Raw genomic sequence first — 57,671 nt, forward strand, 5'->3', positions numbered from 1 at the left:
TTGGCTATGGGGTAAACCATAGCGTTTTTTTGTAATATAATTAGAAATTACAAGAAAAATTATAAAAGAAGAACTCCCACCTTAAAAAAATGGGAGTTTTTCAGTGCCCTTCATTTTTGTTGTTTTTCATCATTCTCATAATCATACCTCGTTCTTTCTTTTCTTATCCGATCCTATTAATACTTACGTGAATTGATAAGATGGATATTTTATTTACTGGTTCTTTAATAATTCATATTTGATAATATGGATTATTAATAGTGATGGATTTTCCAATATGGGATTACCCATATCTGGTTTTCCTGTTTTCTGATATCTGGAGATAGGAATTTCCTATGACCTGATTGTCCCAAATTGGACTATCCACCTTTAGGCTCTTCTCATCTCCATTCAATCATTTTCTTCTCCTAATGGAACTTCCCGGATAATATATTCGGTATTTCCATAAAAGCCATATTCGTTACGCAATCTGTGACGTTCCACATATCCATGATGCTCTAATTCCTTAATTGCGGAACGAACAGAATCAATTCCATCTCTGCTCAATGTTGCCAGTCCCTGCATGTTATAATTCCAATCGTCTGGTAGGCTTAACATCAGCGACAATAAGCCTTTCGCTTTCAATGTCAGATTCTTATTCTTGAAATGGTGATTACTCATTACCGTATAATTCTTAGTTCTCTCCACACGAAAAATCTGTGCCAAGCTCCTCACCTCCTTATGAAAAAAGACACAAATCAATTTTCATGACCTGTGCCTTTTCCTTCATTTATTCTGTTTATTTATTATTTCATTAAACGTAAATCAGTTCTTCTAAAATGATTTCCTCTGCGATTGCTCTGTGTTTGTTAGCAGCCCTTACCCAAGCCATCTGGTCAACCCCTTTCTCTGGCAATGGATCACTTTTTTCCAGCTCTCTCAGGATAATCTCTTCCCGTTTCCTTGCCGCCTGGTCAATCTCCAGAAGATGTTCTCCTATTGTGTCCTATAAAAGCATTACCTGATATTTCGCCCGTTTATGATTTTTCAAATAATCTCTGCGGAGAAATCCATATTTTCCAAGTTGTGTCATCTGTTCTCCGGATTTATACTCCAGTTCTGGAAGCAAATATCCGTTTACATTCCTATAATTCAGTTCCATAGCTTCTTCACACTCCATTTCGTAATCATATATTGCGTCACCATCGTCTGACGTTAACTTTCTCCCAAAAATGGGAAAAAGTCTTTCTCTATAATACCTAATGCACATTACTTTTCCTATTCTTCTGTGCCCACCCTTTGAGTAACTTTTCAATCAAGTCTGCCTGTTGAGCCGGCGTATAATCTGCCGGGAAATACTTTCCGATCCGCTCAAGTGGGATTTTGATTTGTTCCCTCTGGTTCGGCTTGATTTCCTCCAAAATTTCGTAAATCATATCCATATCAAGACATTTTTGTTGGCTCATCCGCTTTAACCGGTTCGCCTGCGAAATGTTTGGGACACACTGTTCCAGTTCCATCACAGCATGAAGTTCATACTGTTCTGCTTCCGTCAGGAAGGAAATTTCCACCGCTGAACGAATTGCAAGCAGCTCCCGGTCAACCATATCCAAAATCTTTGGAATCAATTTTGTCAGACGGATATATCTTTTAATCTGTGTCACACTTTCCCCCACCATCCGGGCAAGCTGTTCATTGCTGCGATTGTTTTCCATATACTTCGATCCCAATGGGTCCGAAGTCATATCATCTACTCTGCCTTGATGTTTCATTGCTTCTAGTCGCATCTTATAGGCAAATGCCTTTTCACTCGGCAGAATTTTTTCTCTTTGGAGATTACTGTCTACCATCGCAATGATTGACTGGTCATCGTCCAAATCACGGATAATGGCTGGCACTTCTTCCATACCTGCCCATATGGCTGCCGCCTTTCTTCTGTGTCCTGCGATAATTTCATAACCGTCACCATCCGTATTATGGCGGATTAACAGCGGAACCAGAACCCCTTCCTTTTCCATGCTTTGGCGTAATTCAAACAATTCCTGATTTTGCTCCACCTTAAAAGGATGGTCTTTAAAATCATGAAGTTCTGAAACCTTTACCAGAACAATACCTGCACCCGACTCGTAATCCTTTGATGAACACATTACTCTTTTCTTTGTCATCTCAATTATCCTCCATTTAATCTGAATAAAAGAAAAGGACTCTTACCTCTCAGAAATTCTGAAAAACAAGCGTCCTTTTGACTGTTTTAACGATATTCAAATAAAAATGAAATTTTCTTTTTCATGTGTCCACTCATACCAGATGCAGAACTACCGATACCTCGATTCCGTCCATAATCTGCTTTTTTCGTCCCTGTTTACCTGTAGGTGCGAAACTCATATATCTCGCAAAGTGCCTAAAACAAAGGACTTCTACGAATTCACCCGATGTAGACAACATACCGTCTCCACATGCACCGTCTGAGGGAATTGGTCCACTCCGCAAACTTTTAGGAGTTCATATCCATGATCGCAAAGATATCTCAGATCACGTGCCAGTGTTGCACTGTCACAGCTTACATAAACAACTCTTTCCGGATGCATCTTAAGGATTGTCTGAAGAAGAACTTCGTCACAACCTTTACGAGGTGGGTCAACTACGATCACATCTGCATAAACACCATTTTTTTCGTATTCCTTCGGAAGCACTTCTTCTGCTTTTCCTACAAAAAATTCCACATTACTGATATTATTCAGTCTGGCGTTACGTCTGGCATCTTCAATAGCTGCCGGAACAATTTCCACGCCCCGGACAAATTTTGCCTTCTGCGCCAGAAACAGCGAAATCGTACCAATTCCGCAGTACAGATCCCATACTGTCTCTTTTCCATGAAGATCCGCATATTCCAGAGCTTTGGAATACAGCTTCCATGTCTGGCGTGGATTCACCTGAAAAAATGACAACGGTGAAATTTCATAGGATATATCTCCGATTTTATCTGTAATATAAGCCTGTCCCCAGAGAACTTTTACAAGATTTCCGAGAATTACATTGTTTCGTTTCTTATTAACATTCAGACAGATACTGGTCATTCCTTCAAGTTCACACAAAGAATCAACCAGTTCTGTTTCATGAGGAATCTGCGTTCCGTTTATCACAAGACAGACCATTATCTCATCTGTAAAAAATCCATATCTGATAAAAATGTGACGCACAAGTCCCTTTCCTGTTACTTCATCATAAGGTTCAATGTGAAACTTTTCCATATGAGAAATCACTCTATCAAGAATATCTTTATTTACTTTCACACCCAGAGCACAGTCTCTGTTTTCGATAATAGAATGAGTACGGCCTGCATAAAACCCGGCAATAATTTTGCCATCTTTATTTCTTCCCACAGGAAACTGAGCTTTATTACGGTAACGGTAAGGCTCTTCCATACCAATGACCGGTTCCATTGGGATATCTGTAAATCCGCCAATACGTTCCAGATGACCCTGAAGTTTTTTTGCTTTAAAAGAAAGCTGCTCCTGATAATTCAGTGCCTGAAGCTGACAGCCGCCACACTGACGGGCAGACGGACATGCCGGCTCAACCCTGTACGGTGATGGTTTCAATATCTCCATCAGGCGTCCGTATCCGTAATTTTTTTTTGCTTTTATGATCTTTGCTGTTACAACATCCCCGATCACCGCATCCTTTACAAAAACAGTGAAGCCATCAGCTTTGCCAATGCCTTCACCATCTGTTCCGCAGTCTACGATTTCCAGGGTTACCATATCATTTTTACGATATTCCATGGAATCAGAAATCTCCTGTTCTTCTAAGATTAGATTCAAAAAGTCTGTTATATCCCAGCCATTCTTTTTTGCCTTTGTCGTTGGCAAAAATTTCTGTAAGTGTTTCCATACGTGCATCTGTATTATCAGCAAGATTCAGAGCCACCGCCTCTGCAAGAGCCGGTTTTTTGGGAGAACCATATTCCAGTTCACCATGATGTGCAAGAATACAGTGTACAAGCTGATTCTCCAGATTTACAGGAAAATCAGGAATTTCTTTTGCCAGGTCATGAATCATCTGTGCTCCGATAATAATATGTCCGAGAAGCTGACCCTCATCTGTATAGTCATTCAGAGGAAAAGAAGACAATTCTTTTGTTTTGCCCACATCATGTAAAAGAGATGCCGTGATCAAAAGATCTCTGTTCAGAAGCGGGTATGCACCAGCCATATATTCGCAGAGTCTTGTCACACTTAAAGTATGTTCCATCAGACCACCTATGAAGCCATGATGAACGGTTTTTGCTGCTGAATGTTCCTGAAATGATTTTACAAACTCTTTATTCTCTACAAAAAGCATATTTAAAAGTTTTGACAGATATTCGTTTTTTATGCTTTTTATAAATGTGAGCAGCTGCTGATACATATCATCTGTACTGTTCTCGCTGACAGGAAGATAATCTGCAGGATCATATTCTCCTTCCAAAGCTTTGCGGACACGTTTGATGTTAAGCTGCATTGCGCCGGCAAAACTGGTCACATCTCCCACAATATCTATATAATCCAGGGCATCAAAATCATCAATTCCCAGTGAGTTTGGATCCCAGATTTTTCCATCTATGACTCCTGTCTTATCCTGAATGATCAGATTTTCGTATGGTTTGCCGTTTTTGGTTACAGCAGGTTGTTTCTGTTTGCAGAGATAGATTCCGTTGATTCTGTCTCCCTCATGTAATTCATTAATAAAGCGCATTGTTTCTGCCTTTCTATTTTTCTTTTATGGATATGTTTAAACTCACATCCACATATTCCCCTGACGGATTTCTGCGATATACATCTATTGTAGTCCTTGTTCCAACCTTTATGGACTGAAGCTTTCCGGAATATTCTTCCATAGTAACAATTTCAGTATTCCCCAGTTTATGTACAATATCTCCACTCTGAATTCCGGCTGTCATTGCCGGGGAATTTTCTTCTACACTGTTTACATATATTCCACGGGGAATTTCAAGGTTAGCCGACTTAAACTTCGATATCGTTACACCCTGTATCCCAATATAACATATTTTCTGCCGGTTCGCCAGTGTTTCCAGTAATGAACTTATCTGAGATACCGGAACTGCACGTATCACATCTGATAATTCATTTTCAGGCTGACAGATCACACCTATAACTTTTCCTTCCAGGTTCAGAATCACACCGTCACCTTCATCGCTTCCGACCATATCTGTAGAAAACAGCGTATATTCCTCATCTGCTGTCTCCAGTCTACCGGAAACAGATGTAACAGTTCCTGAAACAAGAGAATCATAATTGCCTTCCGGGCTTCCTATTGCAATTACCGGCTGCATCTGTTCTATTTTTCCTGATAAATCCAGTGAAGCTGCCGGAATTTCTTTTATATCTGCCGAATCCAGACTTTCTGCCGGCACACGCAGTACCATGAAACTCGTTCTCGCATCCTTCTTGCATAATATTCCATCCGCTGAACTGCCATTCGAAAATGTGACTCTATATTTTTCTGACTCTTTTTCATTACGGGATACTGTCAAAATATAAAAAGCATCATCATTTTTCAAAAACACTATGCCTTCTTCATCACCATTATTCAAAAATGAGTCATCCGGAAAATCTGTATCTTCACTCAGTGACTCTACACGAACCAGTGCTTTTCTGGGCTCCTTTGAAGCTTCAAGTATCCGTGACTGTACAGTATTCTCTGTACGTTCTGTTTTTTCTGTCAAAACCGATACATCAGCTGCGGAGGTTTTTTCTTCTGTATCCGTCTTTTTTTCTGATGGAGTTATTGTCACAGCAACTTTTGTATCACAGGAATTATCCAGATTTCTGAAAACTCTTGGATATAACAGCATCACAGTAAAAACTGCACATACACCAAATGCAATTCCACAGGCTGATGCCAGCAGCAGCTTCTCCGCAATCCTTTTTTTGTTTATCGGAGGTTCTTTAATTGTTTCCTTTATAAATGTATGTTCATTCTGAGAAAAATTTCTATCATTACGGTCAACCATATATTTTCTCCTGTATATTCCAACTCATAATATAGATAATTCTACTGGATTTTTATGAACTTTTTATGAATGAAAAATCACTTTTTCCTTTTCATTAAAGAAGAAATCATGTAAAATAGAATTCGTGAAAATACAAGAAAGAACTTGTGTGCGATTTGTACATAAGGAGGAAAAAATGAATCAAAAAGCTTTAATTACTTTAGAATACTCAAAAATCATAGATAAACTTACGGACAAAGCTTCTTCCCCCATGGGAAAAAATCTCTGCCGTAATCTTGAACCGTATACAGATCTTACGCAGATCCGTATGATGCAGATGCAGACCCGTGATGCACTGACGAGGCTCTTCCAGAAAGGATCCATTTCTTTTGGCAGTGTCAAAGATGTTCGTGGTTCTCTGAAACGCCTGGAAATCGGAAGTTCCCTTGGTATTCCTGAAATCCTTGCTGTTTGCGGACTTCTGGAAAACACTTCCCGTGTAAAAGCATACTCGCGTAAAGACAGAAGTGACGCACCGTCTGACTGTCTGGACAATATGTTCGAGGATCTTTCTCCACTGACTCCACTTGTAACTGAAATACGCAGATGCATTATTTCCGAAGAAGAGATCAGCGACGATGCAAGTCCTGCGCTTCGTCAGATCCGCAGAAATATGAAAATCACCAATGACAGGATTCATACACAACTTAATGATCTTGTAAACGGCGGTGCACGGAATTATCTTCAGGATTCTGTTATTACCATGCGAAACGGACGCTACTGTATCCCTGTAAAAGCAGAATACAAAGGACAGGTTCCTGGAATGATCCATGATCAGTCCTCCACAGGTGCAACCCTTTTTATCGAGCCAATGTCCGTCGTCAAACTGAATAATGATATCCGTGAGCTTGAACTTCAGGAACAGAAAGAAATCGAAGTCATTCTCGCTTCTCTCAGCGAACAGATTGCAGTTGAACGTGATGCCATTGCCCTGGATTTTGAAACCATGGTTCAGCTTGATTTTATTTTTGCAAGAGCCGGACTGGCTATGGATATGAATGCGACAGAACCAGTATTTAACAGCGAAGGCCGCATCCATCTCAAAAAAGCCCGTCACCCTCTCATCAGTAAGAAATCTGTAGTACCTATTGATATATGGCTGGGAGATACCTTTGACCTTCTGATCGTTACAGGACCGAACACAGGTGGTAAAACTGTTTCTCTGAAAACAGTCGGTCTTCTTACCCTGATGGGACAGTCCGGTCTCCACATTCCTGCTCTGGACCGCAGTGAACTGGCACTTTTTGAAGAAGTTTACGCAGATATCGGAGATGAACAGAGTATTGAACAGTCTCTCAGTACTTTTTCTTCTCATATGACCAACACTGTATCCTTCCTTAATAAAGCAGATGAACACTCCCTCGTTCTTTTTGATGAACTTGGTGCAGGAACGGATCCTACAGAAGGGGCTGCTCTTGCTATTTCGATTTTATCTTTTCTGCATGAAAAAGGTATCAGGACCATGGCAACAACTCACTATAGTGAACTGAAAGTCTATGCGCTTTCTACTCCGGGAGTTGAAAATGCCTGCTGTGAATTTGATGTGGAGACGCTTCGGCCTACGTACCATCTGCTCATTGGTGTTCCCGGCAAAAGTAATGCTTTTGCCATCTCCTCTAAGCTTGGTATTCCGGATTCTATTATCCAGAAAGCCAGAGAACAAATCAGTGAACAGGACGAATCCTTCGAAGATGTACTTTCTTCTCTTGAACAGAGCCGTATTACTATTGAAAATGAACGCCATGAAATTGCCCGCTATAAAAATGAAATCGAACAGCTGAAAAAACAATTAGAAAACAAACAGGAAAAACTTGATGTCCAACGCGACCGTATCATTCGCCAGGCCAATGAAGAGGCTCATAAAACCCTTCAGGAAGCCAAGGATTACGCTGACCAGACAATGAAACTTTTCCATAAATTCCAGAAAGCGGCTGTTGACACCTCTGCTGTAGAACGTGAACGTCAGGAACTGCGTAAACGACTTAATAAGACTGAACAGAAGATGTCCGAACCTGTAGTTAAGAAAAAGCCCAAGAAACAACTGACAGCCAAAGACCTTCATATCGGCGACGCAGTCAGAGTTCTCAGTATGAATCTGAAGGGAACTGTAAGCAGCCGCCCGGATTCCAGAGGATTTCTTTTTGTACAGATGGGTATTATCCGCTCCAAAGTCAGCATCTCTGATCTGGAGCTTATTGATGAACCAGTCATCACAACTACTTCATTTCAGAAAACTGGTGCAGGTAAAATCCGTATGTCAAAATCTTCCAGCGTTTCGATGGAGATCAATCTTCTTGGAAAAACTGTTGATGAAGCAATTGCCGAGCTGGACAAATATCTGGATGACGCATATCTCGCCCATCTCAAAACTGTCCGTATTGTTCATGGCAAAGGAACCGGTGCACTCCGTAAGGGTGTCCATAATTATCTCAAACGTCAGAAACATGTACAATCCTTCCGTCTTGGTGAATTTGGCGAAGGAGATGCCGGCGTAACAATTGTAGAATTCAAAAAATAGGAGGGCATTATGGTCACAAAACAAAAAATACTGATCATAGATGATGACAACAATATTGCAGAACTGATTTCTTTATACCTCACAAAAGAATGTTTTGAAACAAAAATCGTAAACGACGGAGAACAGGCACTGAAAGAATTTCATCTGTTTCAGCCTGATCTCCTTCTCCTGGATCTGATGCTGCCCGGAATCGATGGCTATCAGGTCTGTCGGGAGATCCGGCATATCTCCGATGTTCCTATCATCATGCTTTCTGCAAAAGGAGAAACTTTTGACAAGGTTCTTGGACTGGAACTTGGAGCTGATGATTATATAATCAAACCTTTTGATACTAAAGAACTTGTTGCAAGAGTCCGTGCTGTTCTGCGCCGTTTCAAAGTAAAACAGCCTTCTGCAAATCCAAATGAAAAATGTGTTTCCTACCCGGATCTTACTATCAACCTGACAAATTATTCTGTCACATATATGGGCAGACAGATTGATATGCCTCCGAAGGAACTGGAACTGCTTTATTTTCTTGCTTCTTCGCCGAATCAGGTATTTACACGTGAGCAGCTTCTGGATCATATATGGGGATATGAATATATCGGTGACACACGTACGGTAGACGTACACATAAAACGTCTTCGCGAAAAGATCAAAGATCATCCACAGTGGTGTCTTGCTACTGTATGGGGAATTGGTTATAAATTTGAGGTTCGAAAATGAAAGCCCGTTTGTCTTTTAAATTCCTGTTTTCATACCTGCTTCTTGGTTTTGCCAGCTTTCTGACCGTTACTTCCGTCGGCTCCTATATGATGGAATATCATCTGGAAAAACTGATAAGCAGACAGTTATATCAGTCTGCTCACAATATTGCAGAAAACGAGCTTGTCAAAAAAAACATTTCCTCTACAAACATTGATTCCATCCGTGATGATATTCTTTTGGCAGCCGGAAACTCATCATCTGTAATCTGGATTATCAACAGTAATGGTAAGATCATTCTCAGCAGCCGAAAAGACAGGCTCTCCGATAATCCAATTGATTTTTCCAGTTTTGATCCGGCTTCCTGGGGAAGCAATTATTATCAGATTGGAGATTTCTATGGATATTTTGATGATACCCGCCTGAGTACAATCGCACCGATCACTGATAACATGGTTACAAAAGGCTATGTCGCCATTCATTATCTTATGAGCGATCTGTATCAGCGACGTGGCGGACTTTTACTCATTGTTCAGATTTTGTTTTTTATCATATATATTATATTTGGCATATTGCTGATATTTTTCAGGTATCACATTTCAAAGCCACTCAGGCAGATTACTGATGGAGTATCCGAATTTACCAATGGAAATCTTTCTTATCGGATTCCGGTCAGTTCTGATGATGAAATGGGTTATCTTTCACAGAGCCTGAATTACATGGCTGACAAACTGAACCGTAACGGTGAATACCAGCGACAGTTTATTTCAAATATCTCCCATGATTTCCGCTCCCCTCTGACTTCAATCAAGGGATATGTTGAAGCAATGCTTGACGGTACCATTCCCGTGGAAATGCAGGAAAAATACCTCAAAATTATTTCTTTTGAAGCAGACCGGCTGGAAAAGCTCACCCGCGGGCTTCTGACACTTAATGAACTGGACATCCAGAAACGAATGCTTAATATACAGAAATTTGATATAAATGCTGTTATCAAAACCACAGCAGCCAGCTTTGAGGGATCCTGTACAACCAGAAATATTCTTCTGGAACTGATACTTTCCGGAAGGGAATTATATGTACGTGCTGACATGGAACAGATTCAGCAGGTACTGTATAACCTTCTGAACAATGCAATCAAATTCAGCCCGGATAATTCTACGATCACCATCGAAACAACAGAACGCAATGATAAAATTTTCGTATCTGTGAAAGACCACGGTATCGGAATTCCAAAATCCAGTATTCATAAAATCTGGGAACGTTTTTATAAAATCGATACTTCCCGCGGCAAAGATCAAAAAGGAACAGGCCTTGGGCTGGCAATCGTAAAAGAAATCATAAATGCCCACGGTCAGAATATTAATGTGATCAGCACTGAAGGTGTTGGATCTAATTTTGTGTTTACGTTAGAAAAGGTCAAGTAGAACCATAAGTTCTGCTTGACCTTTTGTTATATCTTACCAGTGATGATGATGCAGCTGTCCTTCCATCTGCATATGACTGAAATTATCCTGTCTCAGTGCTTCATATAATACAATTGCAACTGAATTACTGAGATTCAGGGATCGTATCTTCTCAAGCATTGGAATCCTGATACACTGCTCTTTATTTTCCATAAGAATTTCTTCCGGAATTCCTGCACTCTCTTTTCCAAACATAATGTAGCAGTCTTCTTCATAATGAACATCTGTGTAAGTCTGAAGTCCCTTGGTAGTTGCATAATAAATTTTTGCCCCCGGGTTTTTCTGGAGAAAATCCTCATAATCCAGATATGTAGTAACATCCAGATCTTTCCAGTAATCCATTCCTGCACGTTTGATCGCTTTTTCGCTGAGAGAAAATCCCAGTGGTTCTATTAGATGAAGCTTCGTTCCTGTTGCTACACAGGTTCTTCCGATATTACCCGTATTTGCCGGAATTTCAGGTTCCAGCAGTACAATATTTAACTTCGCCATGTTATATGTTTCCTTCCTGATTGTCTTTTCCCGGAATTCTTCCCGAAGATTTCCACTGATTTCCCCATGGAAGTTTCGTAATTTCATCCTGCGACGGTCTTTCCAGATATCTGGTCAGTTCACCACTTTTCAGCAATCGATCATTCCCCTGCACTGCTTTTCCAATAACAGCAGCCCTGATTCCCGCTTCCATAAAAGCACTGACTGTTTCCTGCCCATCCGGACACCCCAGCAAAATACAGCCTCCGGCAAGCAATTTATACGGATCCAGATCAAAATGTTCACAGATTTCTATTGTTTCCTGCCTTACCGGAATTTTCCGAAGATCAGCTCTAAGTCCCACGCCTGATACTTCTGCCATTTTCCAGATGGCTGCAAGAATACCACCTGTCCCCGGCTGACATACAGCTGAAATCTTCTCTTCCCTGATTATCTCCCTGAAATCAAATTTCGGCTCACGTACAGCATTCCACAGAAAACCCTCTGAAAAAAATTTTCGAAGAAAATCTTTTTCATTTCTGACAAGCAGAACCGTTCCCTCAAAACCCACCGGCCCTGCAACAACCAGATCATCTCCACTACACAGCTTTCCTGTAATTTCTTTCTGCAATATTTCCATTGCCTTCTGTCCAAGTTTCATGTAATACCTCCGGTTACTGCATAATAGACAGAATACTCGGTACTACCATTGCTACTACAAGGATAATTGCAATAACTGCGGCAATAACTTTACGGTTCTTTGGATTGAAAAAGCCCATAATTTCCTCCTTAACACCAACTCAATTCGATTTCTTCTGTATGCGCGTTATTTGAAAGCGGATCTCTCCTGTCATAATCAAACAACACCGCTTTGCCATTTCTGAATACTTCAATATATGCCGTTTTCGAAACTTTATTTTCTTTCCGATATTTCCAGACTACTGTCTCGAATGGTTTCTGATCAGACGCAAACTCCGGCCGCTTTTTCAGACGCTCTCTGAGATAAAGATCAAATACCATGTATTCTGATGTCTGTTCACATTCTATATCTGTTTTTTCCTGCAGGAATTCAAGAAGTATTTCATATCTTCTCATACGTGAATGTGAAATCTCACTGTATCCTTTTTCCTCATAAAATTCTCCAAGTTTTTCATAGAAAACAAAAGGATCCTCGAATTGAGGAATCAGATACTTAAGAGTATGCAGAAACTGACCACTGTTATAATAGACTTCTACCATGCTCTCAACCATCTTCAGTTTAAGGATTTCTTCATAAGTAAGCCATCTGGTAGAAAGTACTTCATATGGTTCTCTGTCTTTATAGAGTATATCATATCCCGGAGCTTCCTGATACATCAGTGAACCTTTAAGCACCTTAAGGAATCCCAGTTGAAGCTGATCAGGTTCCATTTTATATACTTCATTAAAAGAATGATGAAAACTGTCATAATCTTCCCATGGAAGACCTGCAATAAGATCAAGATGCTGATGTATATTACGAAAACTGTGCACTTTTGACACAGCTTTTCTTAATTTGTCCAGGTCCATATGTCTGTGAATAGCGCGAATTGTATCCTGATTGACAGATTGGACACCTATTTCTAACTGAATAAGACCCGGACGCATTTTTTCCATAAGTGCAAGCTCATCTTCTCTCAGAAGATCTGCTGAAACTTCAAAATGAAAATTTGTAATTCCATTATCGTGTTCCAGAATATAACTCCAGATTTCCATTGCATGCTCATGTTTGCAGTTAAATGTGCGGTCAACAAATTTCACCTGAGGAACCTTATTATCCAGGAAAAACTGAAGTTCTTTTTTTACAAGGGCAAGATCACGAAACCTGAGTTTTTTATCTACAGACGACAGACAATAGCTGCATGAAAAAGGACAGCCTCTGCTACTCTCATAATAAATAATCCTGTTTTCAAATTCTTTTAGATTTTTGTAGGCAAAAGGAATCTCACTGAGATTCATCAGTTCTCTCCAGCCGTTGTTTACAATTCTGTCTCCATCACGAAAAGCAATTCCCGAAATATCAGCAAGCTGTCCGTTTCCGTCTACATAAAATCTGGTCAGTTCAAAAAATGTTTTCTCTCCCTCTCCTATCATGATTCCCTTCATGTACGGTACATTTTCAAGGATTTTTACCGCATCATAGGAAACTTCCGGTCCCCCTGCCCAGAAAGCAGTATCCGGAAGTATTTTGTGAAGATCAGCCAGAAGTTCCTTTACAAAAGAAATATTCCATATATAGCAGGAAAAGCAGACAACGTCTGCTCTGCTGCTGTAAATGTCTTTAAGTATTTCATCTTTTGGCTGATTGATCGTATATTCCCTGAGCAGCACATGGTCTCCGTAAGAAGACGCATATGCTTTCAGATTATATACTGCAAGATTTGAATGTATATATTTTGCGTTACACGCTGCCAGTAATATTTTCATCCTGTTCTGCAGTCAAAACTGCTTAATCCTCCAGAAGTTTTTTCAATGTATCCTTTGGTGTAAGGCCAATAAGGCGCTGAACCTCTTTGCCGTCTTTAAATATAAGCAGTGTAGGAATACTCATGATTTTGAACTGCTGTGCAAGGCCAGGCTCCTGATCTACATCAATTTTACCTACATTATAGCCTTCCTGTGCCAGTTCTTCCACGATAGGTCCCTGTCTCATGCACGGGCCACACCATGTTGCCCAGAAATCAAGCAGTATCGGTTTCTGAGCCTGAAGAACCTCCTGTTCGAAATTGTCTGATGTTATTGTTTTTGCCATATCTAATTCTCCTTTTTTGTACTGATAACCAGTATTTCCCGTTTTTTAGAATTATCAGAGTGTATTTCTCTGACGGACATATCTGCCTGCACTTATACCTGCCATACTGCCTTCATAAACCGCTTTTGAAACCTGAAGCAGACCGCCAGTACAGTCACCTGCCGCAAACAGTCCTGGAATTGTCGATGCCATTTCTCTGTCTACTTTAATGTTACCCTTTTCGGTGAGTTCAGCTCCCATCTGACGGGCAATTTCTGTGCTTCCCGCTGTACCAAGTGCAACAAAAATACCATCTGCCGGATAAAAGGAATCTGCTTTTGTCCCTTCCTCCTGCGCAGTCAGATCATTCTCCACAAGAATTCCGGACACTCTGTCCGTTCCTTCTATTGACTGAATCTTCATAGTGTTTACACTGATTGATGATTTTTTGGAAAATTTCGGTTCTTTACCGTCTGTATAAATTGTCACACCTGCCGCAACATTACCCAGTGTTTCAGCCTCATGAAGTGCAAAATCACTGTTTCCAAGAACTGCAACTTCTTTTCCTCTGTAAAAAAACGCATCACAGACAGCACAGTAACTGACACCTTTTCCTTCAAACTTTCTGATTCCAGGAATCTTCGGTGCAGTTCGTTTACTGCCTGTTGCCAGAATTATACTGACTGTATCGTAATCACCACCTGTTGTTTTTACTGTGAATGTATCAAACCCTTCCACACCAAGTACCTGGGCATTTACGATACGTACGCCAAGGGCTTTTGCCTGTTCAATACCTCTTTCATACAGTTCCTGTCCTGAAAGAGGTTTTTCAAGGCCATAATAATTTTCAATTTTTTCAGCTTTTTCCAGAGAACCAATCCCATTATCTATTACCAGTGGTTTAAGATTACCTCTTGCGGTATACAGTGCCGCTGATATTCCGGCCGGTCCTGCACCAATGATTACTACATTTTCCATTCTGACCACCATGCAAATACTGAGTTACTGTTCACTCCGTTCGCAGTAACCTGGTTCTTTCCTTTCTTACCAGTCATCATATTACAATTATCAGGAATTGTCCAGACTGATTTCAGACGATCTCGTCAAGAGAACAGATTTCTATGCCCTCATCCTGCAGTGCTGCACGTATTTTCTCAACAAAAGCCAGAGCTTTTTCACCATCACCATGAACGCAGACAGAATCCGCCTGAATTGGAATATCTTTACCTGTGATTGCTGTGACTTTTTTCTCTTTTATCATACGTACTACACGGCTGATTGCCAGAGTTTCATCTGTGATCATTGCTCCTTCTTTTCTTCTGTTTACAAGAGTTCCGTCTTCTTCATATGCACGGTCGGCAAAAACTTCCAACGCTGTTCGAAGTCCCATATCCTTTGCCGCATGTGCAAGTTCTCCACCGGAAAGTGCCAGAACGATCAGTTCCTGATCAAATTCTTTAATTGCTTCACAGATGGCTTTTGACAGTTCATAGTCTTTTGCTGCCATATTATACAGGGCTCCATGCGGTTTGACATGCTGCATTTTCAGTCCATTTATCCTGCAGAATGCATCAAGCGCTCCCAGCTGATATAAAGTATATGCTTTTGCTTCTTCCTGAGAAACGCTTAAATTTCTTCTGCCAAATCCCATAAGATCCGGAAATCCCGGATGTGCTCCTACACGGATTCCTGCTTCTTTTGCCATTGCAAGAGTCTTGTTCATAACAACAGGATCAGATGCATGATATCCGCAGGCAACATTTGCAGATGTGATCATCGGTATGATCTTATCATCCATTCCGATGGTATATCTTCCAAAACTTTCTCCAAGGTCACTATTTAAATCTACACGAAACATCTGACTGCCTCCATTTATTTAAAATTGAAACTATTCAGTACTCTCACAGTTACCACCAGCCGAATAGTTACTTGATATGCATAATACTCTCAATAAATCCTGTATCTGCTTTTCCTTCACAGAATACCGGATTTTTCATAATCTGATACTGGAAATCAAGATTCGTTTCTACTCCTATGATCAGCATTTCGTCAAGTGCCGAACGCATTTTCTGAAGTGCCGCTTCTCTGTCCGGTGCATGGACGATTACTTTTGCGATCATGGAATCATATTCTGACGGAATTCGGTATCCCGTATAAAGTCCTGTATCCACTCTTACACCATTTCCTGACGGAAGATGCAGATGTTGTACAACACCCGGGCTGGGCATGAAATTTTTCTCCGGGATTTCTGCATTGATTCTGCATTCGATCGCATGTCCGCGAAGCTGAATATCTTCCTGTCTGAAACTCAGCGGTTCACCCATGGCAACACGTATCTGTTCAATAATAAGATCAGTACCTGTTACCATCTCTGTCACACCATGTTCTACCTGGATTCTGGTGTTCATTTCCATGAAGAAGAACTCACCTTTCGGACTCACGATAAATTCAATTGTTCCGGCATTTGTATATCCGACGGTTTTTGCTGCAAGGACCGCATATTCATTCATTTTCTGTCTTGTTTCGTCCGATATTGCAGGGGATGGTGATTCCTCGATCAGTTTCTGGTGATTTCTCTGAACAGAACAGTCTCTATCTCCAAGTGCAACAACATTCCCAAAATTATCTGCCATAATCTGGATTTCCACATGACGCGGATTTTCTACAAAACGTTCAATGTACATTGTATCATCACCAAACGCATTTGCTGACTCTCTCTGTGCCATATTGAACTGAAATTCAAATTCGTCTGCATCCTTTGCCACACGCATGCCTTTGCCGCCGCCTCCGGAAGATGCCTTGATCATTACAGGATATCCGATTTCTTTTGCTAGTTCCAGTCCTGTTTCAGAATCATATACAGGGTCTTTTGTTCCAGGAACAACCGGAACACCAGCTTCCATCATTGTCTTACGTGCATGAGATTTATTTCCCATACGGTCAATGACATCTGCATCCGGTCCAATAAAAGTAATTCCGTTTTCTTTACATTTACGAACAAATTCACTGTTTTCTGACAGGAAGCCAAATCCCGGATGGATAGCATCTGCACCCATATTTCTGGCAGCCTGGATGATACGGTCCATGTTCAGATAATTGTTCCTGGCCGGCCCCTCACCTATACAGATTCTCTGATCAGCCAGCTGTACATGAAGACTTTTTGCATCTTCTTTAGTATATACAGCTACACTGCGGATTCCTATATTACGGCATGCACGGATAATGCGGACTGCAATTTCTCCACGGTTGGCAATTAAGATTTTGTTAAACACGGCTCCAACCTCCCTCTGGTTCTTATAATTTCTTTACACGGAACAGCGGCTGTCCGTACTCAACTTTCTGCTCATTACTTACCAGTACGGCTTCAATTTCACAGTCAAAATCACTCTGGATCTCATTCATGAGTTTCATTGCTTCGAGAATACATACTGTCTGTCCGTTTTTGACCTGATCTCCTACCTTTACAAATGCAGGCACATCCGGTGCAGGTGCTGAATAGAAAGTACCTACGATCGGAGATGTAATAAATAATTTTTCTTCTTCCTCTTCAGCAGGAGCAGCAGTTTCTGTCTGAGCTGCCGGTGCAGGTCCTGCTGCCACTGGCATTCCGGCTGCAACAACAGGCGGATTGTCAAGTTTGCTCATTGTGATCTTCAGATCGCCCTCTTTCAGGGTAAATTCTGTTAGAGAAGAATTTTCGATAATTTTTACCAGTCCTTCAATCTTTTCTAAATCCATTTTGGTTTCTCCTTTTCTTAAGATCTTTCTTTATTCAAAAAGTTTCGTCAGTCTCTTGGCAACAAGTCTGCAGTCCAGAACTTCTTTACAGGGCTGATGAATTGTCTTGCGCATTGCATCCAGTTCGCTGACTTCTTCCAGATACAGTTTCTGCGCTTCTTCCACTGTAATCGCCTGGAAATGAATCTTATGATCTGTTTTTCTCTGTACAATTTTCGGGATATCTACAGATATTACAGTAGCTATCTTCGCATATCCGCCGGTTGTCTGTCTGTCGGACAGAAGAATGATTGGTTTTCCATGTGAAGGAACCTGAATGGAACCAAACGCAATACCATCTGAAATAATATCTGAAGTTTCCTTAGGTGCGATAAAAGCACCCTCAAGTCTACAGCCCATTCTGTCAAAATCACTGGTCACTGTATATTCATTACTTAAAAATGTCTCTATACCCTGTCTGCTGAAAACAGCATCCTGTGGTCCCATGATTACACGTACAGTTGCTTCATCCTGATCATAATCGTCGGGTTCCAGTTTCCTTGACAGGAAAAACGGCAGATATCTTCTCTTGATACGAAAACCGATATAATCTCCGGCCTCCAGTTTACGTCCTTTAAAGCCACCGATCTTACTCTTCATATTTGTACATCTGCTGCCCATTACAACCGGTATATCCAGATAACTGGAAAAAGCAATATATCCCCTGCTTCCGGTTCTTGCGCTGGCAAATTTCAGTATATCACCTTTATTTACATAAATTGCTGTATACATCGGTGCCGGATCTCCATTGATTTTCGGCTGAAAATCACCACCGGTAATTGCTATGATCGTGGCTGATGTAAATTCAAGTGTCGGTCCTATCAGTGTGAATTCCAGAACAGCCTCATTCTCAGGATTATCCAGAAGAAGATTGGCGATTTTGAAAGCACGGACATCCATAACTCCTGCCACAGAAAATCCCTGGCTCTGATAACCGGTCCTTCCAAGATCCTGAACCGTCGTCAGCATTCCGCCTTTTAATATACGAATTCCCATTTTACACCTCTCCTTCGTGAACCACGCACTGATATTCTCCCCGGTCTACGGCTTCTTTTATGCGCTTATATTCTTTCTCATCCACCGGAACAAATCTTATATAATCTCCGGCTTCTACCAGAATCGGTACTTCTCTTTCCGGATCATAGGTCTTAACAGGTGTCATACCCATCAGCTGCCATCCTCCGGGAGAATCAAGAGGATAAATTCCTGTCTGTGAACCTCCGATTCCCACACTGCCTGCATTGATCTTAATTCTCGGATTTGCCAGACGTGGTGTATGAAGTCTTTCATCCAGGCCGCCCAGATAACAGAAGCCCGGAAGAAAACCCAACATATAAATCAGATAGTCTCTGGAAGAATGAAGTTTGATAACTTCCTCTTCAGAAAGTCCGGCATGTTCTGCAATATTAGCAATATCCGGCCCATATTCGCCGCCATAGCATACAGGAATTTCAAATATTCTTTTTTTCTGTTCTCCCGCTCTGATTTCCAGCTTCAGAAGCGCCTGCATCCTCTCACTGATCTCACCATAGGAAATGACTCTGGGGTCATAATTGATCAGAAGTGAACAAAATGCGGGAATCACATCTACAACACCTTCAATATGCTGCTCTTTCATCATCTGAACTGTAGCAGATATTTTGCGGTTGATTTCCGGACTGATCTCCTTTCCGAATTCGATCAGAATAGAGGAATCCCCTGCTGTCAAAATTCTGATATTGTCCATTTTGTTTTTCTCCTCCTTAATACACAATGTATGTATATCAGAAAAAGGTGCAATCCATCGCTGGTTACACCTTTTTCTTCATTTTAGAACAAACTTCCCAGATTGTTTACGAATGTTGTGATTCCCAGATAAGCGGAAAGAATTACAACAATGATTCCAAGAATAAGAAGCCATGTCGGGTGATGATAATTTTCACCCATAATTGATTTTTTCTTTGAAGCAATAAGGCAGATTCCCAGTGTAATCGGAAGGATCAGTCCATTTAATGCACCTGCAATAACAAGCAGTGTTGCAGGACTTCCCATAATAAACATTACAAGAGTTGATACTGCAATAAAGCCGATGATCACTTTGTTTTCATTTTCTGCGATTACCGGATGGAAAGTCTTCAGGAATGAAACTGATGTATACGCAGCTCCGATAATAGAGGTGATTGCTGCACACAGAAGTACAAGTCCTGCGAAACGATATCCGATTTGTCCTGCTCCCTGTTTAAAAGCATCTGCAGCCGGATTAGCGGCATCAAGTGTAACACCTTTTACAACAACTCCAAGTACCGCCAGGAAAAGGAAAATACGAACAATAGTTGCAATTCCGATACCCATTACCGAACTCTTATTAATTTCTTTAAGATTTTTTTCTCCTGTAATTCCAGCGTCAATAAGACGGTGTGCACCTGCAAAAGTAATATAACCTCCAACAGTTCCTCCAAGCAGTGTAATGATTGCCGGGAAAAGAGCTGTGGCTCCCGCCTCAGGTACAAAAGTATTTTTGATTGCGGAACCTACCGGCGGTTTTACTACAATGATAACAATAAAGATAACAACGATCATGATCGCACCAAGAATCTTGGTAAGTGTATCCATTGCACCTTTTGCATTCTTGGATAAAAATACAAGAATCGCAAGAACACCTGCAAGTATGTATCCTGCTTTTGTAGGTATTCCAAGGAGTGTATTAAATCCAAGCGCTCCTCCGCCTACATTTCCGATATTGAAAACAAGACCGCCAAGAACTACCATAAAGGATACAAGATATCCCAGACCCGGAAGAACTTTATTTGCCACTTCCTGTCCACGAAGGCCTGATACACACAATACCCTCCAGATATTCATCTGTGCAACTGCTGCCAGAATGATAGATACAAGAATTACAAATCCAAAACTTGCCTGATAATCACTGGTGAACTTGGACGTCTGTGTCAGAAATCCTGGGCCAATTGCTGAGGTTGCCATTAGGAATGCCGCACCTAAAAGCGCACCTCCATGTTTTTTGTTGTCACTCATCTACATCCTCTCCCTTCGGTTATAGTAAAGGCACCCTGCATTTGCAGAGTGCCCCTTCGCTTAACTGCAAATCTATTATATCATATTTTCAATTTAACAACAAGAAGATATTTTTCAGTCGATTCAATAAATTTCTTGTCATTGTGAATATTTACTTTATTCCTCTGCTACGCTACTTTGTTGTTTTTCCTGTTTTTTACAATTTTTACGCTTATAATTACGCAAATTATGGTATATTAAGAAAAAGACTTGTTAAGGAGTTTATCTTATTATGAGAAGTTTTGAATATTTTACCCCTACGAGGGTTTCTTTTGGAAAAGATACACATTTACAGGCAGGTACTGCAGTAAAGGAACTTGGCTGCAAAAAAGTCCTGATTCATTATGGCAGTCACAGCGCTGTTGAAAACGGACTCATTGATGCGATCAGCAGATCACTTTCTGATGAAGGCATTGATTTTGTCACTCTTGGCGGTGTTATCCCCAATCCACGTCTCTCAAAAGTCCGCGAGGGAATCCAGCTGTGTCAGCAGGAAAATGTTGATTTTATTCTTGCTGTAGGCGGAGGAAGTGTCATTGATTCCAGCAAAGCCATCGGCTATGGTGTTGCCAATCCCGAAACAGACGTATGGAATTTCTTTCTTCGCACAAAAACACCCACTGCCTGTCTTCCTGTAGGCGCAATTCCCACAATAGCTGCTTCCGGAAGTGAAATGAGCGGTTCCTGCGTCATTACCAATGAAGAAGGATGGCTTAAAAGAAGTACAGCGCGAAGTAATCTCTGCCGCCCGAAATTTGCACTTATGAATCCGCGTCTTACGTATACCCTTTCGCAGTACCAGACAGAAAGTGGCTGTGTGGACATTCTGATGCATACAATGGAACGTTACTTTGTCAATATTGAGACAATGGAGATCACAGACAGCATCAGCGAATCTCTGATGCAGACTGTAATATATAACGCCCGGATACTCTTGAAAGAACCCGGAAATTACAATGCACGTGCAGAAGTAATGTGGGCAGGAAGCCTTTCACATAACGGTCTTACAGGATGCGGAACCGGTGGCGGTGACTGGGCATGTCATCAGCTTGAGCACGAACTGGGTGGTCTTTATGACGTTGCTCACGGTGCCGGACTGGCTGCCATCTGGGGAAGCTGGGCAAGATATGTTTATCAGTCTAATCCCGAACGTTTTGCTCAGTTTGCTGCAAATGTATTTGATATTCCGTGCAGTATTGATTTTGAAAAAACAGCACTTGCAGGCATCGAAGCTATGGAAGACTTTTTGCGTTCCGTTAATATGCCGACAAATCTTCATGATCTCGGCCTTGATCTCAATGATCAGCAGATTCATGATCTCGCTTTCCGGTGCAGTTTCGAAGACACACGGACTATCGGTGTATTTAAGCAGTTAAATATGAAAGATATGGAAAAAATCTATCAAATGGCTTCAAGATAAACAAAAACCTTTCAGTACCATCCCGGTATTGAAAGGTTTTATTTATCCGTTCCGTACACAGTGTCAAATATTTTACTGAATCAGGTATACATCTGTATAATATACACCTTTTGCCTCTCCTTCAGCATGCGTTGCCACATAAATGTCAATACAGTTTGTCTTGATCGCACCTCCACAGTCTTCTGCAACATACACCTGTCCATTAATCACTACTTTACTTCCATATGGTATCTGAGACGGATCAACTGCAATTGTATGATTCGTTGTCGCTATAACTCCTGTAGACGTAATTCCATTTGACCACGGTCCACAGCAGATACTACAAGGACAATAATGTGTGATCTTGAACTTGCCAAGCGGTTTCAGGGAAGCATCAGAGGAAGCTGCAACCGGTGTTCCGATCTGAACCCCATTTTCTTCTGAAACTGTGCCGCCTGCTTCGATCGCATCTGCGAAAACACCTTCACCCGAACTTTTATGAACTGTACCGGCGTTTTCTTTTTTATCAATTGTATCTTCCGAAGCTGAATCTGCTTCCGGAAGATTTAGGACACTTGTGGGTATATATCCTTCCTGGCTGCTTCCGTCACTGGCCTGATACTCAATCCTGCTCCATCCGCCATTCACTGTTCCGGTTCTTTTAACCTGGTCAAGTTCAATAACTTCTCCGACAACTTCTCCATCTTTTCTTCCCGGAAAATCCAGTATATCACAGTCAGACTTCACCTCTACCTCATCTTCCACCGATGTGATCTGGATATCCTCACTCAACATCTGATTCTGTATGTATCCATTGACTTTTCCATCACTGCTGTCGTAAGACACCTTACTCCAGCCATTATCACAGACACCGTTTCTCTGTACCTGATTTCCTAGTGTAAGTTCTTCAAGTACTTCACCATTATCACCCGGTACAGTATATATATCAGCCGTTCTGGAAGTAACATACAGTGTTTCCTGCTGTGCAGCCACTTTGACCGTATTTCCACTGCCATCTTCAGTTTCAAAAGTCTGAATCGTCTTGTTCTCTTTCTGTGCATTTTCAACTACTGTTTCATAATCCAGAACAGCACCATATGCATTCACCGACTGACTCAGTAATGCAATACTCAAAACCACTGTTCCTATTTTAAATTTCACTGAATGCCACCTCGTCTCTTTTTTAATCCTGTTACTGTTCATATATTTTTCAACCATGCTATCTATAAATTGTTTCGTGCAATGCACGCCCACAATTTTACCCTGGTACCACCCACTGCTTATTGCTTTTTGCAATTGAAGCGGGGGGACTTACTTGGTTCGGTAAAAATATTGTAGCACAGGAAATAAACGAATTCCAATTATACACAGATTTTTCACTGTTTTTTTATGAAATAAAAAAAATCGAAAAAAAATCAAAAAAACATTTGACAACAGCAATTTCATCTGGTATAGTATGAATTGTCGCTGAGGTAAACACCTCAACAAAACAAATGCGATAGTGGCGTAGTTGGTAACGTGCGACCTTGCCAAGGTCGAGACCGCGGGTTCGAGCCCCGTCTATCGCTCTTAAGAATCAGGATTATTCCTGATTCTTTTTTATTCTGCAAACCATCTCTACTAATAGCAGTTCCCCAAAAACATTGATTTTATCTTTTCTAACGAATTATATTTCTATTTTATCCAATACACAGAAAACCTGGTGTATGTTATCATGTTGAAAACATACACCAGGTTTTCGTGAATTAAATAATAAATCAATGATGGAACAATCTGATGCCGGTAAATGCCATTACCATTCCATACTTATTACATGTCTCAATAACTGCATCATCTCTTACAGATCCACCTGGCTGAGCAATATATTCCACGCCGCTCTTATGCGCACGTTCAATATTATCACTGAAAGGGAAGAACGCATCAGAACCAAGTGTAACCTCTGTCATCTGATCCAGCCATGCTCTTTTCGCTTCTTTTGTAAATACAGCCGGTTTCTCCGTAAATGTATTTTCCCATACGCCATCAGCAAGAACATCCATATATTCATCTCCGATATAAACATCAATAGCATTGTCACGCTCTGCTCTGCTGATAGTATCCTTAAATGGAAGATTCAGAACCTGCGGACTCTGACGAAGGAACCAGTTATCAGCCTTCTGGCCTGCCAGTCTTGTACAGTGAACACGAGACTGCTGTCCTGCACCCACACCGATTGCCTGTCCGTTTTTGACATAACATACGGAGTTAGACTGTGTATATTTCAGAATAATCAGAGAAACTTTCATATCTCTCTTTGCTTCTTCACTAAGATCTTTATTATCTGTTACAATATTTGAGATCAGTTCATCATCAATAGCAAGTTCCTGACGCCCCTGTTCAAAAGTGACTCCAAATACCTGTTTATGTTCCAGCTGAGCCGGTACATATTCAGGATCAATCTCAATCACATTGTAGTTTCCTTTTTTCTTCTGTTTCAGGATTTCAAGTGCCTCTTCCGTATATCCAGGTGCAATAACGCCATCAGAAACTTCTCTCTTGATGAGCATTGCCGTATCTTTGTCGCATACATCTGACAAAGAAATAAAATCGCCAAAAGAAGACATACGGTCTGCGCCTCTGGCTCTTGCATAAGCACATGCAAGTGGAGAAAACTCCTTCCAGTTCATATCATCTACCCAGTAGATCTTTGCAAGTGTTTCTGTAAGAGGCAGTCCTATTGCAGCTCCTGCAGGAGAAACATGTTTAAAAGAAGTTGCGGCCGGAAGTCCGGTAGCTTTTTTCAGATCACGCACAAGCTGCCAGCCATTAAATGCATCCAGGAAATTGATATATCCAGGTTTTCCGCTCAGAACTTTAATTGGAAGTTCTCCATTATCCTCCATATAAATTCTGGACGGTTTCTGATTCGGATTGCAGCCATATTTTAACTGAAGTTCTTTCATTTCTCTTTCCCCCTTAGCAGTTCTTATTTATGATAGTTGTTTCATATTTTCCAGTTTCAATATCAATATAACGTACAAAAAGAGAAACCTTATTGTCCTCGTTCAGATTATTCCAGAGCAGTTCTGCAAACTCGTGCATATCATTCGGAATATCAACCAGTTTTGGTTCTCCCTCAAAACTCGGAAGTGGATTTCCATCACATTTATATGTATGGATAAAACGTCCCTCTCCAGGAATTGCATTTTCATATGCATATGTATAGCGGAGACATGCATCTGGATTCCCATTGTTGCTCTTGAGAATTGACATTGCATAACTGTATTTTCCATTTTCAATATGCATTACACCAGAAATACGTGGTGTATAATTCGGTCCATCCGGTTCAAATTCACGGCTTCTTAAAGACTGTTCAAATGTCAGCTGACGGTCAAGGCCTTCATAAATTGTATCTGTCTGATCTCCGTTTGTTACGATGGTTTTATTTCCAAGGACTCTTACCGGTGCATAAATGATAAGACTTGGATCAGTAAGTTTTGACGGGTCAAATGCCTCTGTGCGGATTCCCTCTCCTTCTGTTACAAAAACACGGTTTCTGCTGTTTTCGCTGCGTCCCATGATAAAATATGCAGTTACTGCTTTTGTTCCGTCAGCAGAACGTCCGATGATGATTCCTCTTCCGGGATAAGAATTTTTTTTCAGTTCCTGTTCCAGTGAAATTTTTTCCATGATCATTCTCCTTTTTGCACTTTATTGTATTGGAATGCACTACCTCGATTTGAATACAGAAAGTCTGCCACCGGCAGCCTTTCTTGCATACTTTGGCATACAGAAAATCTGCCACTGACAGCTTCTCTTGTATACTTTGGCATCAAAAAACCGCCTGGGTAGTCTGTCATTCAGGCTGCCCAGGCGGTCGGCTTTTCACTTACTGCACTCCCTGTAGGTAATTCCTACTTTCCGCCAGTCATGCAGTCGTTATCTATACTTTACAATACTTTATTTTAATTTTCAAGGGAAAAATTATTTATCGTCTACGCTGTAGTTCGGAGCCTCTTTTGTGATATGGATATCATGCGGATGAGACTCTTTAAGAGATGCAGCGGAAATCTTAATAAATCTTCCGGTTGTTTTCAGCGTTTCGATGTTCTCTGCTCCACAATATCCCATACCGGAACGGAGACCACCTATAAGCTGGAAAATAGTATCTTCAATATGACCTTTATAAGCCACACGGCCTTCAACACCTTCAGGAACAAGTTTCTTCGCATTTTCCTGGAAGTAACGGTCTTTGCTGCCGTTTTCCATGGCTGCGATGGATCCCATTCCACGGTAAACTTTGTATTTACGTCCCTGATATAATTCAAATGTTCCCGGGCTTTCATCACATCCGGCGAACATGCTTCCCATCATACAAACATTTGCTCCTGCTGCAATTGCTTTTGTAACATCTCCGGAATATTTAATTCCACCATCTGCGATGATCGGGATTCCGAAGCGGTTTGCAACTTCATAACAGTCCATTACTGCTGTAATCTGCGGCACACCAATACCTGCAACCACACGTGTTGTACAGATAGATCCAGGTCCGATACCAACTTTAACAGCATCCACACCTGCATCAATAAGAGCCTTTGTAGCAGCTCCTGTAGCAACGTTACCTGCAATAACCTGAAGATCCGGATACACATCTTTGATCTGACGGACAGCCTTAAGAATGTTCTCAGAATGACCATGTGCAGAATCAATAACAATAACATCGACATTTGCATTCACAAGTGCTTCCACACGTGCAAGAACATTGGAAGTAATTCCAACAGCCGCACCACAGAGAAGTCTTCCCTGAGCATCTTTTGCTGCCAGCGGATATTTGATCTGTTTTTCAATATCCTTAATGGTGATCAGACCTTTTAAATTAAAATCATCATCTACAATGGGTAATTTTTCTTTACGGGATTTTGCGAGAATTTTCTTTGCTTCTTCAAGTGTGATTCCCTCTTTTGCGGTAATCAGACCCTCGGAAGTCATACATTCTCTGATTTTTTTACTGAAATCTGTTTCGAATTTAAGATCACGGTTGGTGATGATACCGACAAGTTTCCGGCCTTCTGTGATCGGCACACCGGAAATACGGAATTTAGCCATCAGATTATTTGCATCTTCAAGAGTATTGTCTGCGGATAAAAAGAATGGATCTGTAATAACACCGTTCTCAGAACGTTTTACTTTATCTACCTCTTCTGCCTGCGCCTCAATAGACATGTTCTTATGGATAATACCAATACCACCCTGTCTCGCCATTGCGATTGCCATACGATGTTCGGTAACTGTATCCATACCTGCGCTCATCATAGGAATGTTAAGTTTGATTTTTTTTGTTAAATACGTTGTCACATCTACCTGATTCGGAATTACTTTTGAATACGCCGGAACTAACAGAACGTCATCAAATGTAATACCTTCACCGATGATAGTACCCATTGCATTTCCTCCCTTGTATTGTTTAATATAAGATTTGTAGCCTAGTGTAACAAAAATAAGTTACAGTGTCAATCCAAAAAAACTTTGCCAGGTGCTGAATTTTTGATAGCCTGTATCATATGTTCGTCCGGTTCGATAATGATTCTGCAGTTTTCATTTTCGGATTTTATTATAACAGCAAAGCGTCTGTGAGACGGATCTCCTGATGAATAATCCAGCGTTTTCAGCTTTGTATTTCCGTTATAATAGTCCATTCGATGAGAATTCAGTGGTGCGATCAGATCGGCCTCCCTGATATCCAGTGATTTCACTTTTTTTCGTTTGGACTTTGCCATAACTGCATCAATATCAAGTTCCCCATTTACAAAAAGATATTCATATTCCATATCTGTCTTCGGAATGATGAAATAGCAGGCTACCGCAAGTGCAACCGCAACTATAAGCAGAAGCGGGATCATAAAAAGACCTGCTGCCGCAAAAAGTACTGTCAGTGCAATCAGGCCGTATCTTATCACTGCGTCCTTTGTCGTCGGCTGTTTTTTTACCAGATATTCTGAGTACAGATCACCCATAAATCTTCCTCCTTTGAGATTAATTTTATATATTTTATCATAAAAAAGGTCAGCGTCTATAAGACGCCAACCTTTTTGGAGTCTGATTCTGTCACAAAAGCGTGATTACATCATTCCCATGCCCTGTCCGCCAGCAGGCATTGCAGGGGTATCTTCTTTGATTGTTGCTACTACGGATTCAGTTGTAAGTAATGTAGAAGCTACACTTGTTGCATTCTGAAGAGCACTTCTTGTTACTTTTGCAGGATCAAGGATTCCTGCACCAACCATATCAACATATTTTTCATTCAGAGCATCAAATCCGATTCCTGGTTCAGATTCTCTTACTTTGTTGATAATTACAGAACCTTCCAGACCTGCATTTGCAGAAATATGGAATAAAGGAGCTTCCAGAGCTTTCAGGATAACATTTGCACCTGTCTTCTCATCACCCTCCAGAGTAGCTGCCAGTTCAGCAACCTTCTTGGACGCATGGATATAAGCAGATCCGCCACCTGCGATGATACCTTCTTCTACAGCTGCTCGTGTAGCTGCAAGAGCATCTTCCAGACGAAGTTTTGCTTCTTTCATTTCTGTTTCAGTTGCAGCACCAACACGGATAACAGCTACGCCACCAGCCAGTTTTGCAAGTCTTTCCTGTAATTTTTCTCTGTCGAAGTCAGATTTTGTTTCTTCGATCTGTCCACGGATCTGACCAACACGATCAGAAATTGCTTTCTTGTCACCAAGACCGTCAACGATAACTGTATTTTCTTTTGTAACTTTGACAGATTTAGCACGGCCAAGCTGAGCCATTGTAGCTTCTTTAAGTTCAAGACCAACTTCTTCGGAAATAACCTGGCCACCTGTAAGGATTGCGATATCCTGAAGCATTTCTTTTCTTCTGTCACCATATCCAGGAGCTTTGACAGCTACAACCTGGAAAGTACCTCTTAATTTGTTTACGATCAGAGTTGTAAGTGCTTCTCCTTCAACATCTTCTGCGATAATAAGAAGTTTTGCACCTGCCTGAACAACCTGCTCCAGTAATGGAAGGATTTCCTGAATATTGCTGATCTTCTTGTCTGTGATCAAAATATATGGATCTTCCAGAGTTGCTTCCATTTTTTCCATATCTGTGGACATATATGCAGAAAGATATCCACGATCAAACTGCATACCTTCTACCAGATCCAGTTCTGTATGCATTGTTTTTGATTCTTCTACTGTGATAACACCGTCATTGGAAACTTTTTCCATAGCATCTGCAACCAGCTGTCCAACTTCTTCGTCACTTGCGGAGATAGCTGCAACATTTGCGATCTGTGCTTTGCCACTGATCTTCTGGCTCATTTCCTTGATTGCTTCTACAGCTGTATCTGTAGCCTTTTTCATTCCTTTACGAAGGATGATCGGGTTAGCACCTGCTGCAAGGTTTTTCATTCCTTCATGAACCATTGCCTGTGCAAGTACTGTAGCTGTTGTGGTACCATCACCTGCTACATCGTTAGTCTTGGATGCAACTTCTCTGATCAGCTGAGCACCCATATTTTCAAATCTGTCTTCCAGTTCGATTTCTTTTGCGATTGTAACACCATCATTAGTGATGAGTGGAGCACCAAAAGATTTGTCAAGAACTACGTTTCTTCCTTTTGGTCCGATTGTTACTCTTACTGTATCTGCAAGTTTGTTAACACCGCTCTCCAGTGCTGCTCTTGCTTCTGCGCCGAATTTAATTTCTTTTGCCATGATTATTTACCTCCTGTTATTCAACTACAGCTAAAATGTCATTCTGTTTTACGATAATATATTCTTCACCGTCAAGTTTAACTTCTGTTCCTGCATATTTAGAATAGATAACCTTGTCGCCGACTTTGACTTCCATTTTTACTTCTTTGCCATCAACAACTCCACCAGGACCTACAGCAATAACTTCTGCCTGCTGAGGTTTTTCCTGAGCCTGGCCAGGAAGTACAATACCGGATTTTGTTGTTTCTTCTGCTTCTAACTGTTTTAATACTACTCTGTCACCTAAAGGTACTAATTTCATGATCTATTATCCTCCTTTATTCACTGTCTTAGGAATTACTAGCACTCATTTTCTATGAGTGCTAATCACTGTCCTTATATTATTGAATTTGGTTGTTTTCTGCAACTCTTTTAATTTGTGTTAATTTCATATATACCTTTTCTTATCTTGCTTTTTCTTTCATTTTCTATCATTTTCTCATTTTCTGTTTTTTCAGATTATTTTTAGGTTCAAATCTGAATGCGTCAGATTATGACCCAACATGTAATAGGAACATTACGGAGTAATTTGCTATTACGTCAAAAAAGCTCCTCCCTTACAGGAAAGAGCTTTTGTATTTTTATTTATCAGACCTTTTTGTTTCTCTGCGCTTTAATTTCTTCCAGTTCATCAAAGATCACTTCGTTCAGAACTTTAATATAGGTTCCTTTCATACCGGAAGAACGCGATTCAATAACACCTGCACTTTCAAATTTACGCAGTGCATTTACAATTACGGATCTGGTGATTCCAACTCTGTCGGCAATCTTACTTGCCACAAGAATACCCTCTTCCCCGTCAAGCTCATCAAAAATATGGATGATTGCTTCAAGTTCTGAGAATGAGAGAGTATTAAATGCCGACTTGACAACTTGCTGCTTACGGTCTTCTTCTGCATTTTCTTCATGTACAGCCCGCATCATTTCCAATCCGACAACGGTTGTTCCGTATTCACTGACAATAATATCCTCAATATCATAAGGTTTGTCATTGCGGTACATAAATACTGTTCCGAGACGTTCCCCTGCAATGTCAATTGGATTGATGATCCCCTGACATCTGCTGTCTACATGTTCAAATCCAAGTGTCTGAAGATTAACATTTTCTTTTGTGGAAAGGACTCCCAGAAAGCGTTCATTCAGTAAAGAATCCACATGTCCGCCAACTTTGTCTTCGATCAGTTCTGTGATTTCATCTACACCCGGACATAAACTGATGCCCAGCACTTTTCCCTTCTTGCTTAATACCAGAATATTAGAACTTAATGTGTCCATCAAAACCTGGCAGATGTCGTTAAAAACCACTTTACTGGAACTGCTATTGTGTAAAAGTTTGTTTATTTTTCTTGTTTTATCCAACAGTTGTACGCTCATCTCGGCCTCCTTCTCTATCTTCATATCTAAATGTTCTTTATAGAGATAATATTACACGCTTTTCTGGTAAAATACAAGATATTTTTATATTATTTTCAATTTTATTGACATTTTCTGAAAATTCATCACTATTCACAGCAACTCAGTCTTCTTTTGGTTTTTGTTCTACATAACCACATGTTGTCTGACTGCATGCAAGTTTATTTCCCTTTTCAACCATGTAACTTCCACAGACAGGACATTTTTTGTTGGATGGCTTTTGCCAGGACATGAAATCACATTCCGGGTTATCCACACAGCCGTAATATTTTCTTCCCTTCTGAGTCTTTTTCATTACAACATCTTTTCCACATTTCGGACATGAAACACCTATTTTTTCGTAATATGGTTTTGTATTACGACATTCCGGGAAGCCCGGACATGCAAGGAATCTTCCATGTGGGCCATATTTAATGACCATATTTCTTCCACAGACATCGCAGATCTCATCAGTAACTTCATCCTGTATATCTACTTTTTCAAGTTCTTTTTCAGCCGCATCTACATCTCGCTTAAGATCAGGATAGAAATTCCGTACAACTGTCTTCCACTGTACCGAGCCTTCTTCTACACAGTCAAGGAGTCCCTCCATCATTGCAGTGAAGCGGACATCCACAATGCTTGGAAATGCCTGTTTCATAATATTATTAACGACCTCTCCAAGTTCCGTTACATAAAGATTCTTCTGTTCCTTTGATACATAACGACGGCTGATAATTGTAGTAATTGTCGGCGCATACGTACTCGGACGTCCGATTCCCTGTTCCTCAAGAGTTTTTACCAGAGATGCTTCTGTATAATGAGCCGGTGGCTGTGTAAAGTGCTGTTCCGGTTTCAGTTCTTTAAGTTCCAGTTTTATTCCCTTTTCAAGACTCTGACTGAGAACATTACCTTTTTTGTTGTCCTCTTCCTGTGTATATACAGACATAAATCCGTCAAATACGATTTTAGAAGCTGCAACTGTAAAATTATATTCTCCTGCACCGATTTTCACAGAAGTTGTCTCGTATTTTGCAGCAGCCATCCTGCTGGCTGCAAAACGTTTCCAGATAAGCTGATACAGACGGAACTGATCTCTTGAAAGAGATTCCTTGATCATTACAGGAGTTCTGCTTATGTCTGTAGGACGAATTGCCTCATGTGCATCCTGAATCTTCTGATCCTTCTTAACAGTCTTATCACTGTCTGAAACATAAACTTCCCCGTACTGTCCTCCGATATATTCTCTGGCAGCCTGATCTGCTTCATGTGAAATACGGGTGGAATCTGTACGCAGATAAGTGATTACACCGACTGTGCCGTTTCCTTTAATATCCACGCCTTCATAAAGCTGCTGCGCAAGACGCATCGTCTTCTGTGTAGAAAAATTCAGTGTCTTAGCTGCCTCCTGCTGCAGTGTACTGGTTGTAAAAGGAAGGGGGGCATTTTTGATACGCTCACCTTTACGCACCTCAGTGATCTCATACTCTTCATCCTGAAGTTTTGTCAGAAGTTCATCCATTTCTTTTTTGTTATGGATTGGAATCTTTTTGTCTGTTCCGTAAAATTTCGCAAGAAGAGGCTTCTTTTCACCTTTTACCTTAAATTCTCCTTCCAGACTCCAGTATTCTTCAGGAATAAAGGAATTAATTTCATCCTCTCTGTCACAGATGATCCTGAGTGCAACAGACTGTACACGGCCGGCGCTTAACCCTCGTTTAACCTTCGCCCACAAAAGCGGACTGATCGTATAACCAACCATACGGTCCAGCATTCTTCTTGCCTGCTGTGCATCTACAAGATTCATATTCAGCTGTCTTGGCTGTTTGATAGAGTTCTTCACCGCAGTTTTGGTGATCTCATTAAAAGTGATCCTGCTCATTTTGTCAGGATTTTCTTTCAGAGCCTGCATAAGGTGCCAGGAAATAGCTTCTCCCTCACGGTCGGGGTCAGTTGCGAGATAAATTTTATCTGCTTTTTTTGCTGCTTTACGTAGATTTGCAAGCAGTTCGCCCTTTCCTCTTATTGTTATATATTTAGGCTCGAAATCATTTTCTACATCAATTCCAAACTGACTCTTCGGAAAATCCCTTACATGTCCGTTCGACGCCTGTACATCATAATTGCTCCCAAGAAACTTTTTGATGGTTTTTACTTTAGCAGGTGATTCCACTATCACCAGATATTTCGCCATGTTAACTCTCCTATTTCTGATAAAATCGGCGGGAATTCTGTTATCAGCTACTCTTTATATAATTATGCCGGCCGACCTCCCGCGCCAGTCCCGACAATGTTAATTCCAGTAACAGGTTTCCCATTTTCTGCGCTGAAATGCCTGTTTTCCGGATCAGATAATCAACTGATTTTGGTCGTAAATCGAGACAACTATACACCAATTTTAAATCCCTTGCAAGTCCTAAGTGTTTTTTTTCATCTGATTTTACGTTATTTTCATAATTAATTCCCAATTCCTCCAATAGTATCTCTGGAGTATATGCAATTCCCGCCCCGTCATAAATAAGCTTGTTACAGCCTCTGCTCAACTCTTCGTTTACAGGTCCAGGAACTGCAAAGACAGTTTTTCCCTGTTCCAGTGCCCATTGTGCAGTAATAAGAGAGCCACTGTTTTCACGGGCTTCAACAATCAGCACCAGATCTGCCAGCCCGCTGATAATTCTGTTTCTTGCAGGAAAAAAATAATTTCTTGCCCTTGTTCCTGCCGGATATTCACTTATAATACCTCCACTATCGTTCTGTATCCTCTGATAAAGATTTCTGTTTCCGGCAGGATAACAGATATCTACTCCATTTGCCAGAATCGCATATGTCGGTGTTTTTCCTTCCAGTGCACCTTTATGTGCTTCTGCATCTATGCCATAAGCCATTCCACTGATAATCTGTACACCCGCACTGCTCAGGGTTTTTGCAAATTGAAATGCCTGTATTCTTCCATATGTACTGCATGCTCTTGCTCCCACAATCGCCACAGAAGATTTTTCCTCCTTTGGAAGCTGCCCTTTTATATAAAGAGCTTCCGGCATATCTGGATATGCTTTCAGTTTTTGGGGGTAGTCTTTATGCTCTTTTGGTACTTTCCGAATCATTTCCATCATTTTTTCTTCCATATAAAATACCTCATTTGAATCAGGTTTGCTTTTTACTATTTCCAGTATTTTTTATCAAACGCCCGATACGACAGTGCCTCTCCTATATGATCCTTTTTTATTATTTCAGATCCTTCCATATCTGCAATTGTTCTTCCTACTTTCAGCAGCCGGTGATAAGCCCGTGCACTGAAAGGCATATGTTCAAATGCTATCTTCAGGAGATTTTCTGCTTCCTGATTAAGGTGGCAGAATTTTTCGATCTGTTTTCCTCTCATTTCTCCGTTAAACTGTATTTTTTCTTCTTTGTACCGTTCTTTCTGTATCTGCTGCACCCTCTCCACTCTCGCACGTATTGTCTCTGTATTTTCCCCTCTTGAAACACTGCTCAGTCCCTCATAACTTACAGGCGATACTTCTGCGCACAGATCCAGGCGATCCAGAAGGGGCTGGCTTATCCTGCCCAGATACTGCGAAACCTGCAAAGGAGTACACCTGCACAGATTCATATTCGGATACTGTCCACATGGGCAGGGGTTCATTGCTGCACAAAGTATAAAATCTGCCGGAAAATCATATGTTCCACTTACTCTCGAAATATGAATAACTTTGTCCTCTAATGGCTGTCTCAGAATCTCAAGGCTGCGTCTGGAAAATTCCGGCATCTCATCCAGAAACAGCACACCTCTGTGTGCCAGTGTGATCTCACCCGGTCTGGGATTTTTGCCACCTCCTGCAAGAGCCTGTGCCGAACATGTATGATGGGGGCTTCTGAAAGGCCGGTTTCGGATAAGCGGATCTGTTGGAGATATCAGGCCTGCTATACTGTATATCTTTGTCAGTTCCAGGCCTTCTTCAAAAGTCAGCGGCGGCATAATTCCCGGTATTCTCCTGGCAACCATCGTCTTTCCTGCTCCCGGAGGTCCGATCATCAGGAGATTATGAAATCCGCTCACAGCGATTTCCACAGCTCTTTTAAGACTCTCCTGCCCTTTTATATCGCTGAAATCCAGATTTTCTTTCCCGGGTTCTGATACCTCCTCCCCCTCACTCCACTGATATGTCTCCGGTCTCCGGATATATTCCATCATTTCAATTAAGTTTTTTACCCCTATGACTTTCATATCTGTAACAAGCCTTGCTTCCCTCAGATTTCCATAAGGCACCATACAGAACCGGCATTTTTCTTCTCTCGCCCTGATAACCATGGGCAGGATCCCTGATATCGCATGAATTTCTCCATTGAGACTTAGTTCTCCGGCCATCATCACACCCTCCAGCTGCTGCGCATTCAATATTTCTGCTGCCGCAAGAACTGCCGCTGCGAGAGGAAGGTCAAAGCCTGCCCCCTGCTTCCTGATATCGGCAGGAGCAAAATTTACAGTAATACGCTTGGGCGGCAGAGCTATCCCGTTATTTCTGAGTGCAGTTCTCACTCTGTCCTGTGCTTCCTTGACCTGTGCAGATGGAAAGCCCACCATTGTAAATGTAGGTAATCCGTCGCTGATGTCAGCTTCTACCTGAATCGGATGTACATCCATTCCCATAATTGCCGCTGATAATACACTTGCAAACATTTTTCGCCTTTCTCAAAAACAGCCCCGCTCTGTTTTTCTGTTATATGTGGAAAAAATAAGATATGATATAGATAAGATGTATAGATTACAGTGCATCAGAAATTGACGCTCATGATTAATTATAGTCCTTTTTGTTCCAAAACGCAAGAGTACATTTCGGTCTGTTTTATACTTTTTATAACAAAGGAGGTATTCTTATGAAATTTCAACGTATTCAGGATCTTCGTACAGATTCTGATCTGTCCCAAAAACAGATAAGCGAAGTACTTCACATCAGTCAGCGCTCTTATTCTCATTACGAAACAGGTTCCCGCGGAATCCCGATCGAGATGCTGATCCGCCTGGCTGACTACTACAACACTACTATTGATTATCTTGTAGGCAGAACAGATAATAAAGCTCCAATTAAATAATGAGACTGTTATTAATGTAAAAACCAGATGTCCGCAAAAACATCTGGTTTTTTTATCAGTTTCCTTCATTTGCCTTCTGTTCTTCCCACTGGGAGATTTTGGCAATATTGGCAATCTCATATTCATTAAATATTGAATTTTGTTCTGCATCAAACGTATCAGGATCGATGGTTCCCTGGTACCAGGATTTACTGTTGAAATAATCAGCTATATATTCCGTAACAAACTGCCTTCCATGGCGGGCATATATCTCATTCTTTGCAAGTTCAAGCTGCCCTGAAGAATAGGCCGCAACTTCCTCATCTGTCAGATATCTGCTGCTGCTTTCCGGGAAGAAATATTCACCTGTTTCTGTATTTGTCTGTGTTTCCGCTACAGGTGTCGGTGTTGCTGTAGGGTCCGGAACAAGCTGTACCTGATTCCTGCTCATGATACATTTTACATTTGGATAAATGCCATACACCGGCTCTGCTGTTGTTATATTCAGATAAAGCTGGCCACCGTCAAAAATAAGATTTCCGGAAGCATTGTTTCCTGCGGAATCAGAAAATGAGAGTTTCGCCGCATTTCCGGCAACTTTTGCAGTCACATCTGCCGATATTGCATCTGTCTGATTACGGTCTGTCTGATAATAACTGAAAGAAACCGTATCCAGACTGATATTATATACATTGATTGTCACCAGTCCATCCGTGCTGTACCAGTAATCCCAGAAATCGTCCGGATTAAACGCTGCCACGACTGTAGGAATTGGCGTTGGCGTTGCTGTCGGACGAGGTGTCGGACTTGGAGATGGTGTTACTGAAACACCCACTGTAGGCACTACCGTAGGAACATTATCCAAAGCTGACAAAGCTGCCTGTTTATCCTGATATTCTTTTTCACTTTTGCGGAAACTGGCAAGCAGAAATGCTGCAGCTCCAAACATCAGAAACAATGCGATCAACACTGTCAATAATAATTTCAGTCTTTCTTTTTTTCTTCTTCTCATTCGATAGTACCTCTTCAGTTTATTTCTTTTCTTTTATAATACCCTTGCGGTAAGCATCAAGAAGCTGCATGAGTTCTGCAATACGTTCTTTAAGTTGTTTTCCGTTGTCTGTATCTCCCACAAGCCTCCGCTTGGAAGCATAATGAACTGCCACTCTGTTGGAAACGATATCTTTTTCTTCTTCCACAGCTTTTTCTGCCGAAGTAAAAGGTTCATGCGCAGACAGGATCAGTCCATAGGAATTATAAATCAGGGTATAACCCGCAATTCCCGTAACTTTCTGGTAAGCTTTACAGAATCCGCCATCAATAACAATAACTTTGCCGCCACATTTCACCGGGCTTTCTCCTTCACCCTGATGTACCGGCACATGACCATTAATTATATGTCCCTCTTCAGGATTCAGTCCAAATTCTTCAAGCATTCTGTTTACAACTTCCTCATTCTCAAGGAGATGATAATATGCACCTTTTATTTCTTTGTGTGTTGCAGGATCCTTAATAAAATATCTCTCAAAAGTTGTCATCTTATCTTTGCCGAACAACGGAGAACTCGGACTTGCCCAGATAAACCAGAGTATATCTCTTCCTCTGCGCTGCTCTTCACTGTCCACTGCAAAAAAAGCTCTCCGCACATATGTCTCAAGTACATCATAAAGTTCTTTTCCTTTATAAGTTTTACCATAAATCTGGATTTCTTTCAGTGTACCGTCTTCATTAAGCGGAATACAGCCATGGAACAGAAGATTTCCATTATAAATCTTATAAAGACCGCCTTTGTCCAGAAGAAGTCTCATATGTTTCTGAAGCTTCTCGCAGTTACGGAAAGCGACTTCAAGACGTTCTAGCACATCTTTTTCACCTGGTGTAAGATCGTATGGATGCTTCCAGTCAACTGTTGGGAAATTACAGTCGATCATAGGATATTCTTTACCGTCAGGAAGTGTGATGGTTCCTTTTTCCGGATTGATCCTATGAAAAAGACATCTGTTTTCCATATGAAATTCTTTGTGTCTGCGAATCAGCTGTCCTTCCAGTTTGAACTGTATGATGGAAATGGCCTTGTGCATCTTCTGACTCAGTTCTTTTTCCATTGCGTTATAATTGGAATTTCCTTTTATTTCAAAAGCATCACACGCATCATCTTTATACACTTCCATGGCAAATGTAGCCAGCGGCAGCATATTGATCCCATATCCATCTTCCAGAATATCCAGATTACCATAACGGATACTGTTTCTCAGAACGGTCGCAATGCAGGCTTTCTGTCCGACTGCTGCTCCCATCCAGACTGCATCGTGATTTCCCCACTGAATATCAAGAGAATGATACTCCATCAGCCTGTCCATGATAAAGTGCGGCCCCGGTCCACGGTCAAAAATATCTCCCAGAATATGCAGATGATCCACAACCAGACGCTGGATCAGCTCTGCAAGAGCAATAATAAAGTTTTCTGCCCTTTTGATCTGAATGATCGTATTGACAATCGCATCATAGTAAGCTTCTTTGTCAAGTACCTCTGCCTTTTCCGTAATCAGCTCTTCAATCACATATGCATAATCTGCCGGCAGCGCTTTACGGACTTTTGATCTGGTATACTTGGATGCTGTAGTCTTGCAGACCTCAATAAGACGGTACAGAGTGATCTTGTACCAGTTTTCCATATCCTCTTCCGTCTTTTTTACCAGACGGATTTTTTCTTTCGGGTAATATATCAGGGTTGCAAGAGCCCTCTTGTCACTGTTGCTTAAGGTATGTCCAAACACATCATCAATTTTCTTCCGAACCGCCCCTGAACCGTTTCGCATTACATGAGAAAAAGCTTCGTATTCACCATGAATATCAGACATAAAATGTTCTGTTCCCTTAGGCAGATTCAGGATAGACTGAAGATTTATAATCTCTGTAGAAGCTTTACCTATTGTCGGATACAGCTCCGCAAGTCTCTGCAGATATCTCAATTCCTCTTTTTTCATTTTCCTTCTCCTCGCTCATTTAATAAAATTGTAACATATTTATTTTTTATATGGTAAAATCAATTTTCTTTTTCCTATACAAGCACATTATCAAAAAGAGAAAACTGGTTTGACTGCGGAATATCTCCGAAAATCCCCAGATCATCCATCAGGTCAATAACTGTTTTGCTGACTTTTGTTCTGTCACGGAAATCATCCTTTGAAAGGAACTTACCGTTCTTGGCAGCGTCCACAACTGCCTCTGCCGCCTTGTCACCCATGCCGTCAATACTGTTCAGTGACGGCATCAGTTTGCCGTCAATAATCTGAAAACGATTGGCTTTTGCGCGGTAAAGGTCGATTGGCATAAATTCCAGTCCTCTGGCATACATTTCCTGTACAATTCGCATATCACGGATAGAATCCTGTTCTTTCTTTGATGCCTCATCACCCTTTTTACGAATTTCTGACAGATAAAAATCCAGTCTGTCTCGCCCCATACACATAGTCTCATAAGAAAAAGCAGTAGCTCGGATACTGAAAAATGCCGCATAATAAGCCAGTGGCCTGAATACCTTAAACCAGGCAATACGCCACGCCATCATAACATAAGCCGCAGCATGCGCTTTCGGGAACATATATTTGATCTTTTTACAGGACCAGATATACCATTCCGGCACATTATGTTCTCTCATGGTAGCTTCCCACTCATCGCGAAGTCCTTTACCCTTTCGCACAGCTTCCATGATGGTAAATGCAAGACTGCTCTCCACTCCCATACTAATCAGATAGATCATAATATCATCTCGTGTACAGATTGCCGTTGAAATTGTAGCCTTGCCTTCCTCAATCAGAGTCTGTGCATTTCCAAGCCATACGTCAGTACCATGAGACAGACCCGCAATTCGTACCAGGTCAGAAAAATATTTCGGCTTAGTATCAATAAGCATCTGCATGGCAAAATCTGTACCAAATTCAGGAATTCCCAGACATCCCAGCTTACAGCCTTCAATATCCTCCGGTTTTATTCCCAATGCATCCGTACCTGCAAAAAGTGACATGACTTCTTTGCTGTCCAGAGGGACATCACGGGCACTTAAGCCCGTAAGATCTTCAAGCATACGGATCATTGTCGGATCATCGTGTCCGAGAATATCAAGTTTCAGGAGGTTTCCGTCAATAGAATGATAATCAAAATGTGTTGTAATAATGTCACTGTTTTCATCATTTGCAGGATGCTGTACCGGTGTGAATTTTTCGATTTCCTCTCCTACAGGCAGAACAATGATACCACCCGGATGCTGGCCTGTAGTACGGCGGATACCTGTACAGCCTTGTACAATACGGTTGATCTCACAGTATCTTTTGTGCTGGCCACGCTCTTCATAATAATTCTTCACATAACCGAATGCTGTTTTTTCTGCAAGTGTACCTATGGTTCCTGCCTTAAAAGTCTGACCTTTTCCGAAAATAACTTCTGTATAACGGTGTGCATTCGCCTGATACTCACCGGAAAAGTTCAGGTCGATATCAGGTTCCTTGTCTCCCTTGAATCCAAGGAATGTCTCAAATGGAATATCAAAGCCTTCTTTCAGCATCTTTGCCCCACATTTCGGGCAGACTTTATCTGGCATGTCACATCCGGCCATTCCTCCGAATTTTTTGACTTCAGGAGAATCAAAATCACTGTACTTGCATTCCGGACAGAGATAATGTGGGGGAAGAGGATTTACCTCCGTGATACCTGACATTGTTGCCGCAAGGGAAGAACCTACAGATCCACGGGAACCTACCAGATAACCGTCTTCATTTGATTTCCATACCAGTTTCTGCGCAATAATATACATAACCGCATATCCGTTGGAAATAATGGAATTCAGTTCTCTGTTCAGTCTGTCCTCAACAATTTTGGGAAGAGTTTCTCCATACATTTCATGTGCTTTGTTAAAGCAGATATCCTTCAGATCCTGATCTGAATTCTCGATAACAGGTGGATATTTATCCGGATGGATCGGTGAGATCTTCTCTATCATGTCTGCAATCTTATTAGTATTAGTTATAACCACCTCTTCTGCTTTTTCACTTCCAAGATAGGAAAATTCCTCCAGCATTTCTTCTGTTGTCCGAAGGTACAGGGGTGCCTGATTATCAGCATCTGAAAATCCGTTTCCTGCCATGATGATCCTTCTGTATATTTCATCTTCAGGATCCATAAAATGCACATCGCAGGTTGCCACAACCGGTTTCTTGAACTGATCTCCAAGTTTGACGATTTTTTTGTTCAGTTCAATCAGGTCTTCATTGGAATTTACACGGTCATTTTTTTCATCTGCAATCATAAACGCATTATTTCCAAGTGGCTGAATCTCCAGATAATCATAAAAATCAACAAGTCTGGCAATTTCCTGTTCCGGTGCATTGCGCAGCAGTGCCTGATAAAGCTCGCCCGCCTCACATGCACTTCCAATCAGAAGTCCATCTCTCAGTTTCAGAAACAGACTCTTCGGAACTCTCGGTCTTCTCCTGTAATATTTCAGATGAGACTGGCTTACAAGTTTATAAAGATTGATTCTTCCTGTTTCATTTCTGGCAAGAATAATTGCATGATATGTAGGAAGTTTCTTGATCGTGTCTACGGAAACATTTCCCTGTGCATTCAGCGTATCCACATCAAAAATATCCCGTTCTTTCAGCATTTCAACGAATCTTACAAAAATTTCTGCCGTACATGCAGCGTCATCTACAGCCCTGTGATGATGATCCAGCGATACTCCGACTGCTTTTGCTACTGTATCCAGTTTAAATCTGTTCAGTGCCGGAAGAAGGAATCGTGCCATCCCGACAGTATCCACATAAGTATATTCCTGTGGCAGTCCCTGTCTTTTGCAGTTTTCTATGATAAAACTCATATCAAAATCAGCATTGTGTGCAACCATGACAGCACCTTCGCAAAATGCGAGAAACTGTGGTAGAATTGTTTCTATATCAGGTGCATCCATAACCATGGCATCATTGATACTGGTAAGCTGTTCAATTCGGAACGGAATCGGTACTTTCGGATTGACAAATGTGGAAAAACGATCTGTGATCTGTCCGTTTTCGACACGTACAGCACCAATTTCAATAATCTGACAGGTCAGTGGCGAGAATCCTGTTGTTTCAATATCAAATACAACAAATTTTCCCTTCATAGACTGTCCTTTGCTGTTTGTGACAATCCCTTTCATATCATCTACCAGATAGGCTTCCATTCCATACAGGACTTTGAAATCCGAATCTTTTGGTACACAGCCGCCCCATGCATCAAAACAGTGATTTGCCTCAGGGAATGCCTGTACCACGCCGTGGTCTGTAATAGCGATTGCCTTGTGGCCCCATTCATAGGCACGTCTGACAAGTGCTTTTGCTTCCGTAACACCATCCATATCACTCATCTTGGTATGACAGTGGAGTTCTACTCTCTTCTGCGGGCTGGTGTCCATTCTGGAACTTCTGAAATCAGCAATTTTTTTGATTCCGGAAATGGAACCAACCGTAAGTTCACTGTCAAAACGGTCAATAGTAGTAACTCCCTTAAACTTAAGAAATGCTCCCTTTTTCAATTCTGCAGTAATCTCCGGAACCTGCTCATTTCTGAGAAACATTTTGATCACGATGGAATCTGTAAAATCCGTGATTGGAAAAATAAGGATTGTTTTTTCATTGCGTATTTCTCTTGCTTCCACATCCATAACCTGTCCGCGGATAATAACTTCTCCCATTTCTCCCGTGATTGACGAAAGATCTATGGTTTCACCTTCAAAATCCCTTCCATATATAACATCCGGATTGCTGTCCTTACGGAAGCCACCCTTGTAGTCTCCCTGAAATCCTTTTTTCTCAAAAGCTTTCTTCTGTCCCTGCTTCTGTTTACTATCAGAAGACTTTTTATCTTCTTTTTTGTTCCGGGTTGTTGCCTCTTCTTCTTTCTTCTGTGTGTCTTCTTCCGGTGTCAGTTTAGCATGACGGAGTACATTTGCCACTTCCTGTCTGATCTGCAGTGCTGCGTTCTTTCTGTATTTACTTTCTTCTGCCTCTACAAATTCAAGGTCTATCTTCAGATTCATACCGCATCTTTCGCAGAATACTTTCTGAAGATATTCTACCAGGATCTCACTTTTTTCCCGGGATATGACAGAATCCGGAAGCTTCAGTTCCATTTTGTCTTCCTCAGGAAAATAAATTTCTGCACGTTTAAACAGATTATACTCAAGCATATTATAATTTTTCAGTTCCAGCTCCATACTTGAGTGATATACCTCCAGGAAATTATTCGGAGTATACTGTCTGGACAGATAAAATCTCTCAATGACTTTTACCTGAATATCTATTCCCTGAAAGCACTGTCTTTCAATCTGTTCTTCCAGCGCAAAAATAAATTTTTTGTGTATCCACCGATCACTTTTTATATATATCCACAACCTGGTTTTGTCCGGATTACAGGATACTTTTGTTACAGTAACCATTTCCAGCCATTCTTTCAGCTGTTCTTTTACTTTCAGGTTGGGAAATACATCAAAGAAATCCTTTTCCATCCTGTTCGCCTCTCTTATGCCTCCCAGTGGAGCAGTTCTTCTCTCAGTGTATCCAGAAGCTGATCCTCTGGCACTTTCTTTACTATTTCACCTTTTTTTATCAGCAGGCCCACACCTACACCGCCGGCAATTCCTATGTCTGCTTCTTTTGCCTCACCAGGACCGTTGACCACACAGCCCATAACAGCAACTTTAATATCAAGAGGGATATCCTGCACCATTGCCTCAACTTTGTTCGCAAGTCCGATCAGGTCGATTCTGGTACGGCCACATGTCGGACATGACACAACTTCCACACCGCCTTTGCGGAGTCCCAGTGTCTTGAGAATTCTTTTTGCAGATTTAATTTCTTCCAGTGGAGCTCCTGTCAGAGAAACACGGATCGTATCTCCGATTCCCTGATAGAGAATGATCCCAAGACCTACTGCTGATTTAATATTACCCGAATACAAAGTCCCTGCTTCTGTAATTCCTACGTGAAGCGGATGGTCTGTCTTCTGTGCGATCAGTTCATGTGCTTTTGCACACATCATGACATCTGATGATTTAATGCTGATTACCAGATTGTCATATCCCATCTCTTCAATGATATGAACCTTGTCCATCGCACTTTCCACAAGGCCTTCTGCTGTAACTCCATGATATTTTTCAACAAGTTCCTTTTCAAGCGAACCACTGTTCACTCCTACACGTATCGGAATATTACGTTCTTTTGCAGCGTCTACAACAGCCTGGATCCTGTCCCTGCTGCCTATATTCCCCGGATTGATACGAATTTTATCAGCTCCATGTTCAATTGCTGCAATTGCAAGACGATAATCAAAATGAATGTCTGCAACAAGTGGAATATGAATTTTCTTTTTGATTTCTGAAATCGCCTCTGCTGCTTCCATTGTCGGAACAGCACAGCGGATAATATCACAGCCGGCTGCTTCCAGTTCCAGAATCTGCTGCACAGTTGCCTCCACGTCTTCTGTTTTTGTATTTGTCATAGACTGGATCAGGATCGGATTTCCTCCGCCGATCTTTTTGTTTCCAATCTGCACTACTTTTGTATGATCACGATACATTTATAATCCTCCTGTAATCTTTTCTCCAAAGATATTTCTTTACATTCCGCTCACAATGACAAAAATCGGAGCTGTTACCTTCGGAACAGCCCCTTATATTTTAGTGCTGAATTTCCAGCAGTTTTGCCTTGAGATCATTTTCCATACGTCTCATCTCAGATTCCGCTGCCAGACGTTTTTCTCTGCCTTCTTTCTGGATCTTCAAAACATCATCCAGTGTCTGTATAAGATCAGCATTGGTTTTCTGAAGTGTTTCAATATCTACAATACCTCTCTCAGATTCCTTTGCTGTCTCCACAGATGCCATATGAAGAGTTTCTGCGTTTTTACGCAAAAGTTCATTCGTAACATCTGAAACCTGACGCTGCGCCTGTGCAGCCTCAGTAGAATGAGCGATTCCCAGTGCAAGTACCATCTGGCTCTTCCAGAGCGGTATGGTATTTACCAGTGTTGTCTGTATCTTCTCCGCCATCATGGTATCATTATTCTGAACAAGCCGTATCTGAGGTGCTGTCTGCAGGGAAATCGTTCTTGTCAGTTCAAGATCATGAATCTTTTTTTCAAATCTGCTGCATTTACTGTCCAGATCTTTTGCTGCCTGTGCATCTTCCGGAAGTCCGCTGAGCCGTGCCTTTTCTTCCAGTTCTCTGAGTTCTGTTGTCCTTACTTGTGCAAGTTTCTTCTTACCTGCAAGAATATACATGGAAAGTTCCTTGAAATAAAGGAGATTCTGTTCGTACATTTTATCCATCATTGCCGAATCTTTCAGGAGACGAACCTGATGCTTCTGAAGTGCATCTGAAATCTTTTCGACATTAGTTTCTGCTTTATCGTATTTATTTTTGAGATTTTCAACTTTGTTTGCCTGTTTTTTGAAAAAGCCGAAAAAACCTTTTTCTTCTGTTGCATCAAATCCCTTCAGTTCACCAACTACACCTGCAAGAAGTTCACCTACTTCCCCCAGATCCTGTGCTCTTACATTATTGAGCGCCTCATCTGAAAAATCCGCCATTTTTTTCTGGGTACCTGCTCCATACTGCATCACCTGAGTAAGATTCTCGATATTAATCTTCCCTGCAAAATCCTCCACCATTTTCTGTTCTTCCGGCGTAAGCACAGTCTGTGCCATTTCCTGTTGAACAGGATCCATTTCCGGCTCTGCTTTCATTAATACTGCCGGTGTCTCCGGCTTTTCCGGCTGTGTTTCTGTAAAATCCGGCTCCAGTGTCAGTGTAGGCATAACTATTTCACCCTGCTTAAGTTCTTCTCCCATATTCTCTCAAGTCTCCTTATCTGATTTGATTATTTTCTGTGAAGCGTATCAAATTCATTCCCTGTAAGTCCTTCCTGCGCAAGCATTGTCTGAAGTACTGATATATCACTCGAAACATCCCATGCAGTATCCTGAAAAACAGAATCCAGAAGTTTTGCAAAAGCTTCATTCAGAGTGTCCAGTGTTGCCTCAATCTCTTTTTTGGAGTTTGTTATGTTTTCTCCCTGTACAGGCTGCCCATCCATTTCTTCATAAGCATCCAGAAGTTTTACTGTCATCGGAAGGTAATAATCCATCATTTTTTTCAGATCCGGGACAATCTCCGGGTGTGCTTCCGCTCTCTGGAAAATCCTGTCGATAATTTCTTCCATTTTTGCTATTTTGACTGAAATCTCTTCGCCCGGAATCGCATCGTTACTTTCATGGATCTTACGGATAAATTCTTCTCCTCTTTCCAGTACTTCCCGCACTTCCGGAGAAAGTTTCTCTTCACTTTCTCTGTTTTTCTGTCTTTCACTCTGCTCTTTTGCGGTTCTGTCTTCCAGAGCCTGTCTCGTGGCTTCGTATTGACGGTAAGTCTCTCGGCTTGTGATCAGACATGTTTCCTCTCTGTCTGTTTTTCCTTCCAGAAACCAGCCTTTTTCAATCATTTTTATAATATCTTTGCGTACATATTTTACGGAACGGCCCACTGAATGTGCCAGCGTTTCAAAATCACAGTAGGTTCTGTCGCCAAGTGTTTTTATATATTTCTTAAATCTGCCGATTCTGCCAAGTCCTCTGCAGCCTCCTGCGATCATTCCCGCTCCACCTGCTGTGCCGAAAAGGGTAACTATTGTAGATCCCAGCGCATTGTGCTGCATGACCATCTGTACGATCTGAACTGTCATAAGTCCGATACCCATAGTCCCCGCAAGAATTCCGCCAAAAACTATCAGCAAAATACTTTTGGTTTTTTCACTGCCCAGACTTCCATAAAGTTCTGAATGTGTTTCCTTTACGACATTTTTTTGTTGTCTGTGTTCATTATTTACGGAACCGACCTTTTCAGGATGTTCTTTCTGATACTGTTTCAGTGTTTTGTTTACCATCTGTGTGATCGATTTATTCAGTTCTTTATAATTCCGTGAACTGACCGCATCTTCTATTATGTTCTGGACCTGCTGGACTTTTTCTTCCACAAAGCCGAAATCCGGTCCGTTTTCGTTATATTTTCTGCCCATTTTTTCCTCCTCATGAAGATTACTGCACGATAATTTCCAGTAACCCATGAACTTCTTATATTATACCGAAACCGCCTGAAAATTACAAGGCAAACCATCGTTGTACAGAGCTATCATATTGTTACTAGTTACTATTCACAGTTGCTGTAAACGAAGTGAACTGTAACAGCATATTTTTCCATTGCAGTTCCTTTCATAAAGTGCTATGATAAAAAACAAAAGAAATATTGTTACTGTTTACAGTGACAAAGTATTCACGACTGGAGGCATATATTGTTATGGAAAAAAAGAATATCGACTGGAGCAGCATCGGATTCGGCTATATTCCGACTGATTACCGTTATGTTGCCAATTTTAAAGATGGAAAATGGGATGAAGGTGCTCTTGTAACAGATCCTAATGTTGTACTTAACGAATGCGCATGTGTATTTCAGTACGCCCAGACTGTATTTGAAGGTCTGAAAGCCTATACTACAGAAGACGGACATATCGTTACTTTCCGTCCTGACCTGAATGCAGAACGTCTTTCCAATTCCGCAAAAAGATTGGAAATGCCACCGTTCCCGACAGACCGTTTCATTGAAGCTGTTGTACAGACTGTAAAAGCAAATGCAGCTTACGTTCCGCCATACGGATCAGGCGCTACTCTGTATGTACGTCCTTACCTCATGGGAACAAACCCTGTAATCGGTGTTAAACCTGCCGATGAATATCAGTTCCGTATTCTCACCACACCTGTTGGTCCGTACTTCAAAGGCGGCGCAAAACCGATCACAATCCGTGTCACTGATTTTGACCGTGCCGCACCGCATGGAACAGGTCACATCAAAGCCGGCCTTAACTACGCAATGAGCCTCCACGCTATTATGGATGCACATCGTCAGGGATATGATGAAAACATGTATCTGGATTCCGCAACAAGAACAAATGTTGAAGAAACCGGTGGAGCAAACTTCATCTTTGTAACAAAAGACGGTACTGTTGTCACACCTAAGTCTGACAGTATCCTTCCTTCTATCACACGTCGTTCTCTGATATATGTTGCAGAACATTACCTTGGACTGAAAGTTGAAGAACGTGTTGTACCATTTGAAGAAGTAAAAGATTTTGCGGAATGCGGTCTTTGCGGTACTGCTGCTGTTATCTCTCCTGTCGGAAAGATTGTTGACCATGGTAAGGAAATCTGCTTCCCAAGCGGAATGGAAGAAATGGGACCAACAACAAAGAAACTGTACGAAACACTTACAGGCATCCAGATGGGACGCATCGAAGCTCCAGAAGGATGGATCAAAGTTATCGAATAATACAGAGAACCTGCCACTGGCATCTTCTCTTGCAAACTTTAGCATTCATACATAAAAACAAGGCACAGGATCCAATCCTGCGCCTTATTTTATGTTCTTTATTTTCCTGTCACACAGAACATATTCATGGCAGCTTCGGCAAGAAGCTTTTCTTCCGGACCCACGATCCGCACTCTGACAATTGTGACAGTTCCACCTCTGTGAATAACCGAACCATATGCACGAACTTCGCCATCTTTTATATTGGAAATATAATTGATATTTGCAGTCTGAGTCACATAGTCCCTGCCATCACACCTGGCTGCAAGTCCTGCTGCACAGTCAGCCATTGTCATCAGAAGTCCGCCATGCACAAATCCCCTGGGGTTCCTGCTTTCATTACAGATCACAAGTTTTACTTCACTGCTGTCATTCTCCGCTTTTATGGGTTCAATATGGTTATGCCCCATAAACTGATTCTGTTCTCTGTACTTATTAAGGTCTACCATTTATTTCACTTTCTCGTATTTCACGAACTCATATTCAAGGTCAAAATATGTCTGCTCATCACTTGTTGCTGTTATTTTCCATTCCGGCATCTCATCAAGATTCGGGAAATATCTGTCTGCTTCATATGCAAAATTAATTCTGGTAACATGAGCCGTATCGCAATATGGAAGAAGAAGCTTATAAACACTGTCTCCACCTATACAGTACACCTGATCAGAAGGATATTTTTTTACTTCTTCAAGCAGTTCATCAACAGTATGAACAACTGTTGCGCCATTTACTTTATAGTTTTTGTTTCCTGTAAGAACAATATTTGTCCTGTTCTTAAGCGGAAGGCCATTCGGGAAACTTTCCAGTGTTTTTCTTCCCATTACGACAACTTTCCCTGTTGTTTCCTGGCGGAACATTTTCATATCTGCCGGAATGCTCACAAGAAGCTGATTATTTTTGCCAATTGCCCAGTTACTGTCTACTGCAACAATAATATTCATAATTAAATCCTTTCTATTTTGTTTTCTGTATCAGATCGCAATCGGAATGTTTTTGATCTGCGGCCATGTCTGATAATTTTCCACAATAAGATCATCCGTGGTAAAATCATAAAAATCTTTTATTTCCGGATTCAGTTTTACGACAGGTGCCGGATATGGTGTACGACTGATCAGTTCCTTGACAACCGGAATATGACGGTCATAAATATGACAGTCAGAGATCACATGCATCAGTTCTCCTGCTTCCATATCACATACCTGTGCGATCATCATCAGAAGTATGGAATACTGGCACACATTCCAGTTATTTGCAGCAAGAATATCCTGTGAGCGCTGGTTAAGGATAGCATTCAGAGTCAGTCTGTCCTTACCAGGTTCTTTTGTCACATTGAATGTCATGGAATATGCACACGGGTAAAGATTCATCTCATGAAGATCCTGATGTACGTAAATATTGGTCATAATTCTTCTGCTGTACGGATTGTTCTTAAGGTCATAAAGGACACGATCCACCTGATCCATCATTCCTTCTTTGTACTGATGCTTCACCTGCATCTGATAACCATATGCCTTTCCGATGGAGCCTGTTTCATCTGCCCAGCTGTCCCACACATGACTGTGAAGATCTTTAATATTATTGGATTTTTTCTGCCAGATCCAGAGGATCTCATCCATTGCACTTTTCAGAGCTGTCCTTCTAAGTGTAATTGCCGGAAATTCCTTCCTCAGGTCATATCTGTTTACTACCCCAAATTTCTTGATCGTATACGCCGGAGTACCGTCTTCCCATACCGGACGTACCTTCTCGCCTTCTGTGCTGGTGCCGTTTTCGATAACGTCTTTACACATATTTATAAAAATGGTATCTGCTACACTCATTTATTATGCCCCTTTCATCTTCTCCTGTATACCTGATTTTTTTGTTACTGTTCACTGCGTTCACACTAACGATTGTTTCCCATTATATCATATTCCCTCTCCAGTTGACAACTCAGTTACTGCAATGCTATATTAATACCCATGAAAGTATTGATCACATTACTGAAGCCGCTCTCTTTTCTTCCAGCGATCATCATGATGTATCTGATTTTTTCATTTTCTGCCCAGACCGGGGAGGTGTCCGGGGAATTAAGTTATCAGATCAGTTATAAAATCGTTGAAACAGAAAACCAGCTGCTCAGTCAGGGAAAAAGCTATGATGAACTTCTTTATGAAGCAGATCAGATTCACTATTATGTACGAAAAGCTGCACATATGACCGAATATTTTCTTCTTGCCATTGCAGTTTCTTTTCCTTTTTATGTATACCGTATCAGAGGATTCTGGCTCTTTCTTCTTGCCGGTATCATCTGTGTTGGATTTGCATGCCTTGACGAATACCACCAGTCTTTCGTGGCAGGACGTACGCCTGCGCTCAAAGATATCGGATTTGACAGTGGAGGGGCACTGATCGGCATTCTGCTGGTCCAGCTCTTCTGCTGGTCTACATTACATACTCCCGGTTCTTCCCGTAAATCACGTAAAAAACGCCGCAGATAAATTCTGCGGCATTTCTTATATGTATTATTCTTCTGTTTTGTCTGAACTTTCGAATTCTTCCTGCATTTCTGCTTCGTCCTCAATATTCTCTGTGAGTCTTGCTCTTTCTGCAATACTCATAGATTTCATTTCAGGTTTCTCTTCAGCAGCCGGTTTGGAAGTCTTTTCTGCTTCTGCAGCTTCAAGAGCTTTTTTCTCCTTATCATTCTTATAAAGATTTTTGCAGCCTACAATCAGCATCACAACACCTACAACCAGGAAACCAATTCCCGCTGCCATGAAGCCCCAGCCGCCGCCATCAACACCGTCAATGACGTTTTTACAGAGTTTATATCCTGTATAAACAAGATAAACCCCTGCCATGATCATCAATATGTAGCTTCTTACAGGCATACCCTGTGTCTGCTGTCCTTGTTTTTCTTCCTCAGGATTTCTGTTCTGCTCCTCCATGAATTATCTCCTCTCCTGTACACACTGTTATCGATCTATCTTATCATTTTGGGCTGAAGAAATCAATTCTTCTTGGGCTGAAGAAATCAATTCTTCCTTTTCGGTATCTTTGGATTCTTTTTCTTTGACCGGAGTTTCTTTTCTCAGTCGTCCATATATTCTTGTAAGCTCCTTCATATTATACAATGTCATATCTGAAACCTGCTCTCTTTTCAAACGCCATTTCCAGTTATCACCAAGAGTAGACGGTTCATTCATTCTTGCCTCATTTCCCAGGCAGAGGTAATCCTGGATTGGAATCACAGCAAGATCTGCAGTACTTGCCAACGCCGTGCGGATCAATCCCCATACGCAGTCATTAACAGGCTTATCATAACAGTTTATGTACTCTCTCACAAAATCCAGATCATGACCCTGAAGATTTTCGAGCCAGCCTTTTGTTGTCTCATTATCATGAGTTCCAGTGTAAACAACACAGTTATGATCATATTTATATGGAAGATAACTGCTGTCCTCACTTCCGTCAAAAGCAAACTGAAGTACCTTCATTCCTGGAAATCCGCTTTCTTTCAGCATTTTCACTACACTGTCAGTAAGAAAGCCAAGATCTTCTGCAATTACATGCAGTTCTCCGATTTTCTCTTTCAGAACATGGAACAGATCCAGTCCCGGGCCTTTTTCCCATGCGCCTTTTTCGGCAGTTTTCTCACCATAAGGAATTGCATAATATTCGTCAAATCCTCTGAAATGGTCAATCCTTACAACATCATAAAGTCTGAGGCAGTGTTTCATTCTTTCTACCCACCAGTCATATCCGAAGGCTTTCAGTTTCTTCCAGTCATACAGCGGATTTCCCCAGAGCTGTCCTGTAGCTGAAAATGCATCCGGCGGACAGCCTGCAACGGCTTTCGGTGTATGATCCTTATCTACCTGAAGCATCTGCGGATTTGCCCATGCATCAGAACTGTCAAAAGCCACATAGATTGGAACATCTCCTATTATCTTAATGCCTTTTTTATTGGCATATTTTTTCAGTTTTTTCCACTGCACATCAAAATAATACTGCTGGAAAGCATAAAATTCTATTTCATCAGCAAGACGGATTTCTTCCTTTCTGACTTCTGCCGATTTTCTGTCTTTTAATGGTTCCGGCCAGTCAATCCAGCACACACCGTTCTGATTATTTTTAATCGCCATGAACAGACAGTAATCCTTAAGCCATGCAGCTTCTTTTTTCTTAAATTCTGCATAATCCGGATCATGTTTCAGATCTGCACGGTCATATGCTTTACGAAGAAGTTTAAAGCGTGACTGATATATTTTTTCATAATCTACATAAGATTCACTTCCGCCCCAGTCACAGCCTTCACATTCCTGCTCTGTAAGGAAACCTTCTTTAATAAAGTCTTCCAGGCAGATAAAATATGGATTACCGGCAAAAGTGGATACAGACTGATAAGGTGAATCTCCATATCCTGTAGGTCCCAGCGGCAGGATCTGCCAGTACTGCTGTCCTCCTTTTTCCAGCTGATCTACGAAATCATATGCTTCTTTTGAAAAACAGCCGATTCCGTATCTGGATGGAATGCTGGAAATTCCCATCAAAACTCCACTTGCTCTCATTTATAGTTCCTCCAAATATTTATATTGCCGCCATTTCTTTACAGCAGCCAGTTTTTATTATACAGTTCCGCTTTACGCTGGTCAAGAAAAACCAGTTCCCCGTCTTCGTCCGGAACTTCTTTTCTGCCACACCCGGACAAAGCCATAAAACAGTATAGAAAAAGCATTGCAATATATATTTTTTTCTTTCTGATCATATAAGTCCTCCCTGTTTTTGTTTTATAGTATTTCAGAGATTTCTTATTCTTATACTGTTATCCTGTCAGAAGCCTTTCTTCTGGATATAAACGGAAATATCATGGTAAACTTTTTCTTTTCCTTTTTCATTAAGGATTTCATGGCGCATGCCAGGATAAACCTTACCTTTCACATCGAGATATCCGGCGCGGCGCATTGCATGAACCGAATCCGCAAATTTACGGATATTTCCCATGCAGGGATCCTTTTCACCACTGACAAAAAGTACCGGCATATTTGATCTTGTACAATGCCAGTTTCTGACATCATAAGCCCTCTTCATAAGTTCAAACAGGGCAATGTATGCATCATCTGTAAATGTAAATCCACAAAGCTCTGATTCTGTATATGCCTCGTATACATTCTTATCTGAACATATCCATGCATTTTTATTTTTCTCTTTGCGGAATTTCCATGCATAGCCTCCCAGAGACATAACTTCCAGAACAGAACTCTTATGTTTCGCACCAAAAAACTTCTTTTCTATTCCTGCGATCATCTCTCCCAGAACTCTTGCCTTATTTTCACTTGGTGAGCCACATACGATCAACATATCCATGCAGTCATCATGGTGTGCAGCAAAAGCTCTCACCGCAAGTGAGCCCATGCTGTGTCCCATCAGGATAAGTGGCAGTTCCGGATATTCTTCTCTTATCCCACGGTTAACTTTTGCAATATCTTCAAGCATGGCCTCTGCACCACCGCCATACATATATCCAAGATCACTTTTTTCTCGTACACTGCCGCCATGGCCTCTGTGATCATGGATCACTGTCACAAATCCCTTTTTAGCCATATAGTCCATAAATGCTTCATAGCGTTCTTTATGTTCACTCATACCATGAACAAGCTGAAGAATTCCTCTGTAGGGAAAAGTATCCGGCAGGATTTTCATAACTGAAATCTCCAGTCCGTCCGCATCTGACCTGAAACTATCCACATGTTTTTTTGGCATAAATTTCTCCTTTTTGTTTTTTTTCGTTCATAATTTCTTTATACAACTGATTTTAGAGCCCTGAATTATCCTTGTCAAGTAAGGGAATTGTCTGCTATAATAAAAAACGAACAATCGGCGTTACTGTTCACTCCGTTCACAGCAATAACATTTGTATTATACCCATGATTTTAAGGAGGAAATATGGATACCAATAATCAGGAATTCACAGAGGGACCTGTACTTTCTTCTGACCCCGAAAGCACAGAAGAAACAGACGAAATGCCTGTTCCCCGAAAACGAAAGAAAAAGAAAAAAGGCTGGATCATAGTTCTGGTCGTTCTGATCCTTGCAGCCGGTGCCAGTGGTAGTTATTATTTCATGCAGCGCCAGAAACCGGTCAGCGCTGTCAAAAACTATCTCGCTGATGTAAAAGCAATGGACTTTGACGGCATGAAATCTCTGCTCCAGAGCAGCGATATGTCAGCGTTGGATAATGCAGATATCACCAGTGATGCTTATTCCTCATTTTTCAAAACCATCAATCAGAAAATGAGTTACAAGATCACAAAGACAAAATTTAATATCACAACCGGAACAGCCACTGTTACCGCACACATTAAATATATCGACGGATCTGATATTTATAAAGAAACAATCACAGAATTCCTTAAACAGATTGTTTCCACTGCTTTTTCCGGTTCCAGCCTTTCCGAAGACGAAACGCAGCAGAAACTTGCTTCTCTTCTTGAGGAAAAATCAGGTACTGTAGATGACAAATTCTCAGAAACAGATATTAATTATCCTCTGATAGAAGCCGGAGGTAAATGGAAAATTGTTTCTCTTGATTCTGAAACAGTCCGAATTATGTCCGCCAACTTTGTAAATGTACAGGATGAGATCACTCAGTCTCTGTCTGATATGGAAAATCAGACTGAAGGCGCTGCTACAACCCCTGCTCCTTCTGATAATTCAGACGGAACCATAGACATGACCAATGAAAAATTTACTCTGCACTATACACAGTGCCGTATCACCAAAGATCTTTCCGGTGATTCCTGTCTCCTGGTTTATTATGACTACACAAATAATGGAAGTTCACCTTCCAGCGCTATGGTAGATCTTAATCTTCAGGCATATCAGAATGGCGAAGCGCTTCAGGCTGCTATTCCTGAAAATGATGAGACAGCGATTGACCAGTATATGGCTGAGATAAATCCGGGACAGACAGTTAATGTCTGCCAGGCATTTTCTCTTAATGATACCTCAGATGTCACACTTCAGGCAGGCGAAGCATTCAGTTTCGGCGGTGGAAATGTCAAAACACAGATTCTTAAAGTACAATAAAAATATGCGCAGCAGATATCTTTTTCTGTTGCGCATATTTTTTTCTTTTTATGAAATACTATTTTTCTGAAAGGATGGTGACTTATGGGAAATAAATTTTTGCAGTGTTTTGCTTTGACTATCACGATCATAGGAGCCGTTAACTGGGGACTGATTGGATTTTTCAATCTGAACCTGGTTGCTTTTCTCTTCGGAAGCATGAGCTGGCTTTCGCGTATTATATACGGACTGGTAGGTCTGTGCGGCCTGTATATGATTTCTTTCTATGGCAAACCGGATCAGACAACTGAATAAAAGAAAAAGGACTCTGAATCATCAGAGTCCTTAAGAGCGATAGACGGGGCTCGAACCCGCGGTCTCGACCTTGGCAAGGTCGCGCGTTACCAACTACGCCACTATCGCATAAGAGCGGGTGATGGGAATCGAACCCACGTATCCAGCTTGGAAGGCTGGTGTTCTACCATTGAACTACACCCGCATATCGCTGTGCTTACGTCTGCGTTTGTTTCGCTCGCTTCAACGATATAGAGTATATCTTATTACTCATACTTTGTCAACATGTTTTTTGAATTTTTTTTATTTTTTTTATTATATCTATTTTCAGTTCTATTTAGACACTTTTTATCCGTCTTTTTCTGCTCAGTCCTGCCAGTCCCAGACATCTGTCTTTGAAACGGTATTACGTGGTTTCTTTATAACAAGTTCCGGACTCTTCGCACTTACCTTGGTATTTGCAGGAATAGATTCCGTAATAAATGTGTTACCGCCAATAATTGTGTTTTCGCCAATAATGGTCTCGCCGCCAAGAACAGAAGAATTAGAATAAATGGTTACATTATCCTGAATGGTAGGATGACGCTTTACATTTGCAAGCTGCTGACCCTGTCTGGTGGAAAGAGCTCCAAGGGTTACTCCCTGATACAGTTTAACATTTCTTCCAATTTCAGTCGTTTCACCAATTACCACACCGGTTCCATGATCGATAAAGAAAAAATCCCCAATGACAGCCCCCGGGTTGATATCAATTCCTGTCTTGCCATGGGCATATTCTGTCATGATTCTCGGAATATGCGGAACATTTTCTACATAAAGGAGATGAGCCAGTCTGTATACATAAATTGCAAACAGTCCCGGATAAGAAGAAATAATCTCTTCTTTACTTTTTGCTGCCGGGTCACCGTCAAATCCTGCCTGCACATCTTTCAGAAGCCTCTGCTGTACATCCGGAAGCTGCTCAAAAAATCCTGCACAGATACGATCCGCCTGTTCAGCAGCTTCTGTCTGTTCCATATCCGGATTTGCATATAATAACGCAATCTCTATCTGCTCTTTCAGACGGTCATACAGATCATTCAATCTGTATCCTGCAAAATATTCCGGAAATGTTTTTGCAGCTGAATCACTCCAGAAATATCCTGGAAAAATAACTGAACGCAGCTCCTTCACCACATCAATGATCACTGCTCTGCTCGGAAGACTACGGTCATTTTTTGGCATAAATAATTCTTCATTTTTATAATTCTCGGTCAGTGCCGCAGTTGCCTTCATTATCGTTTCTTTTTTTCTGTCCATAATAATCGTTCCTCTCTGCCCGTGCATGTGGGTCAAAATACCTTTTTTATATAATATTATAGGATTCTTTTCACGTCAACACAAAAAAGGAATTGACCTTTCCCTCAACTCAATATATAATAAACTCTGGTCGCTGTTCACAGATAATTGTGAATATATAATTGACTGTAAGGAGATGTACCCAAGTGGCTGAAGGGTCCGC

Annotated in this window: 50 protein-coding genes, 4 tRNA genes, 1 pseudogene and 1 riboswitch (1 of these 56 running past the window's edge); of the genes and pseudogenes, 11 read left to right on the forward strand and 44 right to left on the reverse strand. The window is 41.2% G+C overall.

Annotated features, from left to right (window positions below; genetic code table 11):
- Positions 1-390 precede the first annotated feature (390 nt).
- The 6 genes and pseudogenes from ACTNB8_RS07750 to ACTNB8_RS07775 all read right to left on the reverse strand — a co-directional run bounded on the left by ACTNB8_RS07750 (position 391) and on the right by ACTNB8_RS07775 (position 5,995).
- Entirely contained in the window at positions 391-705 is a 315-nt protein-coding gene (locus tag ACTNB8_RS07750; RefSeq protein ID WP_441053693.1) for a helix-turn-helix domain-containing protein, read from the reverse strand.
- A gap of 88 nt (positions 706-793) precedes the next feature.
- Positions 794-1,249 (reverse strand): annotated as a pseudogene (locus ACTNB8_RS07755) (TnpV protein).
- On the reverse strand, positions 1,239-2,144 hold the full coding sequence (locus ACTNB8_RS07760; protein ID WP_441053695.1) for a ParB/RepB/Spo0J family partition protein: 906 nt from the start codon (positions 2,142-2,144) through the stop codon (positions 1,239-1,241). Before ACTNB8_RS07760 ends, ACTNB8_RS07755 begins: the two are co-directional and overlap by 11 nt.
- A 252-nt stretch (positions 2,145-2,396) precedes the next feature.
- Positions 2,397-3,764: a 23S rRNA (uracil(1939)-C(5))-methyltransferase RlmD gene (gene rlmD / locus ACTNB8_RS07765; protein WP_441053697.1), complete on the reverse strand. Its 1,368-nt coding sequence runs from the start codon at positions 3,762-3,764 to the stop codon at positions 2,397-2,399.
- Between the two features lie 4 nt (positions 3,765-3,768).
- On the reverse strand, positions 3,769-4,716 hold the full coding sequence (locus ACTNB8_RS07770) for a 3'-5' exoribonuclease YhaM family protein (protein WP_441053698.1): 948 nt from the start codon (positions 4,714-4,716) through the stop codon (positions 3,769-3,771).
- A 13-nt stretch (positions 4,717-4,729) separates the two neighbouring features.
- A complete protein-coding gene (locus ACTNB8_RS07775; protein ID WP_441053700.1) occupies positions 4,730-5,995 on the reverse strand; it encodes a S1C family serine protease in 1,266 nt (421 codons plus the stop codon).
- A 175-nt stretch (positions 5,996-6,170) separates the two neighbouring features.
- Between ACTNB8_RS07775 and ACTNB8_RS07780 the strand changes: the two genes are divergently transcribed.
- Genes ACTNB8_RS07780 through ACTNB8_RS07790 form a run of 3 tightly spaced genes read left to right on the forward strand, consistent with a single transcriptional unit; the run spans position 6,171 to position 10,666 of the window.
- Positions 6,171-8,552, forward strand: a complete 2,382-nt coding sequence (locus ACTNB8_RS07780; protein ID WP_441053702.1) for an endonuclease MutS2 — start codon at positions 6,171-6,173, stop codon at positions 8,550-8,552.
- Between the two features lie 9 nt (positions 8,553-8,561).
- Positions 8,562-9,260: a response regulator gene (locus ACTNB8_RS07785; RefSeq protein WP_441053704.1), complete on the forward strand. Its 699-nt coding sequence runs from the start codon at positions 8,562-8,564 to the stop codon at positions 9,258-9,260.
- Positions 9,257-10,666 carry a sensor histidine kinase gene (locus tag ACTNB8_RS07790; protein WP_441053706.1) on the forward strand — a complete coding sequence of 470 codons (1,410 nt, stop codon included), beginning with the start codon at positions 9,257-9,259 and terminating at the stop codon, positions 10,664-10,666. Before ACTNB8_RS07785 ends, ACTNB8_RS07790 begins: the two co-directional genes overlap by 4 nt.
- Positions 10,667-10,699: 33 nt before the next feature.
- On the opposite strand, the gene trmL is transcribed toward ACTNB8_RS07790, so the two are convergent.
- The 11 genes from trmL to ACTNB8_RS07845 form a co-directional block, all read right to left on the reverse strand.
- Positions 10,700-11,197, reverse strand: a complete 498-nt coding sequence (gene trmL / locus ACTNB8_RS07795; RefSeq protein ID WP_441053708.1) for a tRNA (uridine(34)/cytosine(34)/5-carboxymethylaminomethyluridine(34)-2'-O)-methyltransferase TrmL — start codon at positions 11,195-11,197, stop codon at positions 10,700-10,702.
- 1 nt (position 11,198) lies between these two features.
- Positions 11,199-11,837, reverse strand: coding sequence for an AIR synthase-related protein (locus ACTNB8_RS07800; RefSeq protein ID WP_441053710.1), 639 nt, complete (start codon positions 11,835-11,837; stop codon positions 11,199-11,201).
- A 128-nt stretch (positions 11,838-11,965) separates the two neighbouring features.
- Positions 11,966-13,621 carry a B12-binding domain-containing radical SAM protein gene (locus tag ACTNB8_RS07805; protein ID WP_441053712.1) on the reverse strand — a complete coding sequence of 552 codons (1,656 nt, stop codon included), beginning with the start codon at positions 13,619-13,621 and terminating at the stop codon, positions 11,966-11,968.
- Between the two features lie 22 nt (positions 13,622-13,643).
- Positions 13,644-13,946 carry a thioredoxin gene (trxA, locus tag ACTNB8_RS07810; protein ID WP_296158343.1) on the reverse strand — a complete coding sequence of 101 codons (303 nt, stop codon included), beginning with the start codon at positions 13,944-13,946 and terminating at the stop codon, positions 13,644-13,646.
- Between the two features lie 54 nt (positions 13,947-14,000).
- Positions 14,001-14,903, reverse strand: coding sequence for an NAD(P)/FAD-dependent oxidoreductase (locus tag ACTNB8_RS07815; RefSeq protein ID WP_441053713.1), 903 nt, complete (start codon positions 14,901-14,903; stop codon positions 14,001-14,003).
- Positions 14,904-15,015: 112 nt separating this feature from the next.
- A complete protein-coding gene (locus tag ACTNB8_RS07820) occupies positions 15,016-15,783 on the reverse strand; it encodes a LamB/YcsF family protein (RefSeq protein ID WP_441053715.1) in 768 nt (255 codons plus the stop codon).
- Between the two features lie 67 nt (positions 15,784-15,850).
- The gene (accC, locus tag ACTNB8_RS07825; RefSeq protein ID WP_441053717.1) at positions 15,851-17,197 is read right to left on the reverse strand and encodes an acetyl-CoA carboxylase biotin carboxylase subunit; all 1,347 of its coding nucleotides are present in this window, start codon (positions 17,195-17,197) and stop codon (positions 15,851-15,853) included.
- 22 nt (positions 17,198-17,219) lie between these two features.
- The gene (accB, locus tag ACTNB8_RS07830) at positions 17,220-17,663 is read right to left on the reverse strand and encodes an acetyl-CoA carboxylase biotin carboxyl carrier protein (protein WP_441053719.1); all 444 of its coding nucleotides are present in this window, start codon (positions 17,661-17,663) and stop codon (positions 17,220-17,222) included.
- A gap of 30 nt (positions 17,664-17,693) precedes the next feature.
- On the reverse strand, positions 17,694-18,698 hold the full coding sequence (locus ACTNB8_RS07835; protein ID WP_441053720.1) for a biotin-dependent carboxyltransferase family protein: 1,005 nt from the start codon (positions 18,696-18,698) through the stop codon (positions 17,694-17,696).
- A gap of 1 nt (position 18,699) precedes the next feature.
- The gene (gene pxpB, locus ACTNB8_RS07840; protein WP_441053722.1) at positions 18,700-19,428 is read right to left on the reverse strand and encodes a 5-oxoprolinase subunit PxpB; all 729 of its coding nucleotides are present in this window, start codon (positions 19,426-19,428) and stop codon (positions 18,700-18,702) included.
- Positions 19,429-19,511: 83 nt separating this feature from the next.
- Positions 19,512-20,714, reverse strand: a complete 1,203-nt coding sequence (locus tag ACTNB8_RS07845) for an NRAMP family divalent metal transporter (RefSeq protein WP_441053724.1) — start codon at positions 20,712-20,714, stop codon at positions 19,512-19,514.
- Positions 20,715-20,985: 271 nt separating this feature from the next.
- Here ACTNB8_RS07845 and ACTNB8_RS07850 point away from each other — a divergent pair, with 271 nt between their 5' ends.
- A complete protein-coding gene (locus ACTNB8_RS07850; RefSeq protein WP_441053726.1) occupies positions 20,986-22,173 on the forward strand; it encodes an iron-containing alcohol dehydrogenase in 1,188 nt (395 codons plus the stop codon).
- 72 nt (positions 22,174-22,245) lie between these two features.
- On the opposite strand, the gene ACTNB8_RS07855 is transcribed toward ACTNB8_RS07850, so the two are convergent.
- On the reverse strand, positions 22,246-23,313 hold the full coding sequence (locus tag ACTNB8_RS07855; RefSeq protein ID WP_441053728.1) for a 3D domain-containing protein: 1,068 nt from the start codon (positions 23,311-23,313) through the stop codon (positions 22,246-22,248).
- A gap of 334 nt (positions 23,314-23,647) precedes the next feature.
- On the opposite strand from ACTNB8_RS07855, the gene ACTNB8_RS07860 reads away from it, so the two are divergent.
- A tRNA-Gly gene (locus tag ACTNB8_RS07860) sits at positions 23,648-23,720 on the forward strand.
- Positions 23,721-23,909: 189 nt separating this feature from the next.
- Here ACTNB8_RS07860 and ACTNB8_RS07865 read toward each other — a convergent pair.
- The 10 genes from ACTNB8_RS07865 to ACTNB8_RS07910 all read right to left on the reverse strand — a co-directional run bounded on the left by ACTNB8_RS07865 (position 23,910) and on the right by ACTNB8_RS07910 (position 35,985).
- Positions 23,910-25,094 carry a phosphoribosylaminoimidazolecarboxamide formyltransferase gene (locus ACTNB8_RS07865; protein ID WP_441053730.1) on the reverse strand — a complete coding sequence of 395 codons (1,185 nt, stop codon included), beginning with the start codon at positions 25,092-25,094 and terminating at the stop codon, positions 23,910-23,912.
- 13 nt (positions 25,095-25,107) lie between these two features.
- The gene (locus ACTNB8_RS07870; protein WP_441053731.1) at positions 25,108-25,821 is read right to left on the reverse strand and encodes an IMP cyclohydrolase; all 714 of its coding nucleotides are present in this window, start codon (positions 25,819-25,821) and stop codon (positions 25,108-25,110) included.
- A gap of 170 nt (positions 25,822-25,991) precedes the next feature.
- A riboswitch (ZMP/ZTP riboswitch) is annotated at positions 25,992-26,073 on the reverse strand.
- 42 nt (positions 26,074-26,115) lie between these two features.
- On the reverse strand, positions 26,116-27,573 hold the full coding sequence (guaB, locus tag ACTNB8_RS07875; RefSeq protein ID WP_441053733.1) for an IMP dehydrogenase: 1,458 nt from the start codon (positions 27,571-27,573) through the stop codon (positions 26,116-26,118).
- Positions 27,574-27,641: 68 nt separating this feature from the next.
- Positions 27,642-28,145, reverse strand: a complete 504-nt coding sequence (locus ACTNB8_RS07880; protein ID WP_441053734.1) for a DUF6106 family protein — start codon at positions 28,143-28,145, stop codon at positions 27,642-27,644.
- A 105-nt stretch (positions 28,146-28,250) separates the two neighbouring features.
- On the reverse strand, positions 28,251-29,873 hold the full coding sequence (gene groL / locus ACTNB8_RS07885) for a chaperonin GroEL (protein WP_296157857.1): 1,623 nt from the start codon (positions 29,871-29,873) through the stop codon (positions 28,251-28,253).
- Positions 29,874-29,889: 16 nt separating this feature from the next.
- Positions 29,890-30,174, reverse strand: a complete 285-nt coding sequence (gene groES / locus ACTNB8_RS07890) for a co-chaperone GroES (protein WP_296157856.1) — start codon at positions 30,172-30,174, stop codon at positions 29,890-29,892.
- Between the two features lie 326 nt (positions 30,175-30,500).
- On the reverse strand, positions 30,501-31,286 hold the full coding sequence (gene codY, locus ACTNB8_RS07895) for a GTP-sensing pleiotropic transcriptional regulator CodY (RefSeq protein WP_441053737.1): 786 nt from the start codon (positions 31,284-31,286) through the stop codon (positions 30,501-30,503).
- 142 nt (positions 31,287-31,428) lie between these two features.
- Positions 31,429-33,498, reverse strand: coding sequence for a type I DNA topoisomerase (topA, locus tag ACTNB8_RS07900; protein ID WP_441053739.1), 2,070 nt, complete (start codon positions 33,496-33,498; stop codon positions 31,429-31,431).
- 43 nt (positions 33,499-33,541) lie between these two features.
- Positions 33,542-34,429 (reverse strand): DNA-processing protein DprA, encoded by an 888-nt coding sequence (dprA, locus tag ACTNB8_RS07905; protein ID WP_441053741.1) that lies wholly within the window; start codon positions 34,427-34,429, stop codon positions 33,542-33,544.
- 35 nt (positions 34,430-34,464) lie between these two features.
- Entirely contained in the window at positions 34,465-35,985 is a 1,521-nt protein-coding gene (locus tag ACTNB8_RS07910) for a YifB family Mg chelatase-like AAA ATPase (protein ID WP_441053742.1), read from the reverse strand.
- A 197-nt stretch (positions 35,986-36,182) separates the two neighbouring features.
- Here ACTNB8_RS07910 and ACTNB8_RS07915 point away from each other — a divergent pair, with 197 nt between their 5' ends.
- Positions 36,183-36,398 (forward strand): helix-turn-helix domain-containing protein, encoded by a 216-nt coding sequence (locus ACTNB8_RS07915; protein ID WP_296157848.1) that lies wholly within the window; start codon positions 36,183-36,185, stop codon positions 36,396-36,398.
- A gap of 55 nt (positions 36,399-36,453) precedes the next feature.
- Here the strand turns inward: ACTNB8_RS07915 and ACTNB8_RS07920 are convergent, their stop codons facing one another.
- The 6 genes from ACTNB8_RS07920 to ACTNB8_RS07945 all read right to left on the reverse strand — a co-directional run bounded on the left by ACTNB8_RS07920 (position 36,454) and on the right by ACTNB8_RS07945 (position 47,483).
- Positions 36,454-37,389 (reverse strand): YARHG domain-containing protein, encoded by a 936-nt coding sequence (locus tag ACTNB8_RS07920; RefSeq protein ID WP_441053745.1) that lies wholly within the window; start codon positions 37,387-37,389, stop codon positions 36,454-36,456.
- Positions 37,390-37,408: 19 nt separating this feature from the next.
- Positions 37,409-39,364: a fructose-1,6-bisphosphatase gene (locus ACTNB8_RS07925; RefSeq protein WP_441053747.1), complete on the reverse strand. Its 1,956-nt coding sequence runs from the start codon at positions 39,362-39,364 to the stop codon at positions 37,409-37,411.
- A gap of 74 nt (positions 39,365-39,438) precedes the next feature.
- On the reverse strand, positions 39,439-43,917 hold the full coding sequence (locus ACTNB8_RS07930) for a PolC-type DNA polymerase III (RefSeq protein WP_441053749.1): 4,479 nt from the start codon (positions 43,915-43,917) through the stop codon (positions 39,439-39,441).
- Positions 43,918-43,931: 14 nt separating this feature from the next.
- Positions 43,932-44,987 (reverse strand): flavodoxin-dependent (E)-4-hydroxy-3-methylbut-2-enyl-diphosphate synthase, encoded by a 1,056-nt coding sequence (ispG, locus tag ACTNB8_RS07935; RefSeq protein WP_441053751.1) that lies wholly within the window; start codon positions 44,985-44,987, stop codon positions 43,932-43,934.
- A gap of 100 nt (positions 44,988-45,087) precedes the next feature.
- Complete coding sequence (locus tag ACTNB8_RS07940) at positions 45,088-46,260, reverse strand: toxic anion resistance protein (RefSeq protein ID WP_441053753.1); 1,173 nt, start codon at positions 46,258-46,260, stop codon at positions 45,088-45,090.
- A gap of 29 nt (positions 46,261-46,289) precedes the next feature.
- A complete protein-coding gene (locus ACTNB8_RS07945; protein WP_441053755.1) occupies positions 46,290-47,483 on the reverse strand; it encodes a 5-bromo-4-chloroindolyl phosphate hydrolysis family protein in 1,194 nt (397 codons plus the stop codon).
- Between the two features lie 278 nt (positions 47,484-47,761).
- Between ACTNB8_RS07945 and ACTNB8_RS07950 the strand changes: the two genes are divergently transcribed.
- Positions 47,762-48,787: a branched-chain amino acid aminotransferase gene (locus ACTNB8_RS07950; protein WP_441053757.1), complete on the forward strand. Its 1,026-nt coding sequence runs from the start codon at positions 47,762-47,764 to the stop codon at positions 48,785-48,787.
- A gap of 98 nt (positions 48,788-48,885) precedes the next feature.
- Here ACTNB8_RS07950 and ACTNB8_RS07955 read toward each other — a convergent pair whose 3' ends face one another.
- The 3 genes from ACTNB8_RS07955 to thyA are packed head-to-tail and all read right to left on the reverse strand — an operon-like array spanning position 48,886 to position 50,646.
- Positions 48,886-49,275 carry a PaaI family thioesterase gene (locus tag ACTNB8_RS07955; protein WP_441053759.1) on the reverse strand — a complete coding sequence of 130 codons (390 nt, stop codon included), beginning with the start codon at positions 49,273-49,275 and terminating at the stop codon, positions 48,886-48,888.
- Entirely contained in the window at positions 49,276-49,767 is a 492-nt protein-coding gene (locus tag ACTNB8_RS07960; protein WP_441053761.1) for a dihydrofolate reductase, read from the reverse strand.
- A 30-nt stretch (positions 49,768-49,797) separates the two neighbouring features.
- Positions 49,798-50,646 carry a thymidylate synthase gene (gene thyA / locus ACTNB8_RS07965; protein ID WP_441053763.1) on the reverse strand — a complete coding sequence of 283 codons (849 nt, stop codon included), beginning with the start codon at positions 50,644-50,646 and terminating at the stop codon, positions 49,798-49,800.
- Between the two features lie 141 nt (positions 50,647-50,787).
- On the opposite strand from thyA, the gene ACTNB8_RS07970 reads away from it, so the two are divergent.
- A complete protein-coding gene (locus ACTNB8_RS07970) occupies positions 50,788-51,306 on the forward strand; it encodes a VanZ family protein (RefSeq protein WP_441053764.1) in 519 nt (172 codons plus the stop codon).
- Between the two features lie 24 nt (positions 51,307-51,330).
- On the opposite strand, the gene ACTNB8_RS07975 is transcribed toward ACTNB8_RS07970, so the two are convergent.
- The 4 genes from ACTNB8_RS07975 to ACTNB8_RS07990 form a co-directional block, all read right to left on the reverse strand.
- Complete coding sequence (locus ACTNB8_RS07975) at positions 51,331-51,756, reverse strand: DUF308 domain-containing protein (protein ID WP_441053765.1); 426 nt, start codon at positions 51,754-51,756, stop codon at positions 51,331-51,333.
- A 27-nt stretch (positions 51,757-51,783) separates the two neighbouring features.
- Positions 51,784-53,379: a 4-alpha-glucanotransferase gene (gene malQ / locus ACTNB8_RS07980; RefSeq protein ID WP_441053766.1), complete on the reverse strand. Its 1,596-nt coding sequence runs from the start codon at positions 53,377-53,379 to the stop codon at positions 51,784-51,786.
- A 38-nt stretch (positions 53,380-53,417) separates the two neighbouring features.
- Positions 53,418-53,576 carry a hypothetical protein gene (locus tag ACTNB8_RS07985; protein WP_441053767.1) on the reverse strand — a complete coding sequence of 53 codons (159 nt, stop codon included), beginning with the start codon at positions 53,574-53,576 and terminating at the stop codon, positions 53,418-53,420.
- 65 nt (positions 53,577-53,641) lie between these two features.
- Complete coding sequence (locus ACTNB8_RS07990) at positions 53,642-54,571, reverse strand: alpha/beta fold hydrolase (RefSeq protein WP_441053768.1); 930 nt, start codon at positions 54,569-54,571, stop codon at positions 53,642-53,644.
- A gap of 183 nt (positions 54,572-54,754) precedes the next feature.
- On the opposite strand from ACTNB8_RS07990, the gene ACTNB8_RS07995 reads away from it, so the two are divergent.
- Positions 54,755-55,897: a DUF5067 domain-containing protein gene (locus tag ACTNB8_RS07995; RefSeq protein ID WP_441053769.1), complete on the forward strand. Its 1,143-nt coding sequence runs from the start codon at positions 54,755-54,757 to the stop codon at positions 55,895-55,897.
- An 84-nt stretch (positions 55,898-55,981) separates the two neighbouring features.
- On the forward strand, positions 55,982-56,191 hold the full coding sequence (locus ACTNB8_RS08000; RefSeq protein WP_441053770.1) for a DUF378 domain-containing protein: 210 nt from the start codon (positions 55,982-55,984) through the stop codon (positions 56,189-56,191).
- Positions 56,192-56,226: 35 nt separating this feature from the next.
- Here the strand turns inward: ACTNB8_RS08000 and ACTNB8_RS08005 are convergent.
- The 3 genes from ACTNB8_RS08005 to ACTNB8_RS08015 form a co-directional block, all read right to left on the reverse strand.
- Positions 56,227-56,299 (reverse strand) — tRNA-Gly (locus ACTNB8_RS08005).
- Positions 56,300-56,304: 5 nt separating this feature from the next.
- Positions 56,305-56,375: transfer RNA gene (locus ACTNB8_RS08010), tRNA-Gly, on the reverse strand.
- Positions 56,376-56,536: 161 nt separating this feature from the next.
- Complete coding sequence (locus ACTNB8_RS08015) at positions 56,537-57,469, reverse strand: serine O-acetyltransferase (protein WP_441053771.1); 933 nt, start codon at positions 57,467-57,469, stop codon at positions 56,537-56,539.
- A gap of 171 nt (positions 57,470-57,640) precedes the next feature.
- On the opposite strand from ACTNB8_RS08015, the gene ACTNB8_RS08020 reads away from it, so the two are divergent.
- Positions 57,641-57,671 (forward strand) — tRNA-Ser (locus ACTNB8_RS08020); it runs 57 nt beyond the window's last position.

The sequence above is a fragment of the Blautia sp. HCP28S3_G10 genome (genome assembly GCF_052065235.1).
In the GTDB taxonomy this organism is placed as follows: Bacteria; Bacillota; Clostridia; order Lachnospirales; family Lachnospiraceae; genus Blautia_A.

Bases quoted from the DNA above. Each gene is read 5' to 3' on its own strand.
- ACTNB8_RS07760 (WP_441053695.1), bottom strand. From the start codon at position 2,144: ATGACAAAGAAAAGAGTAATGTGTTCATCAAAGGATTACGAGTCGGGT.
- rlmD (WP_441053697.1), bottom strand. From the start codon at position 3,764: ATGGAATATCGTAAAAATGATATGGTAACCCTGGAAATCGTAGACTGC.
- ACTNB8_RS07770 (WP_441053698.1), bottom strand. From the start codon at position 4,716: ATGCGCTTTATTAATGAATTACATGAGGGAGACAGAATCAACGGAATC.
- ACTNB8_RS07775 (WP_441053700.1), bottom strand. From the start codon at position 5,995: ATGGTTGACCGTAATGATAGAAATTTTTCTCAGAATGAACATACATTT.
- ACTNB8_RS07780 (WP_441053702.1), top strand. From the start codon at position 6,171: ATGAATCAAAAAGCTTTAATTACTTTAGAATACTCAAAAATCATAGAT.
- ACTNB8_RS07785 (WP_441053704.1), top strand. From the start codon at position 8,562: ATGGTCACAAAACAAAAAATACTGATCATAGATGATGACAACAATATT.
- ACTNB8_RS07790 (WP_441053706.1), top strand. From the start codon at position 9,257: ATGAAAGCCCGTTTGTCTTTTAAATTCCTGTTTTCATACCTGCTTCTT.
- trmL (WP_441053708.1), bottom strand. From the start codon at position 11,197: ATGGCGAAGTTAAATATTGTACTGCTGGAACCTGAAATTCCGGCAAAT.
- ACTNB8_RS07800 (WP_441053710.1), bottom strand. From the start codon at position 11,837: ATGAAACTTGGACAGAAGGCAATGGAAATATTGCAGAAAGAAATTACA.
- ACTNB8_RS07805 (WP_441053712.1), bottom strand. From the start codon at position 13,621: ATGAAAATATTACTGGCAGCGTGTAACGCAAAATATATACATTCAAAT.
- trxA (WP_296158343.1), bottom strand. From the start codon at position 13,946: ATGGCAAAAACAATAACATCAGACAATTTCGAACAGGAGGTTCTTCAG.
- ACTNB8_RS07815 (WP_441053713.1), bottom strand. From the start codon at position 14,903: ATGGAAAATGTAGTAATCATTGGTGCAGGACCGGCCGGAATATCAGCG.
- ACTNB8_RS07820 (WP_441053715.1), bottom strand. From the start codon at position 15,783: ATGTTTCGTGTAGATTTAAATAGTGACCTTGGAGAAAGTTTTGGAAGA.
- accB (WP_441053719.1), bottom strand. From the start codon at position 17,663: ATGGATTTAGAAAAGATTGAAGGACTGGTAAAAATTATCGAAAATTCT.
- ACTNB8_RS07835 (WP_441053720.1), bottom strand. From the start codon at position 18,698: ATGGGAATTCGTATATTAAAAGGCGGAATGCTGACGACGGTTCAGGAT.
- pxpB (WP_441053722.1), bottom strand. From the start codon at position 19,428: ATGGACAATATCAGAATTTTGACAGCAGGGGATTCCTCTATTCTGATC.
- ACTNB8_RS07845 (WP_441053724.1), bottom strand. From the start codon at position 20,714: ATGAGTGACAACAAAAAACATGGAGGTGCGCTTTTAGGTGCGGCATTC.
- ACTNB8_RS07850 (WP_441053726.1), top strand. From the start codon at position 20,986: ATGAGAAGTTTTGAATATTTTACCCCTACGAGGGTTTCTTTTGGAAAA.
- ACTNB8_RS07865 (WP_441053730.1), bottom strand. From the start codon at position 25,094: ATGAAAGAACTTCAGTTAAAATATGGCTGCAATCCGAATCAGAAACCG.
- ACTNB8_RS07870 (WP_441053731.1), bottom strand. From the start codon at position 25,821: ATGGAAAAAATTTCACTGGAACAGGAACTGAAAAAAAATTCTTATCCC.
- guaB (WP_441053733.1), bottom strand. From the start codon at position 27,573: ATGGGTACTATCATCGGTGAAGGTATTACATTTGATGACGTTCTGTTA.
- ACTNB8_RS07880 (WP_441053734.1), bottom strand. From the start codon at position 28,145: ATGGGTGATCTGTACTCAGAATATCTGGTAAAAAAACAGCCGACGACA.
- groL (WP_296157857.1), bottom strand. From the start codon at position 29,873: ATGGCAAAAGAAATTAAATTCGGCGCAGAAGCAAGAGCAGCACTGGAG.
- groES (WP_296157856.1), bottom strand. From the start codon at position 30,174: ATGAAATTAGTACCTTTAGGTGACAGAGTAGTATTAAAACAGTTAGAA.
- codY (WP_441053737.1), bottom strand. From the start codon at position 31,286: ATGAGCGTACAACTGTTGGATAAAACAAGAAAAATAAACAAACTTTTA.
- topA (WP_441053739.1), bottom strand. From the start codon at position 33,498: ATGGCGAAATATCTGGTGATAGTGGAATCACCTGCTAAAGTAAAAACC.
- dprA (WP_441053741.1), bottom strand. From the start codon at position 34,429: ATGGAAGAAAAAATGATGGAAATGATTCGGAAAGTACCAAAAGAGCAT.
- ACTNB8_RS07910 (WP_441053742.1), bottom strand. From the start codon at position 35,985: ATGTTTGCAAGTGTATTATCAGCGGCAATTATGGGAATGGATGTACAT.
- ACTNB8_RS07915 (WP_296157848.1), top strand. From the start codon at position 36,183: ATGAAATTTCAACGTATTCAGGATCTTCGTACAGATTCTGATCTGTCC.
- ACTNB8_RS07920 (WP_441053745.1), bottom strand. From the start codon at position 37,389: ATGAGAAGAAGAAAAAAAGAAAGACTGAAATTATTATTGACAGTGTTG.
- ACTNB8_RS07925 (WP_441053747.1), bottom strand. From the start codon at position 39,364: ATGAAAAAAGAGGAATTGAGATATCTGCAGAGACTTGCGGAGCTGTAT.
- ACTNB8_RS07930 (WP_441053749.1), bottom strand. From the start codon at position 43,917: ATGGAAAAGGATTTCTTTGATGTATTTCCCAACCTGAAAGTAAAAGAA.
- ispG (WP_441053751.1), bottom strand. From the start codon at position 44,987: ATGTATCGTGATCATACAAAAGTAGTGCAGATTGGAAACAAAAAGATC.
- ACTNB8_RS07940 (WP_441053753.1), bottom strand. From the start codon at position 46,260: ATGGGAGAAGAACTTAAGCAGGGTGAAATAGTTATGCCTACACTGACA.
- ACTNB8_RS07945 (WP_441053755.1), bottom strand. From the start codon at position 47,483: ATGGGCAGAAAATATAACGAAAACGGACCGGATTTCGGCTTTGTGGAA.
- ACTNB8_RS07950 (WP_441053757.1), top strand. From the start codon at position 47,762: ATGGAAAAAAAGAATATCGACTGGAGCAGCATCGGATTCGGCTATATT.
- ACTNB8_RS07955 (WP_441053759.1), bottom strand. From the start codon at position 49,275: ATGGTAGACCTTAATAAGTACAGAGAACAGAATCAGTTTATGGGGCAT.
- ACTNB8_RS07960 (WP_441053761.1), bottom strand. From the start codon at position 49,767: ATGAATATTATTGTTGCAGTAGACAGTAACTGGGCAATTGGCAAAAAT.
- thyA (WP_441053763.1), bottom strand. From the start codon at position 50,646: ATGAGTGTAGCAGATACCATTTTTATAAATATGTGTAAAGACGTTATC.
- ACTNB8_RS07970 (WP_441053764.1), top strand. From the start codon at position 50,788: ATGAAAGTATTGATCACATTACTGAAGCCGCTCTCTTTTCTTCCAGCG.
- ACTNB8_RS07975 (WP_441053765.1), bottom strand. From the start codon at position 51,756: ATGGAGGAGCAGAACAGAAATCCTGAGGAAGAAAAACAAGGACAGCAG.
- malQ (WP_441053766.1), bottom strand. From the start codon at position 53,379: ATGAGAGCAAGTGGAGTTTTGATGGGAATTTCCAGCATTCCATCCAGA.
- ACTNB8_RS07985 (WP_441053767.1), bottom strand. From the start codon at position 53,576: ATGATCAGAAAGAAAAAAATATATATTGCAATGCTTTTTCTATACTGT.
- ACTNB8_RS07990 (WP_441053768.1), bottom strand. From the start codon at position 54,571: ATGCCAAAAAAACATGTGGATAGTTTCAGGTCAGATGCGGACGGACTG.
- ACTNB8_RS07995 (WP_441053769.1), top strand. From the start codon at position 54,755: ATGGATACCAATAATCAGGAATTCACAGAGGGACCTGTACTTTCTTCT.
- ACTNB8_RS08000 (WP_441053770.1), top strand. From the start codon at position 55,982: ATGGGAAATAAATTTTTGCAGTGTTTTGCTTTGACTATCACGATCATA.
- ACTNB8_RS08015 (WP_441053771.1), bottom strand. From the start codon at position 57,469: ATGGACAGAAAAAAAGAAACGATAATGAAGGCAACTGCGGCACTGACC.